This window comes from Pseudomonas sp. NBRC 111130, from assembly GCF_001320485.1.
Lineage (GTDB): Bacteria > Pseudomonadota > Gammaproteobacteria > Pseudomonadales > Pseudomonadaceae > Aquipseudomonas > Aquipseudomonas vlassakiae.
In genome coordinates, this window is record NZ_BCBG01000013.1 from 57,672 (window position 1) to 113,050 (window position 55,379).

The window sequence follows — 55,379 nt, forward strand, 5'->3', positions numbered from 1 at the left end:
GATCGCCCTCCTGCCACTGGCGCTGAAACAGGCCTGGCAGCGCAGTGCCCAGGCCAAGGTCGTGTTCCTGCTGCTGTGGCTGCTGATGCCATTGCTGTTCTTCAGCCTGAGCAAGGGCAAGCTGCCAACCTACATCTTCCCGTGCCTGCTGCCATTGGCCCTGCTGATCGGCCATGCAGTCGAAGACCGCCTGCGCCTGCATCAAGGTCGCGCGTTGCGCATCAACGGCTGGCTCAACGTGGTGATGGGCGCGCTTGCCCTGATCGCACTGGCCTGGCTGCAGTTGAAGAAGCCCGTGTACGACCATGAACCGACCGGCCTGCTGCTGATGTGCGTGGCACTGACCGGGTGGACACTCGCCAGCCTGGCCCAGGCCCTGTCGCCGGTGCGCCGTTGGGCCGCCCCGGTGCTCGGCAGCCTGTTGCTGATGGCCCTGCTGCCGGCGGCATTGCCCAAATCGGTGGAAGGCAACAAGATGCCCGACCAGTTCATTCTGCAGCACCTCGACGAACTGGCAGGTGCCACGCACCTGATGAGCAACGACCTCGGCGCCGCATCGGCACTGGCCTGGCGCCTTAAACAACCGAACGTGGCGTTCTACAACACCGTTGGCGAACTGAAGTACGGCCTGGCGACCCCGGAAGGCCAAGGTCGTCGGCTGAATGACAAGAACGTTCGCCAATGGGTCGATGATGCCCGCCGCAGTGGCACGGTCGCCGTGGTGATGCGGGTAAAGGGCGAGGATGAGCAGCGTGAACTGGCGCTGCTGCCCGACGATGGCACCCGTTATCACCAGGGCAAGATGGTGATCCTCATTCTCCCCCGGGTATCGCCATGAGCTGGCTGCTGTTGGTCGCGGCCTGCCTGCTGACTTGCCTGGGCCAGGTGGCGCAGAAGTTCGCCGTGGAAGGCTGGCGCGGGCAAGCGGGGCCATGGACGGACAAGTTGCGTTCGCCCTGGCTGTGGCTGGCCCTCCTCGCACTTGGCAGTGGTTTGCTGGTGTGGCTGCTGATACTGCAGCGCATGGAGGTGGGCGTCGCTTATCCGATGCTCAGCCTGAACTTCGTGGTGATCACCCTGATCGCCCGCTTCGGCTTCCATGAACCGGTCGATCGCCGTCACTGGCTGGGGGTGGCCCTGGTCATCGCCGGTGTCGCCCTGCTGGGGCAGCAAGCATGAACCAGCGCCTGGGTATCAGCTTTGCCCTGGGCAGCGTGCTGCTGGTCAGCACTGCCCAACTGGCCATGCGCTGGAGCATGACCCGCTTGCCGCAACCCGGCCAGTGGCTGACGGCACTGACCGGCCAGGGCGTGGATGCCGTTGCCGTGGCCGTGGTGCTGGCTGCGATCGCCGCCTATGGCCTGTCGATGCTCTGCTGGCTGCTGGCCCTGCGCGACCTGCCGTTGGGCCGCGCCTACTCGCTGCTCAGCCTCAGCTACGCCCTGGTTTACCTGTTGGCGGCCAGCCTGCCGCTGTTCGACGAGTCCTTCAGTTTGAGCAAATCGCTGGGCGTGGCACTGGTCATGCTCGGCGTCATTACGATCAACACGCGTCCGGCCCGTTCGCCCGCATTAAGGAGTGCTCCATGAAAATTACAGTGTTTGGTAGCGGGTACGTCGGCCTGGTGCAAGCCGCGGTACTGGCCGAGGTCGGCCATGATGTGGTGTGCATGGATATCGACGAGAAGAAGGTCGAGTTGCTGTGCCAAGGCCATGTCAGCATCTTCGAACCGGGCCTTTCCAGCCTGGTGCGCGAAGGCCTGGATGGCGGCCGCCTGCAGTTCACCACCGATGAAAAGCTTGCCGTCGAACATGGCCGGGTCGCCTTCATCGCCGTTGGCACCCCCTCCTGCCCGGATGGTTCGGCAGACCTCAAGTATGTGCTGTCGGTCGGCGATGCAGTCGCTCGCCATCGCCAACAGCCGCTGATCCTGGTCGAAAAGTCCACGGTGCCGGTCGGCACCGGTGACACCCTGCGGGCCCACATCAATACCGCGCTCGCGGGCCGTGAACTGCGCGTCGATATCGTCTCCAACCCGGAATTTCTCAAGGAAGGCTCGGCGGTTGCCGATTGCCGCCGGCCGGACCGTATCGTCATCGGGTGCGAGGGTGAAGACGTGCGCGATGTCATGCGCGACCTCTACGCCCCGTTCAACCGTAACCATGACCGCATCATGTTCATGGACCTGCGCAGCGCCGAGCTGACCAAGTACGCCGCCAACTGCATGCTCGCCACCAAGATCAGCTTCATCAACCAGATCGCCGAGCTGGCCGAGCACCTGGGCGCCGATATCGAATCGGTGCGCCAGGGTATCGGTGCCGATACCCGCATCGGCTACCACTTCATCTACCCAGGCTGCGGCTATGGCGGCTCATGCTTCCCCAAGGACATGCGTGCGCTGATCCACAGTGCCGAGCAGGTGCATTGCTCCAGCGACCTGCTGCAGGCGGTCGAAGCGATCAACGAACGCCAGAAGCACAAACTGTTCGAACGCATCAATGCGTTCTACAACGGCAACCTGGCCGGCAAGACCTTTGCCGTGTGGGGCCTGGCGTTCAAACCGAACACCGACGACATGCGCGATGCCCCCAGCCGCGTACTGCTTGAGTCGCTGTTTGCAGCCGGCGCCAGCGTGCGTGCCTTTGACCCCGAAGCCATGCAGGAAACCCAGCACCTATATCCGGATGAAGACAAACTGATGTTGATGGGCACCCCGGAATCGGTGCTGTCCGGCGCCGATGCATTGATCATCTGTACCGAGTGGCAGCAGTTCAAGGCACCGGATTTCGACCTGATCCAGCAACGCCTGAAAGCTCCGGTGATTTTCGACGGGCGCAACCTTTATGATGCCGAGCGCCTGTCGCGTAAAGGGTTCAAGTACTTCCCGATCGGCCGTGGCGATTCCTGCCAGTTGCCGGTCTCCCCGCAACTGCCCCGCCAGGGTTCGAAAGCGGCGTGAAGGCACTGTCCGTCACCGTTCGCCGGCAGTCCCTGGTCGCGGGGCTGCTGGCACTGCTGCTGTTCTGCGCCGGGGTGTACGGGCAGGCGCCGATCGGTTTCGATTCGCGCTTCGTGCTGTTCGCCCAGGAGATGCTGCGCCATGGGCCAACGGTGTTCCCGACCACCTACGGGCAGCCCTATGCCGACTACACGTCGCTCTCGACCTTGTTCATCTGGCTGGCGTCACTGCCATTCGGGACGGTCAACGGTCTGAGCGCATGGTTGCCCAGTGCCATCGCTGGCGCGGTGATCGTGGCCCTGATGTACCGGCTACTGGCGCCGTTCTCGCTGCGCTGGGCGTGGAGCAGTATTGCCTTGCTGTTGTTGACGGCCACCTTCGTCAGCGAAGTCCGCGCGGTGTCACAGGACCTCATGCTGGCGGCCGTCGCCTTCAGCGTGTTCTACCTGGGTTACGCCCACGACCAGCGGGCTGCCGGGCGGCGCTGGCCGCTGGTGTTCGCCCTGTTGCTGTTGGGCTTTGGCATTCGCGGACCGATCGGCCTGGTAGTGCCGACCGGCATGCTGTGCAGCTATTACCTGCTGACCGGCCAATGGCGGAGGATGCTGCTGTTTGGTGTACTCGCCAGCCTGCTGCTGGTCGCCAGTGTCTGCCTGCTGCTGTGGCTGGCCAAGGCCAGCGGTGGCCAGGCGTTTCTGGATGACGTGATACGCATGCAGTTCCTGGGGCGTATGGACGGTAGCGAAGGTGCCAGTAGCCCGCTGTATTACTTCACCAGCGCGCTGGGCAACTATGCGCTGGCCTACCCTCTGGCATTGCTGGCCCTGGTTGCCGCCTGGCTGGGCCGTGCGCAGCTGCAGGGGCCGGCGTTGCGCCTGGTCGGTTATTGCGCGGCTGCTGCACTGCTGGTCATGCTCGGCCTGTCCATCCCGCTGGCCAAGAAGGCCCGCTACCTGCTGCCGATGCTGCCAATGGTGGCGATCATTGCCGCCTACCCGTTCCAGGTTGCACAGGGGCGGCTGTTCGCCTGGCTGCGCGGTGTGATTCAGGGGCTATGGCTGCTGATGCCGGGGCTGATGATGATTGCCTTGCTCATGGCTCAGCGCCGTTTTCCCGAGGAAACCGGCTCCATCACAGTGCTGATGGTGGTGCTGGCAGCGTTGCAGTTGTGGGCACTGTCACGGCTGGTGCAGTCACGTTGGCGTGCCGAGGTGACTGCCGGCTGTGCGGTGATGGCGTTGTGGCTGGTGTATGTCGCGGTGTTCGAGCCGGTGGAGCGCAGCCTGTATGACACCCGCAGCTTTACCCAGGCCGTAGTCACCAAGGTCGCGCAGCAACCTGCCCCGCTGGTGCTGTACCGCCTGGGCCAGGATGCCAAGGCCATCAAGTTCATGGTCAACCTTGACTACGACCTGCGGCCGCAGTTCACCGAGACTCCCGAGCAGCTGCAGGCCGTGCAGGGTCCGGCGTGGCTGATGATGGATCGGCACGACTTCCAGGCCCTGCAAGGCACACCGATGCAGGCGCTGCAGCCGCAACTGAGCGGGCGCTTCGACAACAACGACTATGTGCTGGTGTATCTCGGGCGCTGAAGATCAGGATCTGCGTGCGCGCAGGCGCTCGTGATAGCGGCCGCCCAATGCGCCGCCCCAGGGCATGATCAGGCCGATCACCAGCAGCACGATCAACAACGTGACCCCCTCGAACGGGCTGAAGAATTCCAGCACCGCGCAGCCCAGGGTCAACAACAGCCCGACCACCGTCAAGGCATCCGGTTTGAGTACCGGGCAATCGCTGCTTGCCACCGAAGGATGCAGAAAGCCTACCAACCACAGGTAAAGCCAGCTCACTACAGAGGCAATGAACAACGCCAGAAACAATAAGTGATGACCAAACATCGATGTGTGCATGATGGGCAGCCCTGCTCAATATGCGTGTTGCGTTAGCGCTGATTTAAGCCATTCAAAGTGAAAGTTCTGTCAAAAAAACCTGACCTTATGACTGGACTGCTTAAAATACCTTTTTCTATTCGGCGTCAAGGAACCTCACCATTGAAAGGCCCGCAGAGTTCCTACAACCGGCTGTTTTCGCCTGCGCATCAGTTCATGGCGCACAAGCTGGCCAAGCGGAGCTGAGCGAACTGGGCTGGCTGGGGACATCGCCTCAGGCCTGAGACCTGCATAGCACCTGTGGCAGCGGCTTTAGTCGCGAAGAGGCCGGTACAGGCGCCAGATAAAGGCACATGGCCACCTCGCACATCCGCCCTAATGCCCTGCCCGCTCCTCGGCGCTATAGTCCGGCCATTCAACACCCCCCACGCCAAGGAAGCCCACCCTCATGAAACCCGCCAAGCTCCTGCTGAGCGCCGCCGTCCTGTTCACCGTCGCCGGTTGCCAGACCATCAAACCCTCCGAGCAGACCCTCAAGGAACGCGCCGAGTTCGCCCTCAATACTCCGGTCAGCAAGGTCGCCAACGTCCGTAGCGACAGCACCATCACCTACTACACCGCCACCACCGCAAAAGGCGAGTACAACTGCCAGATGCCCAGCGGCGCCATCGTTGCCGTGGGCAGCATGGGCCTGTATGAGCCCACCCCGTCCTGCCTGAAGGAAGGCCAGGCAATCATCCTGCAGTGATGCTGCCTCTGCCGTCGGCGCCGCCCTCCGTTCCCGGCGCCGCCGGCACCTCGCGCAGTTCCCGCAGGGCTGCACGCAACTCCGTCGGGCGCACCGGCTTGGACAAGAGCGCGATATTGCGCCCCTGGACGATCGCCTGGATCTTCTCCAGGTCATGCCCGGTCATGATCAACGCCGGTACCTCCCAGCCCCGCTGTGCCCGCAAACGCTCGATGCAATCGACGCCGGTAGCCTCCTGGCCCAGGTCGTAGTCGGCAACGATCACGTCACATTCGCTGACCAGCCCCAAGGGGGAACCATGCGCTTCAACTTCGCAGCCCCAGCGCTGCAGCAACGCCGAGGTGGCGCGCAGGACGTTGTGATCGTCTTCCACCAGGCACACCTTCAGGCCGCCGAACATGGCGCCTTGCAACACCTGCTGTTCACTGCTCCGGGCGACCGGTTGCGCCGCCAGGCGCGGCAAGCCTTGCAGGCTCACCGCCGTACCGCGCCCCAGCTGCGAACGCAGCTGAACCTGCATGCCCATCAAATGCCCCAGGCGCTTGACGATCGAGAGGCCCAGGCCAACGCCTTCGACATCCTTGTCACGCACCTGACGTACCCGGTAGAACTCTTCAAAGACCAGACCCAGGTGCACCTGATCGATCCCGCGCCCCTGGTCATAGACCACGATGGCCAGCGCCTGGCCATGACGCCGCACGCCGATCAGCAGCGGCCGCTGGGCTGCGTACTTGAAGCTGTTGGACAGCACGTTCTGCACCATCGTCGCGAGCATGCCGCGGTCGGCGCGGGTCCAGTAGGCACACGGGCGCAAGCGCATCTCGACGCCAGCCCAGCGCGCCGCCTCGGCGTTCTGCCGCAGCAGTTCGGCGAGAAACTCGTGCAGGGCGAAGGCCTCGTACTTCGGTTGCACCCTGCCGTTGTCCAGCGTGTACAGGTCCAGGATCGAACGGAACAGCTGCGATACGTTGAGCAGCGAGCGGTCGATGCTGTCCACCAGGCGCCGTTCCTGCTCGGCCAGCGGCGCCTCGCGCAGGCAGGCGGTGAACAGGCCGATGGAGTGGATCGGCTGGCGCAAGTCATGGCTGGCCTGGGCCAGAAAACGCGACTTTTCCTGGGTGGCCGCCATCGCCAGTTCCGAGGCCTTGCGCGTGCGCTCAAGCAGCATGTGGGCGTAGAGCGGGATGACCGTACTGGTGGTGAGCAGCATCAGTACCATGAACGGGTTGGCCTGCCAGTAGGGGTTGAGCTGGTACACCGCGACCAGCGCTGTCAGCGCCAGTACCGTGGCAATGGCCAGGTAGCGGGTACCGAAGCGCATGCCGTTGCCGAGGTTGACCCAGACCATCACCGCGTACAGCGGCAGCGCCGCTTCGCCGCCCAGCACCAGGCCGAAGCAGGTGCCGGTGTAGTCATGCACGATGCCCAGCACCCGACGCCATGGGTAGTGCCCAGGCCAGCGGGCGATGGCCTGGCGCAGGCCGATCGACAGCAGGATGAAACTGATGATGTAGTAGATCACCGGCAGGTAGCTGGCGATCGATTCACCCGGCAGGAAACCCAGCACGGTAATGTAGACCAGCGCGCAACTGGCGACGATGACACGCAGGTTGGCCTGGTCGAGCTCGTTGTTCTTGTTGTAGTCCATGGTAAACGTCCTTGTGCACGGGGCCGCATAGGCGCCTGCCTGGCGCAGCGCTTACGGGCGTTTGCGGCAGCAGGCTGCTAAGTTAGCATGGTGGCAACAACGCCGTTCACAGGGAGTGCCAGATCGTGACGTGCCGCATCATCGTGGCGGACGACCATCCGCTGTTCAGGGAGGCCATGGTCCGTACCGTGCAGCGGGTATTGCCGCAAGCACAACTGGAAGAGGCCGGGGACCTGCAGCAGGTGCTGGCGCTTGCCCGCCAGGGCGAGGTGCCAGACACGCTGATTCTCGACCTGCGCTTCCCCGGGCTCGATTGCATCGACCGCCTGACCGAACTGCGCCAGCTGTTACGCCGCACTACCCTGATCATCGTGTCGATGGTCGACGAGCCGGCGCTGATCGAACACGTCATGGCCAGCGGCGTGGATGGCTTCATTGGTAAAAGCATCGCCCCTGATGAACTCGGCGCAGCGATCCTGGCGATCCGGGACGGCGAGGTGCTGGTCAAGTACAGCCCTTCAGGCCTGTTGCCGAACCTGGGCAGCGACAACGAGCTGGAACACCTCACTCACCGCCAGCACGAGGTACTGCGCCTTATCGCCCAAGGCAAGACCAACAAGGAAATTGCCCGCGCCCTGGACATATCGCCGTTCACCGTCCGTATTCACGTGTCATCGTTGCTCAAGGCGCTGAATGTCACCTCGCGCACGGCCGCGGCCGTCAAGTACAGCGGAACCTGATGCCGTCGGTCGGTGCCGATGGCAATGCAAGTGATCATGCGGGGGCGCCCGGCACTCTCAATCCATGAACGGTGGTCAATCATCATCGCTCATCACTCCTGTGCTTGGCCCACCCTCGGGTGGGCCTTTTTCGCCAAGCGAGGGCGCCATCATGAACCAGATACTGCAAATGGGCGGAGGTAGCGCCCAGGACGATTGGCCCGAACTGGACCCAGAAGAACGCAACGACCGGGCAGCTGACCCGGACGCCGATCCTGATCTGACTGAGGACGAGCAGAACCGGCCCGGAGTGCCTGCGAGCGACCCCGAATCCGGTGCATGAAGGGTCAGCTGGTCATACTTGAGTCGCTGACCGTCTGGCTGGGCTTGCTGCCTGACGGCCGCCAGGTCACTGCGGTTATGCCGTAACGCTCGGCCATTGGCCGGCTCACTTTCTTGATCCTCTCCCGGCCGAACTTCGGGATGATGCCGATCCCTGCATCACAACTGGCCCAGTGCCAAGCCTCGGCGTTATCGATTTTCTCGAGCCGGATAATGAAACTGCGCGGCTGGCCGTGCAGCAGGTAATCGATAATGTATAGCTGGGGACTAGGCATCACGCGGCCCTCCTCTTCTCCATGGATGACTATTCATTGAGTGATGCCGTCCGCGAAAGATTCAAAAAGATTGTCGAACAATTCAAAGGGATGCATCAGGGTCCTTGCCAGGCACCCTGATGCCGGCGGGCCTCGGCGAGCCCCTTGTCATTGCTGCTGGCGGCCCCCTCCGTGGCTGTTCTGCCCGCCCTTGCGGCCGGCTTCCGATGCCCGCTGCCGGTCGTTGGCGAAGTTGCCGCCCGACGCCTGGCCACCTTTGTGGCCAGCCCGGGAGGCACGTTCGCGGTCATTGGCGAAGTTGCCTGGGTTGGTCTCCTTTGTGCCGCCACGTTGTCCGGTCCGTTGTTGATCACCAGCCATGTCCTGTCTCCTTGCCATGCGGATGGGTTGGGCGAATGAAACGGTGCCCTGCCTAGGTTCCGAACAGGCGATGCCAGGCACTGCTCAATCGGATTGCAAGTGGCTGACCGGTGGCGCCAAAGGCCCCCGCGGCAAATGATCGTGTGGCGGGTTTTGGACGGGCAATTTTTCTCCTGCTCAAGGGCCACAACTGCATGGTCACAACTGCAAACGGCCCACCACTGGCAAGCCTCGCAGCAGAACCGACGAGCTGCCTATAATGCTCGCTCATCTGCCCGGCGATGCTTCAAAGGGCCATCCTCAAGGTCTGCACAAGGCATCTTCATGACTGAGCAACCCGCATCGCCGCAAAACCCCGCGCTGAGCCCAAGCCACCTGGATTTCCCGGTGGTCGGTATTGGTGCGTCGGCTGGAGGGCTGGAGGCCATCCGCACCTTCTTCCAGCAGATGCCCGGTGATTGCGGTGCAGCCTTTGTGGTGGTGTTGCACCTGTCGCCCGACCACCAGAGCGTGGCCGACAGGATCATCCAGGAAGCCACGCCGATGCCGGTGCGCCAAGTCACCGAGCCAGTGCCGATCGAACGCAACCATGTCTATGTGATTTCGCCGGCCAATCGTCTTTCCACCAACGACGGCTACCTGCGCGTCACCCCGGCCAACCGCCGACGCGGCGACCATGTGGCCATCGACCTGTTCTTCCGTGATCTGGCCGACGTGCACAAGGACCACGCCTTCTGCGTGGTGTTGTCGGGCACCGGTGCCGACGGCGCGGTGGGTCTGTCGCGGATCAAGGAACAAGGCGGCGTGACCCTGGCGCAGACCCCGGACGACGCCCAGTACGACAGCATGCCGCGCGCCGCCATCGAGACCGGTATGGTCGACCTGGTGCTGCCGGCTGCCGAGATGCCGCAGAAGCTGACGGAACTGTGGCGTACGGCGCGGCAGGTGAAATTACCTGAGATCGAAGACGATACCCTGCCGCCGCCGTTGGGCACCCGGGCCGGCGATGCCCAGGCCGCCGAGCCATTGCTCGAAGAAATCCTGCTGCAACTGCGCACCGCCACCGGCCATGACTTCCAGCATTACAAGCGCGCCACCGTGCTACGACGGATCGAGCGCCGCCTGCATGTCACCGGGCAGACCGACCTGGGCAGTTACCTGAACTATCTTGAGCAACACGGCAGCGAAGCGACTGCCTTGCTCGGCGACATGCTCATCGGTGTGACCAATTTCTTCCGCGACCGCGAGGCTTTTGAATCGCTGGAACGTCACGTGCTGCCGCAACTGGCCAGCGAAGGCGAGGACAACCGCGAGATCCGCATCTGGTCAGCGGGCTGCTCCACCGGCGAAGAGGCTTACAGCCTGGCCATGCTGGTGTGTGAGCAACTGGCCCTGGAACAGCGCGCACGCAAGCTCCAGGTGTTCGCCAGCGATCTCGACGAACGCGCCATCAGTATTGCCCGCGCGGGTTCCTATCCCGAGGCGATCGTTACCGACGTGCCACCCACCCGGCTACGCCAGTTCTTCGTCAAGGAAGACCAGCATTACCGGGTGCGCAAGGAGGTGCGCGAGAAGGTGCTGTTCGCCCGCCACAACCTGCTGTCCGACCCGCCGTTCTCGCAGATCGACCTGATCGTCTGCCGCAACCTGCTGATCTACCTCGACCGCGAAGTCCAGCACGATATCCTGCAGATGTTCCACTATGCCCTGCGCAGCGGTGGCTACCTGTTCCTCGGCACCTCAGAATCGGCCGATGTAGCCGGTGAACTGTTCGCCCCGGTAGACAAGCGCAACCGCATCTTCCGCGCCCGTGACGTCAGCCCGGCCGGCCGTCGCTCAGGCCGGCAGCTGCCCGGGGCGAACATGACCAGCATCGCCCAGGACCTTCAGGCCAAGGCCAAGCCCGGACGCAAGCCGTCCTATGCCGAGATGCACCAGCGTGCCCTGGCCCGGCGCACGCCGCCAAGCCTGATCATCGACGGCGACGGCAATATCCTGCACATGAGCGACGGCGTCGGGCGCTACCTGCAGCTGGCAGGAGGCGAGCCGAGCCGTAACCTGCTCAACCTGGTGCTGCCGAGCCTGCGCCTGGCCTTGCGCACTACCCTGTTCCAGGCCCGCCAGGGCACCGAGGCCGTCACCTCGCGGCCGGTCGCCCTTGGCGAAGGTGAACAGAGGCAGCAAGCCGAGATCACCGTGCAGCCCTTCAAGGACGAACTCAGCACCGGCGAGTGCCTGCTGGTGGTGTTCGAAGAGCGTGCGCCGGACCCGTCCTTGCCGCTGCCAGGGGTCATCCGCCAGACCGACAGCATGGTGCTGAACAACCTGGAGCGCGAACTGCAGCGTACCCGCCAGCAACTGCAGGAAACCATCGAACAGTCGGAGGTTTCCAGCGAAGCCCTGACCGCCTCCAACGAAGAAATGCAGGCCATCAACGAAGAACTGCGTTCGGCCAGCGAAGAGCTGGAAACCAGCAAGGAAGAGCTGCAATCGATCAACGAGGAATTGCTCACCGTCAACTACGAGCTCAAGAACAAGGTCGAGGAAACCGACAAGGTCAACGACTACCTGAGCAACCTGATCGCCTCGACCGACATCGCCACGGTGTTCGTCGACCGCAACCTGCGCATTCGCTGGTTCACCCCGCGCGCCACCGACTTGTTCAGCATGCTGCCGATGGACACCGGCCGCTCGCTGCTGGACATCACCCACCGCCTCGATTACCCGGCACTGGCCGATGACGCCCGCGCCGTGGCCAAGGGTGAAACCATCATCGAGCGCGAGATCGGCGCCCAGGACAACCACTGGTACCTGGCACGCTTGCTGCCGTATCGCTCCAGCGAGCAGGAGATCGACGGCACCGTGCTTACCTTCATCGACATCAGCAAGAGCCGCGCCGCCGAAGAGCGCGTGCGCCTGGGTGAAGAGCGCCTGAGCAAGCAACTGGCCGAATCGCAGACTTCCAGCCACATGAAGGACGAGTTTTTCGCGGTGATGTCCCATGAACTCAAACACCCGCTCAACCTGATCCAGCTCAATGCCGAAATCCTTCGCCGGCTGCCGTCGATCAAGAGCATCGGCGCCGCCAGCAAGGCCGTGGGCACCATCTGCGAAGCGGTGTCCAGCCAGGCCCGGATCATCGATGACCTGCTCGATGTGGCGCGTATTCGCACCGGCAAACTCAAGCTCAAGACTGAACCCGTGGACCTCGGCGCCATTGTTCGAGGCATCCATGCGGTAGTGCTGAGCGAACAGCACCCTTGCCAGGTACGCTTGGAAATGCCAGCCGACGCCCAGCCGCTGATGATCGAGGGCGACTTGACGCGCCTGGAACAGATCATCTGGAACCTGCTGAACAACGCGCTCAAGTTCAGCCCGGCGGGCAAGGAAATTCGCCTGGTGCTGAGCCACGACCAGACACAGGCACGCCTGCAGGTGATCGACCAGGGCGTGGGCGTGAGCCACGATAATCTGGAGCATATCTTCGACCTGTTCAGCCAGGCGGCGCCGCAGGTGGCCAGCCATGGCCGTGAAGGCCTCGGCATCGGCCTCTCACTCGTGCGCCAGCTGACCGAAGCCCATGGCGGCAGTGTCGAAGCCAGCTCGGCGGGGCTCGGCAAGGGCTGCACCTTTACCGTACGCCTGCCGTTGTGCGACCCAGGTGTGCAATTGCGTCCAGACGCTGCAGAGCCTGTCAGTGAAGGACGGCTGCAAGGCACGACGATCTTGCTGGTCGACGACTCACCCGAAGTGCTGGAAGTGATGCAGGCGTTGCTGGAGATGGAAAGCGCCGAGGTCGCGGCGTACAGCGATCCGCTGAAGGCGCTGGAGGCCGCAGCCAGTGGCGACTATGACGTCATCATCTCGGACATCGGCATGCCAGGCATGGACGGTCACGCACTGATCAAGGCCTTGCGCGGCCTCGCCCACCTGCGTCATACGCCAGCGATCGCCCTCACCGGCTACGGTGCCAGTGCCGACCAGTACAAATCGCGCCAGTCCGGCTTCGATCGTCACCTGAACAAGCCGGTGGGCTATGACGAGCTGGTCGAGACCATCGAGGCGCTCAGCGGCTCGGTGCCCTGCTGAACCGTTAGCCAGTTAAACAGAACGTTCATTGCACGCCTGCGGACAAACCCATATGAACCAGGGATTTGCCGCAGGAGGCTGCATGAAGCCAGTCAAACACCGCGCCACCATCATTTGCCGGCATGGCAAGCAATCACAGAAATGGCTGTGGGTGAGAAAACCCAAGGCACCGTGGACCTTGCCCGGCGGCAAGATCGAGCCGGGAGAGACACCGGTGCAGGCCGCCGAGCGGGAGTTACGGGAAGAGACGGGCTTGCAGGCCGAAACCTTGACCTTGCTCATGCGCTTTGAAACCGGTGAGCGCATGCACTATGTGTTCGAGGCCGACTTCGCCCACGCGCCGAAGCCGACCGCCGACCACGAGATCGCCGACTGTTGCTTTCAGCACCTGGACCAGATGTCGGCCATCAACGCCGAGATCAAAACAGTGATCCGCTCTCTGCTGGCGTGCGACCGCACGGTCGCCGCGTCGGTACGCTGAACATGCCCGGCTTCAGGCATGCACACTCCACTGGCAGACCTCGCTGGCAATCGGCATTTCGTCGATGGCGTGGATCATGCCACTCTCCAGCGCCTCCCTGGGGCCCAGGATACGCGGGTAGGCCATGAGGTAACGGGGTACATCCAGCACTTCGCTGCTGCCCTCCGTGCGCTCGGCGACGATCTGCGCATACAGGCGCAGGTCGTAATCCAGGCTCATGGCGTACTCGGCCATGCGTGAATGATCCACTGAGCCATGCAGCGTCCAGTGAAACGGGTGGAACAGGAACTTGCTGTAGCTGCACGCCGTGCGGTGTTCGCCCGCCAGAAACAGGATATTGCCCATGGACTCGACGGTGCCGAGGTTGTGGGTGTGCACGCTGATCGGCAAGGCGCGCAGGTAGTTGTACAGGGTAAAGCCGTAGCTGCACTCGCCGCCCATGGTGGCAATGTTCAGCTGCAACACGTCGGCGCCCTGCTGTATGGCACGCGAGCAGGTGTTGATCAGGTTGCCGCAGGTGGATGAGTTGATCGGTCCGGTAAAGTGAATGATATGTCTGGCCATGCTTGCCTCCGCTTCTGGCAGGTCATTCCTTGGGGCTCTGCCCTTCGTCGTCGCGCTCCGCCATCTGTTGGTATTGCTTGCGCAAGGCATGCAGTTCGGCCGGGTCCATGTGTTCCAGGTCGAGCAATGCCATGTGCGCCTTCTGGGTGGTGCGCAGCAATTCGTCGATCTTGATATGGAGTTCGTCATTGTCGCGGTTCTGGGTGTTCTGGATCAGAAACACCATCAGGAAGGTGATGATGGTGGTCGAGGTATTGATCACCAGTTGCCAGGTATCGTTGAAGTGGAACAGTGGCCCGGTGATGCCCCACACCAGAATCATCAGGAACGCGATGCCAAACGTCAGCGGCCGACCGGTCCAGTTGGCCAGCCCCTGACAGAAACGGTCGAATTTCATACCGACGGACTCCTGTGCTGCATATCTGCTATGCGGTGGAATCGCCCAGGCCGGCAAAGTTCAACTCAGGGCGCCCGGCTTGCCTTCGATCATCTGCGCTGAACCCTTGCCGCGCTGCCCAGGTCGCACATTCAAGTGACGTGCAATGGAGCAGGCTATGAGGACAACAGCGTGAGCGATATCCGCATCGGTATTTCCGGATGGCGCTACGGCCCCTGGCGCAAGGACTTCTACCCCAAGGGCCTGCGCCAGGACAGCGAGCTGGCGTTTGCGTCGCGAGCCGTGAACAGCATCGAGATCAATGGCTCGTTCTACAGCCTGCAAACCCCTGAGCGCTATGTGAACTGGCGTGACGAAACGCCGGAGGACTTCGTTTTTTCGGTCAAGGGCCCGCGCTATATCACCCATGTGCGACGGCTTAAGGAGGTCGAAGAGGCTATCGCCAATTTCTACGCGTCCGGCCCGCTGCTGCTGGGGGACAAACTGGGGCCGTTCCTGTGGCAATTCCCGCCCAACATGAAGTTCGACGAAGCACGGTTCAGCCATTTCTTGGAGTTGCTGCCCAAGGATCGCAAGGCTGCTCGCGCCTGCGCGCAAGGCTGTGCCGAGCGCCTGAAGGATAACGGTGGCACGGCGATCAAGGGCAATGCACGGTTGCGCCACGCCGTGGAGATCCGCCATGAGAGCTTTCTCTGCGAGCGCTTCATCAAACTGCTGCGCAAGCACCGCGTCGCCCTGGTCGTGGCGGACAGCGCAGGCAAGTGGCCCTATGTCGAGGATGTGACCGCCGATTTTGTCTACATGCGCCTGCACGGTGACGTCGAACTCTACAGCAGTGGTTACACGGCGCGTGCCCTGAAGCGCTGGAAGCAGCGCATCCAGGCCTGGGCCGCAGGTGGCCAGGTGGAAGATGCGCAACTGGTCGTGGCCAAGGCGCCGCCAAAACGGGCGTCGCGCGATGTCTACTGCTACTTCGACAACGATCAGAAAGTCCACGCACCCTACGATGCGCGGCGCCTGCTGGAAAAGCTCAAGCTCGATTACCACCTGCTCACCGAGCCAGGCGTCGAGCCGGAGGTGGCGCTGTGAACAAGACCCTGCCCTCGCCGCGCTGCATCATCGACAAGGTCACCGCCGTGCACCGGCTGAACGTGCTGACCATCAACGTGCACAAGGGCTTCACCTTGTTCAACCGCCGCTTCATCCTCCCCGAGTTGCGCGAAGCCGTGCGCGCCACCCATGCCGACCTGGTGTTTCTCCAGGAAGTCCATGGCAGCCATCAGCAGCACGCCTTGCGCCACCCTGCGTGGCCAGAGACGCCGCAGTATGAATTTCTCGCCGACAGCATGTGGCCGCAATTCGCCTACGGCCGCAACGCGGTATACCCGGATGGTGACCATGGCAATGCCCTGCTGTCGAAATTCCCGATCACTCACCATGAAAACCTCGACGTGTCGATCCAGGGCAACGAACAGCGCGGCTTGCTGCATTGCCGCCTGGAGGTGCCGGGGCACGAGCAGGTGCACGCCATCTGCGTGCACCTGGGGCTGCGCGAAGCGCACCGGCAAAGCCAGGTGCAGCTGTTGCTGCAGTTGCTCGACCGGCTGCCGGCACAAGCGCCGGTGATCATCGCCGGCGACTTCAATGACTGGCGGCTCAAGGCTGACGCAGTGCTCTCCCGGCGCCTGGTGGAGGCGTTTGGCGAACACTTCGGCAGCCCTGCCCGCAGCTTCCCGGCGCGCCTGCCGTTACTGCGCCTGGACCGCATCTACCTGCGCAATGCCATGCCGACCAAGGCTCAAGTGCTGTCCATGTATCCCTGGTCGCATCTGTCCGACCATGCTCCACTGGCTGCGGAGATCAACCTGTGAACCGACCTTGGCTCGATGGCAACCGTATCGAACTGCTGATCAACGGCGAGCAGTATTACCCCCGTGTATTCGAGGCAATGGCCCAGGCACAGGAAGAAATCTTGCTGGAAACCTTCATCATCTTCGATGACAAGGTCGGCCAGCAATTGCAGGGCGTGCTGATCGATGCCGCCCGGCGCGGCGTAAGGGTAGAGGTCGCCGTGGACGGCTACGGTACCGCCGACCTGCCTGACAGCTTCGTGGCAGCACTGACCGATGCCGGTGTCAGCTTCCACGCCTTCGACCCGCAACCCAGGGTCGCCGGCATGCGCACCAACCTGTTCCGGCGCCTGCACCGCAAGATCGTGGTGATCGATGGTGCGCGGGCCTTTATCGGCGGGATCAACTACAGCGCTGACCACTTGGGCGATTTTGGTCCCATGGCCAAGCAGGACTATGCCGTGGAGGTGACCGGGCCGGTGGTGGCGCAGGTGCATGCCGCCAGCCGCAGGCTGATGGCTCCGGTGCTGGAGCCGCCCAGCGAGGTACGGCCGCAGACGGCACCGACCGGCTCGAGCAAGGCGGTGCTGGTGGAACGCGACAACCGCCTGCGCCGCACCGACATCGAAGCCCACTACCTGCAAGCCCTGCGCTCGGCGCGCCAGCGGGTGGTGGTGGCCAATGCCTATTTCTTCCCGGGTTACCGCCTGATGCGAGAACTGCGCAACGCTGCCCGCCGTGGGGTCGACGTCACCTTGATCCTTCAGGGCCAGCCCGACATGCGCTGGGTACGCGCCTTGTCGCGCCTGCTCTACAACTACTTGCTGCGCGACGGCGTACGCATTCGCGAATACTGCCAGCGACCACTGCACGGCAAAGTGGCGCTGGTCGACCACGAGTGGGCCACGGTCGGCTCCAGCAACCTCGACCCCCTGAGCCTTTCCTTCAACCTCGAGGCCAACCTGTTCATCCGCGACCCGGCATTCAACCAGCAATTGTACGAACACCTGCAGGCACTGGCAGACGAGCAATGCAAGCCGGTGACGCTGGAGCGCATGATCCGTGGCTACTGGTGGCGGGCACCGTTGATCTTCGTGTGTTTCCACGTTATCCGGCATTTTCCGCGGATCGCTGGCTGGTTTCCCGCCCACCGCCAGCGCCTGCGTTCGCTGCAGCCGGAAGTCGAGGCCGAAGGCGATCTGCATGAGGGGAACACCTGATGGCGCAAGAAAACTGGCAAATCTGGGGCAAGCGGTTGTTCACCGTGGCATTCCTGATCCTGATACCGGTGCTGCTGTACGTGCTTGCGCGCAACCTTGACTGGAACGAGGTGCGCCATTCACTGCTGGCCTACAAGCCGAGCACGCTGGCCATCGGCCTGGCCCTGGCGCTGTGCAGTTACCTGATCTTCGCCAGCTACGACCTGCTGGCCCGGTCCTACACCGGCCACTCGTTGCCCGCCCGCCAGGTGCTGCCGATAGCCTTCGTGTGCTATGCCTTCAACCTCAACTTCACCACCTGGGTAGGCGGTGTGGCCTTGCGGTACCGCCTGTACAGCCGCCTGGGCCTGGATACGCCAACCATCACCCGCATCCTCACCCTGGGCCTGCTGACCAACTGGATGGGCTATATGCTGCTGGCCGGTAGCGTGTTCGCCCTGGGCCTGGTCAAGCTGCCGGCCAACTGGGCGGTCGGGGCCGGCGGCCTGCGGTTGATCGGCGTGCTGTTGTTGGCGATCGCGATCGGCTACCTGCTGGCCTGCGGCCTGGCGAAAAAGCGCACCTGGCGCTGGCGTGAGCATGAAGTCACCCTGCCCTCGCTGCGTCTGGCCCTGTGCCAGGTTGCGCTGGGCGCCAGCAACTGGGCGATGATGGCCTTGCTGATTTTCTGGCTGCTGCCTGGCGAGGCGTTCTACCCATCGATCCTCGGCATCCTGCTTATCAGCTGCGTGGCCGGGGTGGTCGCCCACATACCCGCCGGCCTTGGGGTGCTCGAGACGGTGTTCCTTGCGCTGCTGCACGGGCAACTTGGCCAAGGCACGCTGGTGGCGGCGCTGCTGGGCTATCGGACGTTGTATTACCTGATCCCGCTGGTGGCAGCCGTACTCACTTACCTGATCCTGGAAAAGCGCGCCAAGGCCATGCGCCAGCGCGACAAACCGGCCTAGAGGGCCTGGGAGGTAATCATGCGCGTTCCTGCAATGATGCTGATGCTCGTCAGCCTGGCCAACGGCGAAGCCTTCGCAGAGGCTTGCGATGTGCTGACCCGCTCTTCCAGCGAGGCGGTGAAGCCCGTCGAGCAGCGTACCTGCTACAGCTTCAGCAACATGCCCGCCGAAGCCATCAACTGGTCGTGCAGCAACGAGAGCAAGGACATGCTCAGCACGGAAAAACACAAGGTGGCGCGTTGTGCCGATGGCAGCGTGGGCAGCTGCATTGCGCCGTTGACCCAGGAAACCCTGGCCAATCCCAAAGCGGCCGGGCAGGACCAGCCTTCATCGAGGCCGGCCCTGCCCAAGGATGCCAGGGTGATTACCTACTATTACGACACCCCGAGCCTTGGCCAGGCCCGGGCCGATTGCGAGCGTAACGAAGGCATCTGGCAAACCCATTGACCCGCCGTCAGGGTGAGATCGGGTCGCTGGCCGGAAAGGTCTCATCCAGGGCATTGTCGACGTTGGTCTCCTTCGGCTGCTCCATATCGCCGCATTTGCAATCGGCCATCCGGCAGGGCTCGCCATTGCGGTGGCCGCTGGCACAGGCTTCGCAGCAGTAGGCTTTGCCGCCCTGCTGCACGGCGTTGGCGTCGACAGTGCAACTGCAATGGTTGCAGGCACAACGTTGCTCGTTCATGGTGTTTTCCCCTGTTCATCGTCTATGACGTCGTCTGTCCACGGCTCGCCGTCCAACGGCGCGGAGCGCGCCAGCTCCGCTTCATCGAGGCCAATGCCACCGCCGATCTCCTCGGCATCCACATGACGCAGGGTCTGGTCCGCAGGCCCGCTGTCATCACCCGGTTCACGGGGGTCGCGGGCACCGGTTTCGTCCAGCAGCGTGTCAGGGCTCAGGTCGTCATAGGTGACATTGTCTTCGTGCAAGCTGTCGCTCAACGCTTCCCCTCCGCTCATGCCACTTTCGGCAACGCGCCGGGGGGGAAACTCCTGGTCGACCTCCTGTGCAGGCCGCTCGTCACCTACCCGGCCCACGCGGTCGTCGTTGCGGTCACTGAAGTCCAGCTCATGGACACTGCCCATGCGGTCTTGCGTGTCATCGATCTCAGTCGGGGTGTATGGCTTGGGGTCATCTGGTCCGGACATATCGGCTCTCCTTCTGTGGCTTACGTGCGGTCGACTGCGCCAAGCTGCGGATGATTCAGAGTTTTTTTGAACTACCGGGCGACTGGCCATCTCCCAACCTACAGACAGCGGATGATTCGGAGCCCGCCATGGCCAAACCTCTCGAAGAATACGAGCGCAAGCGCGATTTCAACGCCACGCCCGAGCCCAGCGGCAAGGGAGGCCGAGGCAAACGCGCTCACGCACTGCAGTTCTGCATACAAAAGCATGATGCCAGCCACCTGCACTACGACTTCCGCCTGGAACTGGACGGCACCCTGAAGAGCTGGGCGATACCCAAAGGCCCTTCGCTCGATCCAAAGGTGCGGCGCCTGGCGGTTCACGTCGAGGATCACCCGCTGGACTATGCCGACTTCGAGGGGCATATCCCGGAGGGGCACTACGGTGCCGGCGATGTCATCGTCTGGGACCGCGGGGTATGGGAGCCCGAAGGCGATCCTCGGCAGGCCTATGCCAAGGGCAAGCTGCGCTTTCGCTTGCAGGGTGAGAAGCTGGCGGGCGTATGGAACCTCTTTCGCACCCACCTGGCGGGCAAGAAAGAGCAATGGATGCTGGTCAAGTCCCACGACGGCGAAGCCCGCAGCGAAGACGACTACCGCATCGTCGAGGCGCAACCGGACAGCGTCATCAGCGATCGCACCCTGCATCCGCGTGCTGCGCCTGCAAAGCCGGCCAAAAAGCGCGCCGGCAGCGCGGTCAAGGCGGCGCTGCCCGATCGACTGCAACCCCAGCTGGCAACCCTGGTCGACTCGCCGCCAGCGGGTGACTGGCACTATGAAGTGAAATTCGATGGTTATCGCATACTTGCCCGGATAGACGGTGACGATGTCCGCCTGTTCACCCGCAATGGCCACGACTGGACGGCCAAGATGCCTGGGCAAGTCGCGGCGCTGCGGGCATTGGGGGTGGATCGCGCCTGGCTCGATGGCGAGATGGTGGTCAACGACGAAAACGGCAAGGCCGACTTCCAGGCCCTGCAGAACGCCTTCGATACCGAGCGTGATGAACAGATCTGCTACTACGTTTTCGACCTGCCGTATCTAGGCAATCAGGACCTGCGCAAGGTGCCCTTGCAGGAACGGCGTGAGGCCTTGCGCCGCTTGCTCGAGCACAGTGAATCGGAGCTGCTCAGGTACTCGCAGGATTTCGACCAGCCTGTCGACTCGTTGCTCGACAGCGCTTGTCGGCTGGAACTCGAGGGCCTCATCGGCAAGCGCGCCGACAGCCCCTATGTCGGCCGGCGCAGTGCCGACTGGGTCAAGCTCAAGTGCAAGCAACGCCAGGAATTCGTGATTGTCGGCTACACCGACCCCAAGGGCAGCCGCACCGGCTTCGGCGCGTTGTTGCTGGCGTTGCATGACGACGACAGCGGCGAGTTGCGCTACGCCGGCAAGGTCGGTACGGGCTTCAGCGCCACCACCCTGGACAGCATCCTTGCCCGCCTCAAACCCCTGGAGATCGACAAGCCTGCCCTGCCCAAGCCGCCTACCGGGGCCGAGGCGCGCAGCGTACATTGGCTGAAGCCACAGTTGCTGGCTGAAGTTGCCTATGCCCAGATGACCCGCGACGGCGTGGTGCGCCATTCGGTATTCCACGGGCTGCGCGACGACAAGCCAGCCACCGACATCGACCTGGAGCGCGCCATGCCTGGCAAGAGCGTACCCAAACGCAAGCAAGCCGAGCTGCCGGACGACCTCGGTGAACTGCGCCTGACCCACCCTGACCGCGTCATCGACCCCACTGTGGGTGCCACCAAACGCCAGGTCGCCGAGTACTATGCGGCAGTCAGCCAGTGGATACTGCCGCAGCTCAAGGGCCGCCCGGTCGCACTGGTGCGCGCCCCCGATGGCCTGGGCGGCGAGCTGTTCTTCCAGAAAAACGCCGGCCAGTTGCACATCCCGAACGTGGTCAGTTATGACAAGGCCGAGGCTGGCCAGGCGGCAATGGTCATCAATCGCCCCGACACATTGCTCGGCGCCGTACAGATGAACATGCTGGAGATGCATACCTGGAACGGTACCGACAAGGACTTCGACAAGCCTGACCGCTTCGTGCTCGACCTCGACCCCGACCCTGCGCTGCCGTGGAAAGCCATGCTCGAGGCCACGCAACTGACGCTCACCCTGCTCGACGAGCTCGGGCTCAAGGTCTTTCTGAAAACCAGCGGCGGCAAAGGCATGCACCTGGTGGTGCCGCTGACACGGCGTGCCGGCTGGGATGAAGTCAAGGATTTCAGCCACGCCATCGTCAATTACCTGGCCAAGTTGTTCCCCGACCGCTTGAGTGCCGTATCAGGGCCCAAGAATCGGGTCGGCAAGATCTTCATCGACTACCTGCGCAACGGCAAGGGTGCCACTACCGTCTGCGCCTACTCGTTGCGGGCGCGGGAGGGGCTGCCGGTTTCGGTACCGATCTGGCGTGAGGAACTGGGCCAGCTCAAGGGCGCCAACCAATGGCACATCGGCAACCTGCGCGAACGCCTGGCCGAGGTGGACGACCCATGGGCGCAGATGGGCAAGACCCGCCAAAACATCACCGCAGGCATGCGCAAGAAAATGGGGCTGGCATGAGCATCATCCAGGATTTCGACCTGAACAACCTCGATCGTTTGCTTCGCGACTTCTGCGAGCGACCACAACCCTTGAACCTCGACACGCAGCTGCCGCAATTGATTCAGGCGTTACGCGCCGATCAGCTGGACCTGCTGCCATTGCCTGGTCAGGGCAGCACCTTGCAGCGCTGGCAGACCCTGGCCCGGGTGGCAGGGTGCGACCTGGCCTTGGCCAAGTTGTATGAAGGGCATACCGACGCGATGGCGATATTGGCCGAATGCGGGGCCGCCCACCTTGTCGCCGACGGCATATGGGGCGTCTGGGCTGCTGAGCCGCCCGAAGCGCGCGCGCAGATCGTGGCGCGTGAGGGTGACAGCGTGCGGTTGGCCGGCCGCAAGGCCTGGTGTTCAGGTGCGTTGCAGATCGACCGGGCGTTGATTACCGCCTGGGCCGAGGGAGACCAGCCGCAACTGGTGGCCATCGAACTGTCGCAACCCAGCCAGGGGCTGAACATCGAAAGCTGGCAGGCAGTGGGCATGGGCACTACCGCCAGCATCGAAGTGACCTTCGACAACTCCCCTGGCACTGCCATCGGCCGCCCCGGGCAATACCTGTCGCGCCCGGGGTTCTGGCATGGCGGCGCCGGTATTGCCGCCTGTTGGTACGGTGCAGCGGAAGCTCTTGCGGATTATCTGCGCGCCTACTGTCGCAACCCGCACCCCGACGTCCATGCCCAGGCCCACCTCGGCGCGGTCGATGCCGCCTTGTATGGCGCCCGCGCCGCGTTGCGCGAATGTGCGCAATGGATCGATCAGCACCCCGACGCGGATGCCAGTTTCGAAGTGCGCCGCACCCGCGCCCAAGTGGAGCAGGCGGTCGACCACGTCATCAACCACGTCGGCCGGGCGCTGGGCGCGAGCCCATTTTGCCGCAACAGTCATTTCGCCCGCCTCAGTGCCGACCTGCCGGTCTACCTGCGTCAGAGCCATGCCGAACGGGACCTCGCCGCGCTGGGCCAACAGGTAGCACAGGTGCCGGCAGGAGCTTGGCAACTATGAGTGAAGACCTGATCCAGGCCAGCAGCGGTACGCCGTGGTCTGCCTGGCAACACGCGGCCCACCTGGCCCGTGCCACCTGGATGTCCCCGCAGCAGCTCTGCCCACCTGGGCGCCGGCTGGTACTGGTCGCACCGCACCCGGATGATGAGATCCTGATGGCGGGCGGCCTGCTTACCCACTTTCGCGGCCGTGAGGCTGATCTGCTGATCATTTCCGCAACCGATGGCGAAGGCAGCCACCCGGGCTCGGCGCAGTGGAGCGAGCATCGCCTGCGCCGTCAACGGCCACTGGAGAGCCGGCAGGCCTTGGTTCAGCTTGACCTGGACCCCAACCGCCTGGAATGGCGCAGGCTCAACCTCAAAGATGGCGGCCTGCCCCGTGAAGAAGCGTTTCTCACCAACCACCTGTCCCAGTGCCTGCGCCCCGACGACCTGTTGATGGCGACCTGGCGAGGCGATGGCCACTGCGACCACGAAGCGGTTGGCCGAGCAGCAGCCCAGGCCGCTCTGGCGCGCAACGCGCAGCTGATAGAAGTGCCGGTCTGGGCCTGGCATTGGGCGCAACCGGATGACCCGCGCCTGCCCTGGCCCCGCGCCCACCGGGTGCAACTCGGCGAAGCCAGCCTGGCACGCAAACGCAAGGCGCTCGCCGCCCATGTCAGCCAGCTGGTACCAGACGGCGCGCAGCCTGCGGTGCTGCCTGCGCACCTGCAGGAGTGCCTGCTGCAACCTTTCGAACTGGTGTTCCTGTAAACGGAGTAGTCATGAGCCTCGATGCGCAGTATTTCGCCGATTTGTATGCCGCTACCGAAGATCCCTGGGCATTTCGCACCCGGTGGTATGAAAAACGCAAACGCGAGCTGGTGATGGCCAGCCTGCCGCGTCAATGCTATCAACGGGTGTTCGAGCCTGCCTGCGCCAATGGCGAACTGAGTGCGCTGCTGGCTGAGCGCTGTGCGGAGCTGCTGTGCCAGGACCTCGACCCCACCGCTGTGCAGCTGGCCCGCCAACGCCTGGCCGAGGTGCGCAATGCCTCGGTAGAACAAGCCAGGCTACCGGGTGACTGGCCTGGAGGGCGCTTCGACCTGATCGTGCTGAGCGAGGTCGGGTACTACCTGGACCCCACCGATTGGCTGCAGGTGATCGAGCAATCGGTCGCCAGCCTGAGCTATGACGGCGGACTGCTGGCCTGTCACTGGAAGCATCCAATCGCCGGTTGCCCGCAGGATGGTCGGGAAGTGCACCAGTTGTTGGCCAAGCACTTGCCACTGTTTTCGGTTTATCGCCATGAAGAGGCCGACTTCATGCTTGAGTACTGGTCATGCCAGCCCAGCGTGGTCGACCTGGATGAGACCTGCCCATGATCGGCGTGGTGATCCCCGCGCATAACGAAGCGCGGCGCCTGGGGCGTTGCCTGACCGCAATGGCGGCCGCCGTTGCCTTGGCCGAACAGGCTGGCCATACGGTACGTGTGCTGGTGGTGCTGGACCGCTGTGTCGATGCTAGTGCCCGGGTGACCGCCCGCTATGGTGTGGATGCGCTGGAGGTCGAGGCGGGAAGTGTCGGCATGGCGCGCCGCTTGGGGGCCCGTTGGATGCTCGAACGCGGTGCCAGCTGGCTGGCCTGTACCGATGCCGATAGCCAGGTGCCGGCGCACTGGCTGCTGTCGCAGTTGGCGTGTGCGGCCGAAGTGGTGTGCGGCACGGTGCATATCGCCCGCTGGCAGCCTTGGCAACGGGCGGCACTGCGTAAGCTGTACCTCAGCCGCTATGAGGCACGGGAAGGCCATCGGCACATCCATGGCGCCAATCTGGGTGTGTGCGCGCGCGCCTATGAGCGGGTTGGCGGCTTTCAGCCGCTGGCGGCACATGAAGATGTGCAGCTGGTGCGTGATCTTGAGGCTGAGGGCGCACAGATCGTCTGGACTGCCAGGCACAGCGTGGCCACCAGTAGCCGCATCGACAGTCGGGCACGGGAAGGTTTCGGGGACTACCTGGCGAGTCTGTAGCTGCCTGTCCCGACCTGTTCACGGGTGAGCCCGTCAACCGGCCGGGACAGCATTCAGGAGGCTTTGCGCGGGCGCTTGGCGGGTTTCTTCTCAGCGGTTGCCTTCTTCGTTGCCTTGCCACCCAGGCTGCGTTTGAGCAGCTCGGTCAGATCGATGATGTCGGCACCCTTCTCGGCGGCCCCACCCTCGCCCTTCTCGACCACGGCGATCTTGCCCTTGCTGGCCTTCTCTTCAACCAGGTCCATGATGGTCTGGCGAAAAGCGTCGTGGTACTCATCGGGCGTCCAGGGCCCGCTCATGTCCTCCACCAGCCGCTTGGCCATGTCCAGCTCACGCTTGTCCAGCTTGCTGTCGGTCACGCTCTTGTCCAGCTCCAGCGTTTCCAGCCCACGCACTTCCTCGGGCCAGCGCAGGGTGATCATCACCAGCGCTTGGTCAAGCGGGCGCAGCAGTGCCAGGTGCTGACGCGTATGCAGCACGACCGTGGCCAAGGCGACCTTGCCGGTACTTTCCAATGTCTCGCGCAACAGCGCGTATACCTTGCCGCCGCGTTTGTCCGGGCTGAGGTAGTAAGGGGTATCGAAGTGCTGGAGCGGAATCTCGCTGGCTTCGACGAACGAGAAGATGTCGATGGTCTGGGTGGCTTCGGGGCGCGCCTTGCGAATCTCGTCTTCGCTGATGACCACATAACGGCCTTTTTCGTATTCCACGCCTTTGACGATGTTTTCCTTGTCGATGTCCTTGCCGCTCACCTTGTTCACCCGCTTATAGCCCACCGGCTCCATGCTGCGCTTGTCGAGCCAGTCGAAATCGACTCGCTCGGTGCGCACGGCGGTGTTGAGCGAAACGGGGATATGCACCAAGCCGAAGCTGATAGCGCCTTTCCAGATAGCCCTGGCCATGAGCGCCTCCTACGGTTGGCCGGGCTGGCAGTAGCGCAGCGTACCGCAGCGCTCGCAGCAATGGCACTGCAACCCGGAAATTTTCACCTCAGGCATGGCGCGCCAATGGCAACCACGCAGCAAGCAGATAATGCTCATCCGTCACCTCCCTGCCCAAAATGCCGGGCCCTTTCATCAACTGACTGCGGGAGGTGCGGAAGGTTTATTCCAGTTGCGCCTCAGTGCGACTGGCTGAACAGCACACGTTTCAAGGCTTCGGCCGCCAGATGAACCTGCACCGCCCAATCGCCGGCAGCATCGCTGCCCGCGTCATCGGATATGTATTTCAGGCAGAGCAGCCCGATACCCTCGTCGCGGGCGATCCGGGCCAGCACATAGGCCTCCATGTCGACCACGTCGTAGGGCGCTTCGCCATGACCGGTCTCAAAGCTGTCACCGCTGCCGCACACGCCCAATGGCACACCAGGCTGTACCAGACCATGCTCGAGCACGATTGGCAGCTGCGAAAGCGGCGTTTCATAGCGGGCGAAGCCGAGGGGTGTCGCGTCCATGTCGCGCTGTACGAAGCGGTTGCAACACACCACTTGGCCCTTGCCGTAACGTTGGCTGCCCGCCGACCCAAGGTTGACGATCAGACGCGGGCGCTGGCGCTGCAGTGCCTGGGTCAGCGCGATCGCTGCGTTAACCTTGCCGATACCGGTGAACAGCACATTGCAGCCGGCGAAAGCGCTGCCCGCCTCGTCTTCCAGGGCGAAGACAAACAGGATGTCGTCCAGTGGGATGTCATGCAGCATGAGGGGTGTGGTCATGGAGTGGGTCCGGGTGGCTGGCGAAATGCGCAGCCATTGTCAGCCAAACCCGAAGGATTGCAAGCCGATGAACTCAGGCAGCGCTGCTGGCCGCTGTGCATGACCCTTGCTGCAGCACCAGGTCGATCACCTGGCGCTGCGCCTGGGCAGGGTTCAAGCCGTTGTCACGGGCCTGGCGCAGGCAGGCCAACTGCCTGTCGGCACTGTTGCCATCGCGCAGGATCTGCCGGGCGCGCATGAAACCCCGTTCGGCGTCCACGGTGTCGACCGGAAACTGGCTCTCGAGCTGAGCCAGCCAGCCCTCGGCCGTGACCGGCTGTTGCGCGTCGATACCAATGAATTCGGCATGCCTGCCGTGACGCAGGGCTCGCCAGTAGTTTTCCTGAGTAACCCAACGAAGCTCCCGGACCAGCGGGCCACACGGGTGACGATACGCCAAGGCATGTTCCACAAGGTGGCGGAACAACGCGGCGATGCACAACGCATCTTCGATGTTGGGGCAGGCATCGCAAATGCGCAGCTCCACGGTCGGAAAGCGTCGCGAGGGCCTGATAGCCCACCAGAAGTCACCGTCGTCAGCCATCGACCCCGTGCGTTGCAACAACGCCCGATAGCGCTCGTAGGCCGCCCAGTCGGCCAGCGGCTCTGGCAGCCCCATGTGCGGCCACTCGCCGCAAATCACCCGCCGATAACTCATGTAGCCGGTTTCCTGCCCCTGCCACAGCGGTGACGATGCGCTCAATGCGAGGAACAGTGGCAGCCAGCCCACCAGGCGATTGATCAATTGCATCCGGTCGCAGCCCCCGGGCACGCCTACGTGGATATGCAGGCCATTGACCAGCGACCTGCGTGCGACGTGGCGGTAATCGTCGAACACCTGCCGGTAGTGCGCCGAGGACCTGGGCTTGTGCTTCAGCCACGGCGCATTGGGATGACTGGCAGCGCCATACAGGCCAATGCCCTCTGCGGCCAGGGCTTGCTGCAGACTATGACGGCTCAGGGTAAAGAACTCGCGGGCCTCCCCTGTTGAGGCGAGCACCGGTGAAACCACCTCCACCTGGCTACGAAACATCTCTTCGGTGAAGTGCTTGCCCAACACCTCACGGCAACGCCGGGTGACGGTCAATGACGGCGTCACCGGCACCCGGCCGCTGGAAATATCCACCAGCAGGTATTCTTCTTCTATGCCGAACGTACAAGGCGGCGTCATGGCGTTACCCATTGCGAGTAACGGTCAGGGCGACTGCGGCGATGCGCTCGACCCGCTCATACCCCGCTTCATCCAATTGTTCGCCGAACACGTCGGGGTCGATTTCCCGATAGCTCCACGACCATTGCGGGCCGGCCAGGCGCAAGCGCACGGCCTCCAGCAGTGCATCTCGACCGTCGATGATGGCAACCCCGGTGTACAGCAACAACGAGCCGTGGGCGCTGAGGCGTTCACACGCCTGCTCGACGATGCGCAGCGACAGTTCTGCGCCCAGCGAGCCACCACCGTGGCGATAAGTCCGTTGCCCGGCATCGAGCATGTAGGGAGGGTTTGCCACGATCAGGTCGAAGGTGCCGGTAATACCATCGAGCACGTCACTCGGTTCCACCGACAAGTTGCTCACCCCGGCCAAGGCAGCGTTGATCGCGGTGTAGCGCAGAGCCAGGGGGTTGATGTCGACCGCGCTGACCTGGGCATGCTGCGCCGCCCGGGCAATGAGCAAGGCGCCCACTCCGCTGCCACAGCCGATGTCCACGGCGTGTTGTACGCGCGTATGGCGGCGTTGCAGATGGTCATGAATGACCTGAGCGAAGCGGTAGCTGTCTGGGCCAAAGAACACCGCATCACTGGCCTCTGTCGGGTACGCGGAATGCACCAGCAACAACTCGTCGAGGCTGGCGAAGCGGACCTTGCTGCGCAGCAAACCCTCTGCCTCGGTGAGTAGCTGCGCTTGCTGCAGTTGCTCCAATTCATCAGCTGACAGCAGAGACGGCGCAAAGGGGCGGCTCCAGCCAAACACATCACGCAAAGTCGTCGCGCGCTCGGCACCTGCGCGCGCGTTGTTGCGTCCATGGGTGGCAGGCGTCACACAGGTAAAGCGGTAACCGTCGGCACGCAAGCGTTTGCCCAGTTGCAGCAGCGCCTCATCGGCGCGAGCTTGTTGAGGTTCCAGCATCATCAGTGGGGCTCCTCCTGAGCGAGACCGGTGGCTTGCAGATAGGCCCGGGTGGCCAGCAGCCCGTCCGGGGACGCATGGCGATTGCCAAGCATGCGTTCGATCAGGGCAGGGATGTCCTGATTGGCGGGTAACGGGCCTGGCGCTGCGTCCATGTCCAGGTGCGGCTCCCAACTTCCCGGTTGCACACGGCGCAGCGGCGCTTGCCAGTCAGCCGCTATCCAGTCATGCCAGAGCTGCTTTTCGTAAACCGTGAACACGCCGTACATCGGTGCCGCCGGCCCTTCGATCACCTTCCACCAACGGCTTTGGCTGGGGTCTTCGCCGCGCCTGATCCATCCTTGCTCGCACATGGCGTCAACAAAGGCAGGCATCGCGCCCGGCTCGGCCAGCCACTGGTTGATCGTGCGCTTTTGCAAGCGGCAGCGGTCGGCATGCATGAAGCGCCCGTACAGGCTCTTTTGCTCCAGCGCAGCGATCAGTTGCGCGTGCAGGTCGAAACTGGCAATCAGGCTGGGAGTGTCCATGCCCAGGTCATTGAGGCGATAGCCTCGACGTACACGCGCATAGAAGTCTGCTTCTTCACCCGCGGGGCACAGTTGCTGTACAGCTTCTATCGACTTCTGCGCATGACCGCTGGCAGCGTTGTCGATGGTCACATGTAGCTGGAAATAGTGGCCATCGATGCCCAGTTCGGCCAGTTCATAGGTGGTGATCAGCAGGTGCAGTGGCGGCTGTTCATAACCGAGGTTGTAGCCGATCACCTCGGGCAGGAAGCGTTCACTGTATTGGCCCAAGGCAAGCTGCAATGCGCCTTGCAGATAACGGTCATCAGGCAGCAACAGCGGATGCGACCCGAGGCGGCTCAACAGACGCTGATAGATCAGCACGTGATTGCAGCGCGGGTCGCCGTTGCCCAGCTCTTCCAGATAGGTGCGGATCAAGCCGTGGTAGCGCAGGTCTGCCCAGTGCTGCAAGGTGCCCTGCAGCCAGGCGCCGTCCACGGCCTTGGTCGGCGCCACCTGCTGCAGAAACCACATTGCCTGTGAGCGATTGCTGAAATAGCGCCGCGGCGCGCCACGCTGCCGTTCGGCAAGATAGGCGGCGTAATCGCTGGCCACCTGGGCGGCATGCTGCGCACTCCACTCAGCCAGCTGGCCCGGTGAGTCCGGCAGGTCGTCTTGCAATTGCTCGGCGCGTGCGAGCTGTTTTTCAAGCCAAGGGGCGGCGCACGCATCAAACCCTTCCAGCATGGTCTGGTAACGCTTAAGCAGGCAGTCCGTCGTCGGGGCTGCGGCGGCGGCGGCAAGGTTGCGGGTCATTACCGTCATGCCATGCTCCTCATGCAATCATTGGCTTTTGTCATCTCGCGGCATCGGCTCTGGATCCGGAGCAGGTTGCGGCGCGGGTTTTTCGTCATGCTGCTGCATCTGCACCGACGCCTTGCTCGAGTCGTTGTCCTTGCCAGGATGGTTGTTGTCGCGGTCGAAACAGCCGCCGAGCAGCGTAAGGCTGCCAAGCAAGACGATCAGGGGCTTCAGGTGCATAGGACCTCCCATTGCGGTCAATCGCGATGCCAGGTTGCCCTGGCACCGCGTACCCTGCGTTACGAACGGCCGCCCTTGCGGCTCGACTCGCTACTGCTGCTGCGCCCGCCGCCAGAGCTCTGGCCGCCTTTGCGCCCTGCTTCGGATGCTTTTTCGCGGTCGTTGGCGAAGTTGCCTGGGTTCTTGTTGCCACCCTGGCTGCCGGTGCGGCTGTTCTCTTTGCTGGCCATGGTCTCTCACCTCTTGTGGCTTCGAAGGTGCACGGCGCTGCGCCGTACATAAGGTGGGAGTTCGGCCATAACGGGGGATTCGTTTTATTGCGAAGGGTTCGGACCGGCGGCGTTAAATAAGCGGCGATAGATTATTTGGCGCGCCAGCCGATTCTGCCTGGCGCTGCCGCCTTCCCAGCCAGGCGCCGGTGAAAGCCCAGCCTACCGCCAGCACAGAGCCGATCAGCATCGCCAGCGGCGGATGATCAGCCAGCAGGTCCAGGCCACGTTTGAACCAGCCACTCAGGGCATCGCCACCGCGGTAGACCACGGTGTCGAGAAAATTCTTCGCCTTGTATTTGTCTTCGGCCGGCAACACCGTGAACAACATCTCGCGGCCCGGCCGCACCAGCGCGTATTCACCTGCCCGGCGCACCACCATGACCACCACGAAGACGGCGAATACGGGCGCCAGGGCCAGCCACACGAAGCCGGCAGCCATCACCAGGGGTACCGCCACCAGCAACACCCCTACCCCCAAGCGCCTGGCCAGGCGGCCGGTGAGAAACACCTGAGTGAGGACCGCCAGCGCTTGCACCACGGAGTCGATCAGGCCGAACACCTGGGTCTGGCGGGTACGATCGGTGAAGGTTTCGCTGACGATGCGAGCCTGTTCGAAGTACAAGAACGTGCTGACGCTGGCGAGCAGCGTCACGAACAAGGCAATTGTCAGCAAATACGGCGAACGCAGCACGGCCAGCGCGCCAGCGAAGGGATTGCCACCCAACGGGCGCGATGAGGGCTGTTCATTCGCTACGGGAAACGGGTTGCGATCGCGCCAGCGTTGCAATACGAGGCAGGCGAATACGCTGCCCAACAGCAACACCCCGGCCAGAAGCACTAACCCGGCGTGCCCCAGCGGCGCCACCAGCAGGGTGCCCAGGATCGGCCCGCTCAGGCCTCCCAGGCTGGCCCCGGCGGCCAGCAGGCCGAACAAGCGCTTGCCTTGCTCGGTGGAAAACAGGTCGGTGAGCACGCTCCAGGCCAGCGAAATGCTCAGCAGGTTGAACACGGACAGCCATATGTAGAACGCCCGGGCATTCCACACGTCCTCTGGATCCACTGCAAACAGCACAGCGAACAGCAACAGGTTGCTGGCGAAGAAACCATAAGTCCAGGGCAGGATGTGCCGGCGACGTACCTTCGAGGCCAGCCAGCCGAACAACGGCAGGCAGGCCAGGGTGGCAACAAACGTACCGGTGAACAGCCATTGCAGGTTGTCGACACCGCCCGCCACACCCATGGTTTCGCGCACCGGGCGCAGCATGAAATAGCCGGTGAACAGCAGGTAGAACAAAGACAACCCAGCGATGACTGCCGGGCCCTCGCCTGGCTCGATACTCAGCCCCTCGTCCAGGCGCTTGCGCCAGTTGCCCATGGCTTCAGGCGAACTGCTTGATCAGCGCTTGCTGTTGCGCCTGGCTGAGCAAAGGCTCATGCCCTGCCTTGAGCTGGTCAAGCTGGCGCTCAGGACGCCCGGTCGCGGGGATGACCGTCGTCACGGCCGGATGGCTGATGGCGAACTTGAGAAACAGCTGCGCCCAGCTGCCGATTCCGGCCTCGGCCGCCCATGCCGGCAAGGCCTGGTCCTTGACCCTGGCGAACAGCCGGCCGTCGTCGAAGGCACGGTTGACCAGCACGGCGACGCCCTTGTCCTGACACAGCGGCAACAGTTCGCGTGCGGCGTGCGGGGCATTCACCGAATAGTTGATCTGGATGAAGTCCAGCGGCTCGCTGCGGACGATGCGCGCCACGTCTTCGTGGCCACTGTTCAGGTAATGAGTGATACCGACGTAACGGGTCTTGCCCTGCTGCTTGAGCTCGCGTGCGTAGGGCAATTGCGTTTGCCAGTCGCGCAGGTTGTGAATCTGCAACAGGTCGACCGTGTCGGTACGCAGGCTCTTGAGCGTGCCGGCCCATTGCGCCTGGGCTTCGGCCTGGCTGTCGGCGGCGATCTTGGTGGCGATGAAGCACTGCTTGTGCCAGCCACCCTCCTCCAGCAACTGGCCGAGCATGCGGTCGGCGCCGCCATAATTGGGCGAGGTGTCGATGACCTTGCCGCCACCATCGAAGAACGCCTTGAGCACCACCTTGAGCTGCTGGTACGCGGCAGAGCCGGCCTCGACTTCAAAGCTGCCAGAGGTACCGGCACCAATCACCGGCAAGGCCTCGCCTGTGCTCGGGACCTTGCGCGTCAGCAATCCGCCAGGGCCGGCGGCCTGCAGCCATGGGCTGGCGGCAACCAGCGCCAAAGCCGCACTGGCGCGTAGGACATCGCGACGCTTGTACATGGCAAAGCTCCCGTCATAAGTCGGAAACTTCCAAGGCTAGCCGCTCTATCCTGCGCCGGCAGTTGATTCTGTATCTGGATGTTTTGTAATCAGGCCTGCAGCAGCGCGCTCAGATCCAGACCCGCCGCAGCCATGGGTGGGCACCAGTAGTAGCCGCCGGTCAGCGGCCGGCTGAAGCGGTACAGGCCGTCGATGATGCCGTCTTCCAGGCCGCTCATGCGCCGCAGTTGCACTTCGAAGGCATCGAAGCTAGGGCCCAGGGCGACGAACGCCAGGCCTGCGCCGCGGCTGTCGGCCCAGGCGACCGAGCGGCGCACCATGAAGGCCTCTGGCGCGAAGCTTTCCTGGGCGGTGCGCTTGACGTGGGCCGACTCCGGCGCGTCGTCGAGTTCTTCGTTGTCGCTCAGGCGGCGGCCGATGATGTTGTCCTGGTCGGCCTGGGGCAGTGACTTGAAATAGTCCAGGTCATGTTTCCACAGCTGGAAGGCGGCAAAGCTGGAACCGGCCAGCCCCGGCTGCTCGCCGGCCAGAATGGCGGCGTCCACGGCATCCAGGTCCACCGGGTTCTCGGTGCCGTCCTGGTAGCCGGTAAGGTCGTGGCCACCGCGGTGCAAAAAGCCGTCGACGCTGTCCGCCAGGCGCAGTGCCGGGGCCAGCGCCTGTTCCAGCGCCTGGGCCTGGAGCAGCAAATCACCGCGCTCGTTGCCGCGCAGCCACAGCCACAAGGCGTGTTGGGTGCTGGGGTTTTCCACCGCGGCATCCAGCTGCGGGAAGGCGCGCAGGCCGGGTACGTCACGCCCCAAGGCTTTCACCAATGGCGCACCGATACCGAGGATCAGGTTCTGGCCATCCACCTGCGGCAGCAATGCATCCAGTACGGCAGGCAACGCCTCGGGCGACTGCAGGGCAAAGAACAGGTGGCGGGCGTGGGCCGGCACAGGGGTGGCAAGCAGACCTTGCTGGAACGGCATGACAGGCTAATCCTCGGCAAAAAAGCGGAATGCTACTGCGCCGGAGCGCCCATCGCAACGCGGCATGCAGACGCTGTGCGGCAAGGTTCACTGGCAATCCGGTAACAAACGGTTACCAAGTACTGGCGCATTGCGATTAGCCAGTCCGCAAGGCCGGCCTAGACTGCCTGCATCCTTTGCCCGAGTGCCCGCCGATGACCGCCTCTCCCTTGCTGACTGCATTCCTTCCTCTGGCGCTGGGCATCATCATGCTCGGCCTGGGCTTATCGCTGACGCTGGCCGATTTCGCCCGCGTGGTGAAATACCCGAAACCGGTGGTGGTCGGCCTGTGTTGCCAGATCCTGCTGTTGCCGCTGGTGTGCTTCCTGATCGCCAATGGCTTTGCCCTGGAGCCGGCGCTGGCGGTCGGCCTGATGCTGCTGGCAGCCTCCCCGGGTGGCACCACTGCCAACCTGTTCAGCCACCTGGCCCACGGCGACGTAGCGCTGAATATCACCCTGACAGCGGTCAATTCGCTGATCGCGATCCTGACCATGCCGCTGCTGGTGAACCTGTCGCTGGGGTGGTTCATGGCATCGGACCAAGCGATCCCGCTGCAATTTGCCAAGGTCATGCAGGTGTTTGCCATTGTCCTGCTGCCGGTGGCACTGGGCATGCTCATCCGCCATTGGGCGCCGCGCTTTGCTGCAGGCATGGAAAAACCGATGAAACTGGTGGCCGCGCTGTTCCTGGCATTCACCATCGTGCTGGCGTTGGCCAAGGATTGGCAGACCGTCGTCGCCTACGCTCCGGTGGTGGGTCTGGCGGCCCTGCTGTTCAACCTGATCAGCCTGACGCTCGGCTACTGGGTACCACGGCTGGTGAGCATCCCCAAGCGCCAGGCCATTGCCATCGGCATGGAAATCGGCATCCACAACGGCACCCTGGCCATCGCCCTGGCACTGAGCCCATCGTTGCTGAACAACGCCACCATGGCTGTACCCGCCGCGCTGTACAGCCTGATCATGTTCTTCACCGCAGCAGGGTTTGGCTGGTGGGTCAGCCGCGGTCGCGTGGCAGCCGCGCCTGCAACTGGCGCTTGAGCACCTTCAATGGCGGCGCATAGAAAAAACCGAACGAAACGCTGCCCGTGCGCCCCTTGACGGCATGGTGCAACTGATGGGCGCGGTGCAGCCGCTTGAGGTAGCGGTTGACTGGCCGTGGCTTGCGCGGCCAGTGGCGGTGAAAGAAGCCATCATGGGCCAGTACGTACAGCACCCCATACCCGGCCACGCCAGCGCCCACCCACTGCAATGGCGCGTGGCCGGCCTTGCCCAGGGCGATCAGCGCCGTGGCGACCAGGCCCAGCGCCACCAGGTACAGGTCGTTGGTTTCCAGCATGCCCAGCTGCGGCTCATGGTGCGAACGGTGCAGCCACCAGCCCCAGCCATGCATGATGTACTTGTGAGCCAGCGTGCCGACACCTTCCATGGCCACCAGGGTGCCAAGCAGCACGGTGAGATTGAACAGCATGTAACGGTCCGGGGTATGGCGGAAAATGGCGCTAGGGTACCGATTCCCCAGGTTTATTTCCACGCAGGCGTGACCGGCTGTAGGGCATTTCCGAATGGATTTCTTGTCATGTTTTTACTCTTGACCCAGTGCTGGCGGCGGCGTAAGGTCCGCGACGCAATTTCGCATCCCTGAACAGGAGTCCTGCTTTGGACAGTAGCCCCAGTCGCTTGCGACAGGCCCACACGGCGAGCTAGTCCGGCAGCTTCCTGCCACTGTCTCGCCATTGGCCAGGCGGTGGAAATCTCCAGCCTTTGACGGCTTTCCCCTCTTCCCTTTCGTGGTCCTGCGCATTTTCTGGTTATTCAACCGTGCGGGCGTGTGCCCGTGGAAGAGGTTTGCTATGGATTGGAAAGTCTTTCTGCTGCGTGTCAGCATTGCCCTGCTGCTCGGCGCCCTGATCGGTGCCGAACGGCAACTGCGCCAACGCCTGACCGGGCTGCGTACCAACGCGCTGGTCAGCACCGGTGCCTGCCTGTTCGTGCTGATGACCCAGGCGGTGCCAGGCATGGCCCCCAACGATGCCTCGCGGGTGGCCGCCTACGTGGTGTCGGGCATCGGGTTTCTCGGTGGCGGCGTCATCATGCGCGACGGCTTCAATGTGCGTGGCCTGAACACCGCCGCCACGCTCTGGTGCACCGCCGCGATCGGTGTGTTGTGCAGCCTCGGGCTGTTGCTTGAAGCAACGCTTGGCAGCCTGATGGTGCTGTGTGCCAACATCCTGCTGCGCGATATCGCCCAGCGGCTGGACCGCCAGGAGGTGCTGCCGGCCAACGAGGTCGATCAACGTTTCGAGGTGCGCATCGTCTGCCGCGCCGAAGACGAGATCCAGGTGCGTAGCCTGATGCTGCACAGCCTGGGCGACCCACAGTTGCGCCTGCAATCGCTGCACAGTGAAGACTTGGCCAACCCAGCCCGCCTTGAAGTGCGAGCCGAACTGCTCGGCAACCCGCAGGCCCCGGCACAACTGGAGCGGCTGGTGGGTCGGGTGAGCCTGGAAAAGGGCGTCAGCTCGGTGCGCTGGCAATTGCAGCCACAGGCACTGGCGACAGACTAACGCTCATCGCGCAGGTGACGCTCCTTCTGTTCCTGGCGCTCCTTGGCTTCGATGCACAGCGTTGCCGTGGGGCGCAGCAGCAAGCGACGCAGGCCGATCGGCTCACCGGTTTCCTCGCACCAGCCATATTCACCTCGCGCCAGCCGCTCTAGGGCCTGGTCGATTTTATCCAGCAGCTTCTTTTCCCGCTCCAGCGAGCGCAGCCGCCATTGCCGTTCCTCCTCGGCACTGCCGATATCGGCCGGGTCACTGAGCACTTCCTGCTCACGCAAGGCTTGGAATTCCTCGTCGATACGCGCTTGCAGGTCGGCGCGCTGGCCAAGCAGCATGTTGCGGAAAAATTGCTGTTGGACTTCGTTCATGTAGGCTGCGGGGGCCTGGCGCAACAGTTCCTCTTCGGTCATCACGGCAGTCTCGGGTCGCTGGGAAAGCGTGAATGTTACGTTATAACACCGCCATTGCAAGCCATGGTCATTCATCGCAGACTAGTGCCAGCCCACAGAGAACATTTCATGCACATACGCCCTGCCCTGCACTCAGACATCCGCCAGTTGATCGCCATCGAACAATCAGCCGCACAAGCGTTCTTGCGGCTGCCCGAGCTGGCCTGGCTGGCCTGTGCCGAGGGGCTGGACGAAGAAACGCACAAGGCCTTCATTGACCACCAGGGCAGTTGGTTGGCCGAGGATGATCAGGGCACCGCCCTGGGTTTTGCATGCCTGAGCCTGGAGGGCAACGCGCTGCACATACATGAACTTTCGGTACGTTTACAGGCGCAAGGGCAAGGTATTGGCAGGCAGTTGCTCGACCAGGCCTGTGCCGTGGCGCGGCATCGGGGAGCCCGCGAGCTGACCTTGTCCACGTTTGCGCAAGTCGCCTGGAATGGCCCTTTCTATGCGCGATACGGGTTCGAGGTGCTCGACGAAAAGCACTTGGAACCAAGGCTCCAGGGCATTCTGGCAACCGAGCGTGCGCATGGCTTGTCAGGGCGATGTGCAATGCGCCTGGCACTGGCCTGAGCGGTCATCCGCCGCTTTCTGCCGAAGCAGCTGCCACCGTATAACCATCGCGCCCCTGCCGCTTGGCCTGGTACAAGGCTGCATCGGCCGCCGCCATCAGGCTTTCCGGCTTACACCCGTCTTGTGCCGGATGGCCAACCGCGATCCCGGCACTGGCCGATACCACCCCCAAGGGGCTGCCGGCGTGGGGGATTGCCTGGCGGCGCAGCAACTGCATGACCTCATCGACAACCAGCTCGGCGCCTGCTGCATCGGTGTCAGGCAGCAACATGGTGAACTCCTCACCGCCATAGCGCACCGCCAAGTCCGCCGGCCGCTTCAAGGCTTGCTGCAACAACTCGGCAAAGCGCCGCAGGCATTGATCGCCAGCGGGGTGACCATAGCGGTCGTTGTACAGTTTGAAGTAATCCAGATCGAGCATCACCAGCGCTACCGGGTAACCCTGGCGGTGAGCCCGCTTGAGCTCGGCCTCGAACACCGCATCCAGCCGCCGGCGGTTGCCGAGCCCAGTCAGGCTGTCGGTCAGTGCCAGTGACTTGAGGGTCTGGTGCGCCTGGTGCAGCGCCCGTTCGATGGAAATGCGCTCGCGCAGTTGGCGCAGCACGACCCAGCCGAACGCCGCCAGGCCGACCAGCAATAGCAGCAGTACCGCAACCGACTTGATGACATCGTACCGCCAGGGCGCGATGATCGACTCCCGTGACAAGCCGGCCTCGACCACCAGCGGGTAACTCGACAATGCCCGGTAGGCATAGAGCCGCGGGGTGCCGTCAATTACAGCCACCGCCTCGGCCAGGCCTTCGTTGGCATAGGGCAGGTAATTGCGGAACACTTCACTGTTGGCCAGGCTGCGCCCCACCACCTGCTCCACGAACGGCCGGCGAACCAGGATGGTGCCATCGCGCTTGGCCAGTACCAGCGCGCCTCGTTCATCGATCTTGAAATCTCCGTAGTAGCGCACAAACCAGTCCACCTTGATGGTACCGAGCAATACCCCGGCGAAGCTGCCGTCAGGGTTATCCAACCGGCGCGAGATGGGAATGATCAGGTCGCCAGTGGTACGGCTGCGCACAACCGAGCCGATCTGCACGCTGCGGTCGGTATGCAGGCGGTGATAGATGAAGTAGTCGCGGTCGCCATTGTTCGCCTTTGGCGGTATCGCGGCGCGGTCTGTCACCACCCAGCTACCGTCCGGAGCAAAGACGAACAAGCCATGCAGCTGCGGCATGATCGCCATTTGCTGAGCCAGTAACGCATGCAGCCGAGGGCGGTCCAGGTGGGCGAAACCGTCGCCTTCGATGCGCTCGGCCAGTACAGCGGTGATCGCATCCACCTGGCGAATGGCATCCTCGGCATGCTGACTGGTGGCCCTGGCGAGGTTGTGACCATGTTCTCGGCATTGCTGAATGCGTGACGATAGTCGCGCCAGGTACGCCAGCCCTCGACCAGCACGAATGCCAGCATCATCACCGCCATGAACGACAGCACCAGGCGGAACAACGCCACGGCACGGCCCTCGCCGCTGGCTGTGATCAGCCCGTCCTCGTCCTGCTTTCTGGCCGCACCCATGGAAGTCCTTGTCCTCAAGCGTATGCCCGTTATGACTATAGTTCAGCGCCCAGGTGCCTTTCGATGGTCGACCGGCGCCGAGAAAAACGAAACCTTTGCCCGTCATCGCTGCTCAACCGTACGCGACACTGAGGTCGCGCCAACGGTTATGAGGAGTCAGGCATGAGCAATCTGTTCATCAAACGCGCTGGGCTGTCGCTGGTACTGGGCATGGCATCGCTGCAGGCACTGGCCGCCACTTCCGACGATTTTGTCGAGGCCGCCACCGAATCCGGCATCGCCGAGGTGGTCACCGGGAAGCTGGCCCTGGAAAAGAGCCAGAACGCCGAAATCAAGACATTTGCCCAGCAGATGGTCACCGACCACACCGCGGCTAACCAGAAGCTCGGCGACATCGCCCGCAAGCTGGACATCAGCGTGCCGGACGAAGCGGCGCTGACCGACAAAGTGAAGAAGATGATCCTCGAATGGCGCGACGAGTCGTTCGACAAGTCCTATGTCAACAACCAGGTCGACGCCCACGAAAAAGCCGTGGAGCTGTTCAAGAAGGAAGCGGCGTCTTCCGACAAGCCCGAGCTGAAAGCCTTCGCCAGCGAAACCCTGCCAAAGCTTGAACACCATCTGGAGCAGGCCAAGGCACTTCAGGCCACTCACGGCAAGTGACCGCCCGACGACACGAGGCCACACATGACTAACGATGCATTGCGAAGCGAAATTCTCACCCGCCTGCTGCACGCCCACCCGCAAGGGCTGGGCAAGGAGTTGCTGGATAACTATCGCGGTGAGAAGGCCGTGGCCGGCATGCTCAAGACCCTGCAGGAGCACGGCCTGATCCAGGATGGCGCAGTGGCGGTCGACGATGACCACCAGATCAGCGTGCACTATCCCATCAAGCTGTCGGCGGCGGGTGTCGAAGCGGCCAAGCAAGTGGAGGGTTGAGGCTCATCCGCCCCATCGCTCGCAGCGCGGCGATGGGGCGGGCCGAATCACCGGCCCTTGTGGTTTTTTTCCACGTCCCGTGGCGGTTTTGCCGGCCCTTGCGGGTCCACTTGCGGATCGCTCAAGTCCGGAGAATCCGGGTCAAACCCCAAATCGTCCTGTTTCTGCGCATGGCCTGAAGAATGCGGGCCCTGCTGATGCTGCTCTGGCTTTTTCATGTTGCGCGCTCCCGGGGAATGTCTACGGAAGAACGCAGTCGCAGCAGGAAGTTTGATTCAATTGCCGGCTTGCTGCGCCTTGAGTGCATCAAGCGCCTCATCGCGTTTGCGCAGTTCGTCCTGCATCTGCTGCAACTGCATGCCCTGCTCCGAGCATCGCGCACGGTTGTCTTCCAGGCTTTGCGCTTGCGCCTGCAATTGCCGCCGCATTTCATCGCTGGCACCCTGCGCCTGGGCAAGAATGGTCCGCAACCCCTGGATCTGCGCATCGCGCTGCTCGAGCAAGACGTCTTTGGCCTCGCATGCACTGGCCGCCTGGCGATGTTCGCCGAGCATCCGTTCGTTGTCGCGGTGCAGGCGGGTCAGTTCCTCCTGTTTGGCGTTCATGCCTTGTTGCAACTGGCGCAACTCCAGCTGCAATTGCTGGGTCTGCGCTTCGTGGCGGCGTTGTTCCTGTTCGCGTTGTTCGCGACTGGCGCTGCGGTAGTGCTCCAGCGCTTCACGGGCATGGCGGTGCTTGTCCTCCAGCGAACGCACCTGCTCCTCCTTGTCGGCCAGGCGCAATTGCAATTCACCCACGGATTGACTGAGGCTGGCGCTGCGCAACTGCTCAGCCTGCAGCGAATGTTGCGCGGTCACCAGGCGCTCCGACTCGGCAGCCAGCGCGGCGGCCTGGATCTGCTGTTGCTGATGCGCTGCGGCGAGTGCCTGCTGCGCCAGCTGCAACTGCGCCACGAGCTGATCACGCTGCTCGTTGAACGCGGCTTCGGCCTGCTCGATACGGGCGTCGCCTTCCTCCTGCACCTGCGCGGCCAACTGCGAAACCAGCCTGGTCAACGAGTCGCTCAGGGCTGCCTGCCCCTGCAACGCCACAGGTTTTGGCCCTTCGAGCTCTTTCAGGTAGCGGTGAATGGTGGTCTTCGACCCGGTATTGCCCAGCTCGATACGTACTGCATCGATGCTGGGGTACTCACCCCGGGCGATCAGCACTTGCCGCGCCTGCTGCACTACCGCCTTGTTGATACCGCCCCGGGCCATGTGTACTCCTCGAATTTAAGTAACATGGTACGTACCACGTAATAAGGCGTGAATGCTCTTCTTTGCCAGGCAGGATTTCAAGTGAAATCTACGGTTCGATAATCGAGACTTACCGCATTGCCGGGCTCAAGCGGAACGCTCTTGCGGCGCGGAACTGCCGGCGCCCGGCTGCTCGGGATTGCACTCTCCACCAGCAAGACTGCCTCTGGGTCTACAGCAACGAACCTGCCGAGCCTGACATACGGTATGCGACCGGATCGCCGTGCGGTTCATGTGCACGGCGATTTACAAAATTTCGCCCAAAACGCGCGATTGAAGGCTTAGCCCGGCCTCAGCCCACGCCATCCAGCCCCATTTGCCAGAAGTCAGCTTCGAGCCGCGAAGCCTGGCCAAAGATCTGTGCCAGCTCGACAAACCGCTGCTCGGTCATGCTCCGCGCCGCCAGTTCATCCAGATGCTTGCGCGCCGCCGCTGCCACCCCCTGGTAGGCCTCGCCGGCATATTCGCCAATCCACTCCCGGTACGGGTGTTCACTAAGATCGCCAATGCGCTCCGCCAGCGTACGACCGATCTCGGCGTAACCAATCACGCACGGCGCCAACGCCACGTGCAGCTCGAGCAGGTCACCGGCCGCGCCGCAGTCGAGCACATAACGGGTGTAAGCCACGGTCGCCTGGTGCTCAGGCGCAGCCTGGATATCAGCCTGCGACAACCCCCAACGCGCGCACAGCCGCACGTGCAGTTCGGTCTCGTCGAGAATGGCCGCCAGGCCCGCCTGGGCAGCGCGGATATCCGCCGGCAGACGGCTCTTGTAGGCAGCCAGGGCCCAGGCGCGGGCAAACTGGATGAGGAACAGGTAGTCCTGGATCAGGTAGGTGCGGAAGGCGTCTTCCGACAAGGTGCCCTCGCCCATCTGGCGCACGAAGTCGTGGTCGACATAGCTGTTCCACTGCCCGGCCGTAGCAGCCTTCAAACGCTCGAAAATATCCATGCTCATGCCTCCTCGCGGTAGACGGCGTCGAAGAAGGCAAGCTCCAGTTCAACGGTACGTGCGTAGAAATCACTGGCCAATGCGGCCTCCTGAGGGCCGACACGGTCCAGTTCGGACTTCAGGAACGCAACGAAATCGCAGAACGCCGGGTTGTCGTGCAGGGTGATCCATTCGGCGTAGACGAAGTTGGCCGGCAACGGCTTGGGTGCCTTGAGGGCCCAGTCCAGATACAGGCCTTCGGCAACGTTCAGCACGGCCAGCGCGGCGGCGTAGGAACGGGTGGCCGCGGCCTCGCGCATGATGGCCTTGAAACCAGCGGTAGGTGCAGTGTCTGCGGGCTCGGTACGCTGCGCCGGGCTGACGTCCAAGGCTTCGAACGCTCGCAGGAAATAGGTGTTCTCGTCGCTGGAGATCATCCCCGCGAAGCGGCCGAAACGCAGGCGGGCTTCATAGGTGTCGGCGGTGGCGATGGCGGCGCCGAGCAAGGTCAGGAAGCTGTCGAGAAAGCGGTGATCCTGGACCAGGTAGCGGACCATGATCGGATCAGCCACGCTGCCGGCGCAGAGTTCGGTGACGAAGCGATGGCTGACGGCCGCCGACCAGGTCGGCTGGTTCTGGCGTTGCAGGGTTTCGCTGAAGCGTTCGGTCATGGTGAGGCCTCGCAGTGAGGCCGGCAAAAGGCAGGTCGGCAGTCCCATCCCTTCGCCGGCATTATCCGGATCAGGTTCGAAGGGTCACCGCGCTGCAGCTGCCAGCGGTTTCTCAGCCCGTTGCCGGGCTCCCCTTGGTGGGCAACATGTATACAGGCCCCATCACCCATTGTCACCCACTCCGTCACCGGAGTTGGGCCCCAAACATGCCCAATTTCGGGGGCCTACACCCGCTCCTTGACACCCCATTATTTAGCGCACCTCAGGCGCCGCAAGGAGTTGTTTGACAAAGTATTACCGAAACATCTGTTGGCACAGCGGTTGCTCAGGCCATAAAAACCGGCAATACGCCATTGATGGCCCATAGCCATTTAGCCGTGAGCGAGGCACCAGGCAATGAAAACACCTGCCGTGATCCACCCCAACAGCCACGCCTTCAAACTGTCTGCCGTGACCGCGCTGATGCTCAGCTTCGGGCTGATCTCAGCCATGGCCTCTTCGCTGGACGATGTCAGCCAGCCGCCTCCGACAGACCCGTCGCACTACGATGACCAGCCGGCTGACCCCGCGCCCGCGCTGCTGAACCTGTCCAACCTGCCGGAAGCCAACCAAGGTTCGCTGGAACTGCAAAATGGGGTTTACGGTGACCGGACCAGCAATCGCGTCGACAACGTGCTGCCGCCTGCCCTGCAGACGTCGCGCAATTACCCAACCAACGGCAAGCCGAGCCCGTTGTTCGGTGCGCAGCCTTTCACCCAGCAATTGCTGCTGTTCGAAGAATTCGGTCCGGAAAAACTCGACCCCAACCTGCCGCCACCAACGCTGACCTTCCCGGTTCCCACACTCGGCCCGGAACCTGCGCAAGACCCGAACGTGGTCGCTCGCAGCAGCCCCAACGGCAATGCCCTGGAAGCCTTCCTCAAGCAACCGGGCCTGTACCCATACCCGACCCAGTACGCCAACACCCTGGACCGCAACCCGTGGAAAGCGCAGATCGAGATGTTCCTTAACCGTAATTCGGTCGGCTCGCCGGCAGAAGGCCGGCCACCAGGAAAAGGCTGGTCGCACCAGCGCTGGAACGAGTTCTACCCCCAGGCTGCGTTCAAGACCGCACAGGCAGGCGCACGCATCAACCAGGGGCTGCGTGACCGCAAGCAATTGCACAACTATGCCGTGGGGGAATTTGCGCCGGGCGGGCTGTATTACCAGACCTCGGACATCCCCACTACACTTGGCACCACCAAGGGCATCGACACCCGCTTCCACCCGAACTTCCCGCTGCAGAACCACAAGTCGCTGTGGACCTTCGACGGCACCTTCCCGCCGAAACTGCTGATGGTTCGTTATGGCCAGCCGGTGCTGATGCGCCACTACAACGCGCTGCCGATCGACCCGGCAGCCAACGCAGGCTTTGGCCTGCACACCATTTCCACCCACGAGCACAACGGTCACTCGCCGGCCGAGAGCGATGGCTTTGCCAACGCGTAATTCTTCCCTGGCCAGTACTATGACTACCGCTGGCCGATCCAGCTGGCCGGTTACGACACCATCAACACCCGTGCCGAAGACCCGCGCGCCGCGTTCCCCTGCTCGCCGGGTGAAACCCTGTTCGTCAACGACGCCAACCCGGGGCTCAAGACCTGCGAGAACGGCAGCATCAAGATTCGTGGCGACTGGCATGAGACCATGAGTACCCACTGGTTCCACGACCACATGATGGATTTCACGGCGCAGAACGTCTACAAAGGCAACGCTGTGATGATGAACTACTACAGCGCCATCGACCGCGGCAACGAAGCGCTGCAGGACGGGGTCAACCTGCGCTTCCCCAGCGGTTCGGGAATGCCCTGGGGCAACCGCGACTACGATGTCAACCTGGTGATCGCCGACAAGGCCTGGGATCAGAACGGCCAGCTGTGGTTCAACCCGTTCAACACCGATGGCTTCCTCGGTGACCAGGTGCTGGTCAACTGGCAGTACCAGCCCAAGCTCAAGGTCCGCGCCCGCAGCTACCGCTTCCGTATCCTCAACGGTTCGGTGTCGCGCTACTTCAAGTTCGCCGTGGTGCGTGAAATCGCCGGCAACAGTGGCGAGTTCAAGGGCCCTTCCGGCTCCAACGTGTCGTACGCCCGGGTGCCGTTCCACATGATCGCCAACGACGGCAACATCATGGAACACGCCGTGCCGTTCGACGGCACCATGGACCTCAACGGCGACGGCAAGACCGACGACAACAACGCCATCCTGCCGCTGCAAGGCATCGCCGAGCGCTACGACATCATCATCAACTTCGCCAAGAACGGGATCAAGGCCGGCGACAAGCTGTACATCGTCAACATCATGGAGCATGAAACCGGCAAGGGTCCGAAACAGGCCATCCCGCTGGCCGACGTGCTGTCCGAGAAGTACAAGGCCGTGATCAAGCAGACCAGTAGCGGCCCTCAGTGGGAAAACGGTGACCCGGTGGTGGGCAAGGTCATGCAACTGGTCGTGCAGCCCTACAGCGGCCAGGACGTCAGCATGGACCCGAGCGCCTACGAACCGGCCAAGCCGGGCAAGGCCGAAGGCCTGAAGATGATCCCGCTGACCATCGACCGCACTGCTGCCGCCGATCAGGCCAAGCTCAAGGCGGCCCGCCACCGCGAGTTCATCTTTGGGCGCTCCGACGGCACCGATACTAGCCCCTGGACCATCAAGACCGACGGCGGTTTCGGCTACAGCATGGACCCGCGGCGCATCTCTGCGGCGCCACAGCTGGCCAGCGAAGCGACCCAAGGCGGCTTCAGCGGCGACGGTACCCTGGAAGTGTGGAAGATCAAGAACGGCGGCAACGGCTGGAGCCACCCGGTGCATGTGCACTTCGAGGAAGGCGTGATCCTCAGCCGTGACGGCAAGGCACCGCCAGAGTGGGAAAAATGGGCACGCAAGGACGTCTACCGCATCGGCCCGGACGCCGACTCCTCGGGTGAAGTGGAAATGGCCATTCGCTTCCGCGAATTCGCCGGCACCTACATGGAGCACTGCCACAACACCCAGCACGAAGACAACTCGATGCTGTTGCGCTGGGACATCGAGCACCCGGGCCAGTTCCAGGTGATGCCGACCCCGCTGCCTGGTTGGGATGGCGTGCAGTACATGGCGTCGGTGGGCCTGCCAACCTTCCGCACAGCCAGCAATACCAACACCGACACCGCCAACAAGCCACCAGTGGCCAACAACGACAACGCCGCAACCACGGCCGGCAAGCCGATCGTTATCAATGTGCTGGCCAATGACACCGACCCCGAAGGCAACCTGCCGCTGACCATCAGGGACCTCAACCAGCCAGACTCCGGCAAGGGTACGGCCAGCACCGATGGCACCACCGTGACCTACACTCCGCCGGCCACGGTCGACACGCCATTCACCGCCAGCTTTGCCTATACGGCGCGTGATGCCAAAGGTGCCGATTCGCTGACCCAGGCCACGGTCAGTGTCGCGGTGAGCCCTGCCGTAGCAGCGGACCAGGTCCAGGTCAGCAGCGCCGTGGTGCAGGTACGCAGCAACAACCGCTACACCTGGGACATCTCTGGCACCACCTCGGTGGCCAGCGGCAACAGCATCAGCGTGACCGCAGCCACCACCAGTGGCCCGCTGAACCTGGGCACGGCGACGCTGACGGCGGCAGGCAGCGGAGCCCGCTGGCGGTTGTCGGTGACCACTACCGGCAGCGGCCCGGCGACACCGGCGACGATCACCGTGAAGTCGGCACTGGGGCAAAGCGTGACGGCGCCAATCAGCATCAAGTGACTGTTCCATTGAAAGGGGCCGCCTTGCGGCCCCCGCTGCCTCATCACTGGAGGAATGACATCATGGCCCTGTCATGGCGTGTTCTGCTTGCCCTCACCCTGTTCGCTGCCGGTACTCACTACTGGCCGATCAAGCCAGCTGAATCGGCGCAGTCGCCAGCATCGGCCGGGGCTGCGACACCGTGGGGCTCCAGCTACTTTCCCAATACCCCGCTGATCACCCAGGACGGCAAGACGGTGCGTTTCTTCGACGACCTGATCAAGGACAAGGTGGTGGCGATCAACTTCATCTTCACTGGCTGTTCCGATTCATGCCCTGTGGAAACCGCACGCCTGCGCCAGGTACAGAAGATCCTCGGTGACCGGGTGGGCAAGGACATCTTTCTCTACTCCATCAGTATCGACCCCTACAACGACACCCCCGCCACCCTCAAGCGCTATGCCGAGAAATTCGGCATCGGCCCCGGTTGGACTCTGCTCACTGGCGAACCCGAAGCTATCGAACAGCTGCGCCGGCGCCTGGGCCTGTACATCGAAGGCCTTGAGAACGGGCGTTCCAGGGACCACAACCTGAGCCTGATCATCGGCAACCAGGCAACTGGCCGCTGGATGAAGGCTTCACCCTTCGAAAGCCCCTACATCCTCGCCGACCGCCTGGGCAACAGCTTGCACAACTGGAAACAGGCCAGCGCCACGACCAACGACTACGCCAGCGCACCACAGATCCGCCCGCCCAGCAGTGGCGAACAGATCTTCCGCACCCGCTGCTCTTCGTGCCACACCGTGGGCAATACCGAACCCGGCCAACCCGGCATCGGCCCTGACCTGCTCGGTGTGACCCAGCAACGCGACCCAAGCTGGCTGATACGCTGGCTGAAGGAACCGGACCAGATGCTGGCCGAGAAGGAACCGCTGGCCACCCTGCTCTATGAACAGTACAACCGCCTGGCCATGCCCAACATGCGGCTGGGCGATACCGAGATCACCGCGCTGATCACTTACCTGCAGGAAGAAACGTCGCGCATACAGGCGCCCCTGGCGGATCGGGGAAAACCTTGAAGGCAATTAGCCATCCGTCATGAGCCTGTCATCTGCCTGTCGTATTTTTCGACTATCACCCAGGGTCGGGAAAACCAGCAGTGATTCGTCGCTCTCACTCATCGGCAAGCCTGCTGCGCTTGCTGATCCTGATGCTCTGTGCCGCCACCCTGACCTTCCTCTGGGGGCTGCACGTCACCCAGAAGGCCGCCTCGCGCCAGGATGCACTGGCAGCCAAGGCGGCCGAGCATCTTAACCTGGCCAGTATCGTTGCCGAGACCCTGCGCCAGCTGGTCGACCGCGCCCAGGCCGTGGGCCGGGTAACCCAGGAGGACATGAAGACGCTGCGCGAAGGCAGCCTCAGCCTGGCCAGGCTGCTGGCAGAAGACCCGGTGTTCAAGCGCATGAGCCTGTACGACCGCCAGGGTCGGTTGCTGTCCGCCAGCCACAGCGACGAACCCGTACAGCTGCCAGCAGACTGGCTGCAGCAGTTGAAGGTGCATGTCGCCCACTATGGCTTCAAGCCTTTCCTGCCCCGTGTTGCCCCAGCTGCCTCACCAGGGTCGCTGACCAACTGGCGCCTGCCCTTCCTGTTGCCTTTGACCGACCTGCCGGGGCGGGAGATCGACAACATTCTCGTGGTGCAACTCGACATCGGCTACCTGGCGGTCCTGTTCCAGCACATCGACCTTGGCAAGGGTGGCTCGATGCGCCTTATCCAGGACAACGGCGCTGAACGCCTGCGCATCGACAACAGCGGCGTGGTGGTGGCAGGCGACCGCTTCGAACCGGACATGCCCGATGCCGGCGAAGTCACTGGGCAGTTGACCCAATACACATCCGGGGTCCCTTACCAGAGCCTCTACCGGCGGGTGCCCGAGCGTGGTTTCAGTGTGATGGTCAGCCAGCGTCATGACGAGATTCTGGCCCCGTCCGCGCTGGCCTATTCGCGGCAGTTCTGGCTGAACCTGAGCATGACCCTGATGATCCTCGCCAGCCTGGCCTGGACCTTGCGCCTGCTGCGCAAGCGCCAGGAGGCGTTCACCGCCCTGGAGCATGCGCAGCAAGTCAACCAGCAGTTGATCGGCCGCCTGGAAGACGAACACCGGCGTAGCAGCCATGCCGCCGCCACCGACCACCTCAGCGGGCTGCACAACCGCCGCCAGTTCGTCGAAATCGCCGGGCAGGCACTTACCCGGCAGCGTGGCAAGCGCCGCTTGATGGCCATCCTGTTCATCGATATGGACCGTTTCAAGTCGATCAACGACTCGCTCGGGCACAAGATCGGCGACCTGCTGCTGCAGGCAGTGGCCGGGCGCATCCAGCGCCTGCTCGAACCCGGCGACGAGGCCTCGCGCTTTGGTGGTGACGAGTTCGTCGTGCTGCTGGCGGGCGAACGTAGCGAGGAGCAGATCAACAGCTGGGTACGTACGCTGGTGCAGAAGCTTTCGGCCACCTATGCCCTGGACGGTCAGGAGGTCAACACCAGCCCCAGCGTCGGGGTCAGCATCTGCCCGCGTGACGGCCAGGACATCGACAGCCTGATCCGAAGCGCCGATGCCGCCATGTACTCGGCAAAGCAGGCCGGGCGCGCCCAGTACCGCTTCTTCGACCCCTCGCTCAACCTTGCCGACATCCAGGCGTTCACTCTTGAGCAAGCCTTTGGCACGGCCTTGACCGAACGCCAGTTCGTGTTGCACTACCAGCCGCAGATCCGCCTGGATAGCCACCGGGTCCTGGGCTATGAGGCCCTGGTGCGGTGGGATCACCCCGATTTCGGGCTGCTTTACCCAGACCGCTTCATCAGCCTGGCCGAACGCAGTGGTTTCATTATCGAACTGGGATGGGAAGTGCTGCGCCTGGCCTGCGAAGCGCTGGCCTGCTGGGGCACACAAGGCCGTGAAACGTGCCTGGCCGTGAACGTTTCGGCCATGCAGTTGCGCCAGGCCGACTTCAGCACCCGCCTGCTGGCCACGCTGCAGCGGCACGGTATCAACCCGCAGCGCCTGGAACTGGAGATCACTGAAACCACCATCCTCGACCCGGAAGGGACTGCCGTCGACCACCTGCATCGCCTGCGTGCCGCTGGCCTGGGCATCAGCCTGGACGACTTCGGCCGCGGCTACGCCGGCTTCGCGCACCTGCAGGCGCTACCGCTGAGCAAACTCAAGATCGACCGCTCGCTGATCGCACCGCTGTCCAACAGCTACGACGACAGCCCGATCGTGTCCTCGACTATCATCCTGGCCAAGCGCCTGGGGCTGGAAGTGGTGGCCGAAGGCGTCGAAACCCGCGAGCAGGTGGTATGCCTGAAGCTCGCCGGCTGCGATATCGCCCAGGGTTATCACTTCAGCCGGCCGATGTCGCTGGCGCAGTTGCGTGACTACCCGCCTTTCAATGAACTGCAGACGCTGAGCTTTACAACCCCTGGCGCAATGGCATGAGCGTTAACAAGCGCGTCCATCCGTTGGCTGTTTGCCATGATCAGGCTGGCTGCCCGGATGTCGGCGAGGGGTCGGATCCTCCCTGCCAAAAACCTGGCCGCCATCCAGCCTATGCCTCCATGCCGACGGCTTTTACCGAAGCGTTCAGCGGTTCGTGGCGCAGCGCCAGACACGCGCAATGTCACCGGCCCGCGCCTGCAACAATTGTGCGGCGTCAGCGCAAGCCTGCTCCAAGGTCATGGGCCCGCTGGCCAGCGCGAACGCGGCGTCGATCCCGTGGGCATAGAGTTGTTGATAGCCTTCGCCCAAGGTCCCCGCCAGCACCACCACCGGCACCCCGTGACGCTTGGCCACCCGCGCCACACCCATGGGGGTCTTGCCGCGCAGGGTCTGGGCGTCGAAGCGCCCTTCCCCGGTGATCACCAGGTCGGCACCTTGCACCAGCGCGTCCAGGCCGGCCAGTTCGGCGACCACCTCCACGCCGGGACGAAAGCGTGCGCCCATGAATGCCTTGGCGGCAAAGCCCATTCCGCCTGCCGCGCCGCAACCCGGGAAGTCGCGCACGTCTTCGCCCAGCAACTGCGCACAGTGGTCGGCGAAATGGCCAAGGGCCCGGTCCAGGGCCTGCACTTGCTCGGGGCTGGCGCCCTTCTGCGGGCCGAAGATCGCCGAGGCACCATTGACGCCACACAGCGGGTTGTCGACATCGGCTGCCACTTCAACCTGCACCTGGGCCAGGCGTGGGTCCAGGCCACTGGCATCGATTCGGGCCAGCCGCGCGAGGGCCAGCCCACCTTCCTCCAGCGCCTGCCCGTCGGCATCCAGCAGGCGCAGGCCCAGGGCGCGCAGCATGCCGCTCCCGCCATCGTTGGTGGCACTGCCGCCGATGGCCAGGACGATACGTTGCGCCCCGGCCGCCAGCGCCGCGGCGATCAGCTCGCCGGTGCCCCAGGTGCTGCTGCGGCAGGCATCGCGCTGGCCATTGGGCACCAGTTGGATACCGCTGGCCTGGGCCATCTCGATCACTGCGGTGCGGCTGTCTGCCAGCCAGCCCCAGCCGGCGTCGACGTGCTGCCCCAGCGGCCCGCGCACGGTCAGGCGGCGCAGTTCGCCATGGCTGGCAGCGACGATCGCCTCCATGGTGCCTTCGCCGCCATCGGCCATCGGGCATTCGACCAGTTCGGCGGCGGGCAACGCCTCGCCCAGGCCCAGGGCGATGGCACGGGCGACACCGGCAGCGTCGAGGCTGTCCTTGAACGAGTCGGGGGCGATGACGATTTTCATGGGGATTCTCCTGTCCTGATGACGGGCATGCTGACAGCTGTCTGGCGCGCCGGCCTCGGTCGGATGCACAAAATCCCGGCGGCGTTGTTTGGGCAAATGCCTTTGCCTGCGTTCAGTCGACCGGCAGCAGTTGCAGCCCCAGGTACAAGCTCAGCATGCCTTCCAGACGCAACGGGTCGACTTCGCCGAGTTCGGCGATGCGCTCCAGCCGGTAACGCAGGCTGTTGCGGTGAATCCCCAGGGCGTCGGCACAAGCCTGGCTCTGGCCATCGTGCGCGCACCAGGCGCGCAGCGTGTTCAGCAGCTGGCCGCTGGCATCGCGGGCGCGAAGGCGCTGCAGCGGCTGCAGCAGCTCATCCAGCGCGTCTTCGTTGCGGTGGCGCCAGAGCAACGCCGGCAAGCGGTAGCGGTTGAGGCTCAGCACTTGCTCTTGCGGCAGCACCTCGCGTCCATAGGCCAGCAAGTCACGCACGCGTCGATAACCGCGGCGCAGCTGCTCCAGGCTGTGCGCCGCGCCGCCCAGGGCCAGGCGTTCGACCTCCCAGCCGTGGCGCTGCAAGCGTTCGATCAGGCGTGCTTCATCCAGCACCAGGCCCGCCGGCCGGCACCACAGCAATGACTCGCGCGAAGGGCTCACGCACCAGCTTTCCGGGTAACGGCTCATCAACCAGGCCGAGAGCGTTTCGGCGGGTGGGCCGGCGCGCAGCTCGAACAGGCATGGCACCCGTGGCAACTGAGGTTTCAGGCCCAGCTGCTGCGCCTCATCCAGTAGCCGCGGCGAATCGCCACTGCCCCCGAGCAGCAACGCCAGCAAGTCGTCGCAACGCTGGCGCCGCCACTGCTGCTCGACCTGCAGATGGCGTTGCGCCAGGAGCATCTCGGCGGTCATGCGCACCAGCTCGCCGTAGGTGCGCAGTTGCTGCGGCTCACCGGTCAGGCCGAGCACGCCGATCAGGCGCCCGTCAAGCATCAACGGCAGGTTGACCCCTGGCTGCACGCCCTTCAGGCACTTGGCCGCGTCGACGTCCAGCTCGACCACCCGGCCATTGGCCAATACCAGCTGCGCCCCCTCGTGGCGGGTGTTGATGCGTTCCGGCTCGCCACTGCCGAGGATCAGCCCCTGGCTGTCCATGACGTTGACGTTGCACGGCAGAATGGCCATCGCCCGATCGACGATATCCTGCGCCAGGTCATGGTCCAGTTCGAACATTCAGCGATCCTTAAACGTGTCAGCTTTTGTACGGCAGCACAGCGCCATGCACGATACGCTGTGCAAACGCACAAAGACAGGCGCGTCGCACTCCCCGAGACTCGTCAGGGCGAGCGCCGGCACAGGCGACGCGGCGACAACCATAACAACAGAGACCACGATCATGGCACACAGCCCTGCCCCTGACCAAGGCACAGACATCACCCGCAACGCGCTGTACCGGCGCATCACTTTGCGGCTGATCCCGTTCATTTTCATCTGCTACCTGTTCAACTACCTGGACCGCGTCAACGTCGGCTTCGCCAAGCTGCAGATGCTCGACGCATTGAAGTTCAGCGAGACCGTGTACGGCCTGGGCGCCGGCATCTTCTTCATCGGCTACGTGCTCTGCGGCCTGCCGAGCAACCTGGCGCTCAACCGCTTCGGCCCGCGGCGCTGGATTGCCGCGATGATGATCGCCTGGGGCAGCCTGTCGACCTGCCTGCTGTTCGTCACCACCCCGACCGAGTTCTACACCCTGCGCCTGCTGACCGGCGCCGCCGAAGCGGGCTTCTTCCCCGGCGTGGTGCTGTACCTCTCGCGCTGGTTCCCGGCCGATCGCCGTGGCCGCATCATGGCCCTGTTCATGTCGGCGATCCCGGTGTCGGGCCTGCTCGGTGGGCCGTTCTCGGGCTGGATCCTTGACCACTTCGCCGCCGGCCAGCATGGCCTGGCCGGCTGGCAGTGGATGTTTCTCATCCAGGGGGTGCCTACCGTGCTCCTCGGCGTGCTGGCCATCAAGCTGCTGAGCGACGGCTATCAGAAAGCCGCCTGGCTGAGCACTGCCGAGCGCCAGTTGATCGCCGCCGACCTTGAGGCCGACGCTGCCAGCAAGCCCGCCACCCGTGGCGACAGCGTGATCGCCGTGCTGACCAACCCGCTGATCTGGACCTTCGGCTTCGTCTACTTCTGTATCCAGAGCGGTGTGTACGCGATCAACTTCTGGCTGCCGTCGATCATCAAGAACATGGGCTTCGACAACCCGCTGCTGATCGGCTGGCTGAGCGCCATTCCGTACCTGCTGGCCGGCGTGTTCATGATCCTTTGCGGGCGCTCGGCTGACCTGCGCAACGAGCGGCGCTGGCATCTTGTGATACCGATGCTGATGGGCGCCGTCGGCCTGCTGATCGCGGTCAACTTCGCCGGCAACCCGCCCCTTGCCATCCTCGGCCTGTCGATCGCCACCATGGGTGCCCTCACCGGCTTGCCGATGTTCTGGCCGATGCCGACCGCACTGCTCAGCGCCAGTGCCGCAGTGGCAGGCCTGGCGATCATCAACTCGGTGGGCCAGATGGCCGGGTTCCTCAGCCCGTATCTGGTCGGTTTCATCAAGGATCAGACTGGTTCGACCGATGCTGCGCTGTATTCGCTGGCCGCGTTGATCGTGCTGGGTAGCCTGGTGGCCCTGCGGGTTACCCGGGCCGGTGCATTGAAGACTGCAGCGGCCAATTGAGCTTTTTGATGCGTTCGCCGGGAGGTTTGCAGCGCCTGTGAGATCGAGCGCCGCCCGCGCGGCGCATCGCGGGCAAGCCCGCTCCCACATTTGTTTCGGGCCAGTTACTCCTGTACCGCCAACAGGGACCGCCTTGGTGTATGGCTAGAGACAGGTGGAGCAGCCGCTGTACCCATCGCGATGCATCGCGGGCAAGCCCCACATTTGTTTCGGGCCAGTCTCTCCTGTGAAGCCAACAAGAATCGCCTTGGTGCATGGCTAGAGACAGGTGGAGCAGCCGCTGTGCCCATCGCGATGCATCGCGGGCAAGCCCCACATTTGTTTCGGGCCAGTCTCTCCTGTGAAGCCAACAAGAATCGCCTTGGTGCATGGCTAGAGACAGGTGGAGCAGCCGCTGTGCCCATCGCGATGCATCGCCTTGCCCCTGCTGGCTTCCACCGAGATCCATCGCCATACGAACAAGGCGGTCCCTGTTGGCGGTACAGGAGAGACTGGCCCGGAACAAATGTGGGAGCGGGCTTGCCCGCGATGCGCCGCGCGGGCGGCGCTCGATCTCACAGGCGCTGCAAATCCCAAGGCGAACACCACGACGCCGATCGTCAGTTCAACGCATCCCCTTCGCCCCTCAGGCGTCAAATGTCTCCAAAAGCCCCCCTTTGGAGAAGCCCCATGACCCAGCACGCCGTGGCCCGCCTCGAACAGCTCGATGCCAAGCGCCCATTGCGCGTCCAGGCAGGCAACGAAGAAATGATCCTCGTCCGCCAGGGCGACCAGGTCCATGCCTACCAGGGCAACTGCCCGCACGCAGGCGCGCCACTGGAAGAAGGCGTGGTCTGTGGCGGCC

Annotated in this window: 55 protein-coding genes, 3 pseudogenes and 1 riboswitch (2 of these 59 cut by a window edge); of the genes and pseudogenes, 30 read left to right on the forward strand and 28 right to left on the reverse strand. The window is 63.5% G+C overall.

Features of this window, described 5'->3' with window-relative positions; genetic code table 11:
- The 5 genes in view from arnT to APH33_RS07300 are tightly spaced (each overlapping or abutting the next) and all read left to right on the forward strand, a layout consistent with a single transcriptional unit that may run on beyond the window.
- A protein-coding gene (gene arnT / locus APH33_RS07280; protein WP_054884486.1) for a lipid IV(A) 4-amino-4-deoxy-L-arabinosyltransferase crosses the window boundary here: on the forward strand, positions 1-838 show its 3' portion. Its footprint begins 812 nt before the window's first position; the window shows 838 of its 1,650 coding nt (coding positions 813-1,650); its start codon lies beyond the left edge, outside the window; it ends in the stop codon at positions 836-838.
- Positions 835-1,179, forward strand: a complete 345-nt coding sequence (gene arnE / locus APH33_RS07285) for a 4-amino-4-deoxy-L-arabinose-phosphoundecaprenol flippase subunit ArnE (protein WP_054884487.1) — start codon at positions 835-837, stop codon at positions 1,177-1,179. The genes arnT and arnE overlap by 4 nt, the downstream gene beginning before the upstream one ends.
- On the forward strand, positions 1,176-1,589 hold the full coding sequence (gene arnF / locus APH33_RS07290; RefSeq protein ID WP_054884488.1) for a 4-amino-4-deoxy-L-arabinose-phosphoundecaprenol flippase subunit ArnF: 414 nt from the start codon (positions 1,176-1,178) through the stop codon (positions 1,587-1,589). The genes arnE and arnF overlap by 4 nt, the downstream gene beginning before the upstream one ends.
- The gene (locus APH33_RS07295) at positions 1,586-2,959 is read left to right on the forward strand and encodes a UDP-glucose/GDP-mannose dehydrogenase family protein (protein ID WP_054884489.1); all 1,374 of its coding nucleotides are present in this window, start codon (positions 1,586-1,588) and stop codon (positions 2,957-2,959) included. The genes arnF and APH33_RS07295 overlap by 4 nt, the downstream gene beginning before the upstream one ends.
- Positions 2,956-4,551, forward strand: coding sequence for a glycosyltransferase family 39 protein (locus APH33_RS07300; protein WP_156351911.1), 1,596 nt, complete (start codon positions 2,956-2,958; stop codon positions 4,549-4,551). The genes APH33_RS07295 and APH33_RS07300 overlap by 4 nt, the downstream gene beginning before the upstream one ends.
- A gap of 3 nt (positions 4,552-4,554) precedes the next feature.
- Here the strand turns inward: APH33_RS07300 and APH33_RS07305 are convergent, their stop codons facing one another.
- Complete coding sequence (locus APH33_RS07305) at positions 4,555-4,869, reverse strand: hypothetical protein (protein ID WP_099814957.1); 315 nt, start codon at positions 4,867-4,869, stop codon at positions 4,555-4,557.
- Between the two features lie 427 nt (positions 4,870-5,296).
- On the opposite strand from APH33_RS07305, the gene APH33_RS07310 reads away from it, so the two are divergent.
- On the forward strand, positions 5,297-5,596 hold the full coding sequence (locus tag APH33_RS07310; RefSeq protein ID WP_054884491.1) for a hypothetical protein: 300 nt from the start codon (positions 5,297-5,299) through the stop codon (positions 5,594-5,596).
- Here the strand turns inward: APH33_RS07310 and APH33_RS07315 are convergent.
- Complete coding sequence (locus APH33_RS07315; RefSeq protein ID WP_054884492.1) at positions 5,583-7,244, reverse strand: hybrid sensor histidine kinase/response regulator; 1,662 nt, start codon at positions 7,242-7,244, stop codon at positions 5,583-5,585. The genes APH33_RS07310 and APH33_RS07315 overlap by 14 nt on opposite strands.
- Positions 7,245-7,369: 125 nt before the next feature.
- Here APH33_RS07315 and APH33_RS07320 point away from each other — a divergent pair, with 125 nt between their 5' ends.
- Together APH33_RS07320 and APH33_RS27175 are read left to right on the forward strand one after the other, a co-directional pair.
- The gene (locus tag APH33_RS07320; RefSeq protein WP_054884493.1) at positions 7,370-7,984 is read left to right on the forward strand and encodes a response regulator transcription factor; all 615 of its coding nucleotides are present in this window, start codon (positions 7,370-7,372) and stop codon (positions 7,982-7,984) included.
- 151 nt (positions 7,985-8,135) lie between these two features.
- Positions 8,136-8,306 carry a hypothetical protein gene (locus APH33_RS27175; protein WP_156351914.1) on the forward strand — a complete coding sequence of 57 codons (171 nt, stop codon included), beginning with the start codon at positions 8,136-8,138 and terminating at the stop codon, positions 8,304-8,306.
- 4 nt (positions 8,307-8,310) lie between these two features.
- On the opposite strand, the gene APH33_RS07325 is transcribed toward APH33_RS27175, so the two are convergent.
- Both APH33_RS07325 and APH33_RS07330 read right to left on the reverse strand, forming a co-directional pair.
- On the reverse strand, positions 8,311-8,580 hold the full coding sequence (locus APH33_RS07325) for a DUF6555 family protein (RefSeq protein ID WP_054884494.1): 270 nt from the start codon (positions 8,578-8,580) through the stop codon (positions 8,311-8,313).
- Between the two features lie 147 nt (positions 8,581-8,727).
- Positions 8,728-8,940 (reverse strand): general stress protein, encoded by a 213-nt coding sequence (locus tag APH33_RS07330; protein WP_054884495.1) that lies wholly within the window; start codon positions 8,938-8,940, stop codon positions 8,728-8,730.
- A 324-nt stretch (positions 8,941-9,264) separates the two neighbouring features.
- Between APH33_RS07330 and APH33_RS07335 the strand changes: the two genes are divergently transcribed.
- Positions 9,265-13,029: a CheR family methyltransferase gene (locus APH33_RS07335; RefSeq protein ID WP_054884496.1), complete on the forward strand. Its 3,765-nt coding sequence runs from the start codon at positions 9,265-9,267 to the stop codon at positions 13,027-13,029.
- An 82-nt stretch (positions 13,030-13,111) separates the two neighbouring features.
- A complete protein-coding gene (locus APH33_RS07340; protein ID WP_054884497.1) occupies positions 13,112-13,510 on the forward strand; it encodes an NUDIX hydrolase in 399 nt (132 codons plus the stop codon).
- A 12-nt stretch (positions 13,511-13,522) separates the two neighbouring features.
- Here APH33_RS07340 and APH33_RS07345 read toward each other — a convergent pair whose 3' ends face one another.
- Positions 13,523-14,074, reverse strand: coding sequence for an ATP-dependent Clp protease proteolytic subunit (locus APH33_RS07345; RefSeq protein ID WP_054884498.1), 552 nt, complete (start codon positions 14,072-14,074; stop codon positions 13,523-13,525).
- A gap of 22 nt (positions 14,075-14,096) precedes the next feature.
- Positions 14,097-14,471: a low affinity iron permease family protein gene (locus APH33_RS07350; RefSeq protein WP_054884499.1), complete on the reverse strand. Its 375-nt coding sequence runs from the start codon at positions 14,469-14,471 to the stop codon at positions 14,097-14,099.
- 171 nt (positions 14,472-14,642) lie between these two features.
- On the opposite strand from APH33_RS07350, the gene APH33_RS07355 reads away from it, so the two are divergent.
- The 5 genes from APH33_RS07355 to APH33_RS07375 are packed head-to-tail and all read left to right on the forward strand — an operon-like array spanning position 14,643 to position 18,935.
- On the forward strand, positions 14,643-15,560 hold the full coding sequence (locus tag APH33_RS07355) for a DUF72 domain-containing protein (protein ID WP_054884500.1): 918 nt from the start codon (positions 14,643-14,645) through the stop codon (positions 15,558-15,560).
- Positions 15,557-16,342, forward strand: a complete 786-nt coding sequence (locus tag APH33_RS07360; RefSeq protein ID WP_054884501.1) for an endonuclease/exonuclease/phosphatase family protein — start codon at positions 15,557-15,559, stop codon at positions 16,340-16,342. The genes APH33_RS07355 and APH33_RS07360 overlap by 4 nt, the downstream gene beginning before the upstream one ends.
- The gene (gene clsB, locus APH33_RS07365; RefSeq protein WP_054884502.1) at positions 16,339-17,541 is read left to right on the forward strand and encodes a cardiolipin synthase ClsB; all 1,203 of its coding nucleotides are present in this window, start codon (positions 16,339-16,341) and stop codon (positions 17,539-17,541) included. Before APH33_RS07360 ends, clsB begins: the two co-directional genes overlap by 4 nt.
- On the forward strand, positions 17,541-18,488 hold the full coding sequence (locus tag APH33_RS07370; protein ID WP_054884503.1) for a lysylphosphatidylglycerol synthase domain-containing protein: 948 nt from the start codon (positions 17,541-17,543) through the stop codon (positions 18,486-18,488). Before clsB ends, APH33_RS07370 begins: the two co-directional genes overlap by 1 nt.
- Positions 18,489-18,506: 18 nt before the next feature.
- Entirely contained in the window at positions 18,507-18,935 is a 429-nt protein-coding gene (locus tag APH33_RS07375; protein ID WP_054884504.1) for a hypothetical protein, read from the forward strand.
- A gap of 7 nt (positions 18,936-18,942) precedes the next feature.
- Here APH33_RS07375 and APH33_RS07380 read toward each other — a convergent pair whose 3' ends face one another.
- Positions 18,943-19,173: a metallothionein gene (locus tag APH33_RS07380; protein WP_054884505.1), complete on the reverse strand. Its 231-nt coding sequence runs from the start codon at positions 19,171-19,173 to the stop codon at positions 18,943-18,945.
- Positions 19,170-19,637, reverse strand: a complete 468-nt coding sequence (locus tag APH33_RS07385; protein ID WP_054884506.1) for a hypothetical protein — start codon at positions 19,635-19,637, stop codon at positions 19,170-19,172. The genes APH33_RS07380 and APH33_RS07385 overlap by 4 nt, the downstream gene beginning before the upstream one ends.
- A gap of 128 nt (positions 19,638-19,765) precedes the next feature.
- Between APH33_RS07385 and ligD the strand changes: the two genes are divergently transcribed.
- Genes ligD through APH33_RS07410 form a run of 5 tightly spaced genes read left to right on the forward strand, consistent with a single transcriptional unit; the run spans position 19,766 to position 25,293 of the window.
- A complete protein-coding gene (gene ligD, locus APH33_RS07390; RefSeq protein WP_054884507.1) occupies positions 19,766-22,246 on the forward strand; it encodes a DNA ligase D in 2,481 nt (826 codons plus the stop codon).
- Complete coding sequence (locus tag APH33_RS07395; RefSeq protein ID WP_054884508.1) at positions 22,243-23,286, forward strand: acyl-CoA dehydrogenase family protein; 1,044 nt, start codon at positions 22,243-22,245, stop codon at positions 23,284-23,286. Before ligD ends, APH33_RS07395 begins: the two co-directional genes overlap by 4 nt.
- A complete protein-coding gene (locus APH33_RS07400) occupies positions 23,283-24,038 on the forward strand; it encodes a PIG-L deacetylase family protein (protein WP_054884509.1) in 756 nt (251 codons plus the stop codon). The genes APH33_RS07395 and APH33_RS07400 overlap by 4 nt, the downstream gene beginning before the upstream one ends.
- Positions 24,039-24,049: 11 nt before the next feature.
- On the forward strand, positions 24,050-24,649 hold the full coding sequence (locus APH33_RS07405) for a bifunctional 2-polyprenyl-6-hydroxyphenol methylase/3-demethylubiquinol 3-O-methyltransferase UbiG (protein WP_054884510.1): 600 nt from the start codon (positions 24,050-24,052) through the stop codon (positions 24,647-24,649).
- Positions 24,646-25,293, forward strand: coding sequence for a glycosyltransferase family 2 protein (locus APH33_RS07410; RefSeq protein ID WP_054884511.1), 648 nt, complete (start codon positions 24,646-24,648; stop codon positions 25,291-25,293). Before APH33_RS07405 ends, APH33_RS07410 begins: the two co-directional genes overlap by 4 nt.
- A 53-nt stretch (positions 25,294-25,346) precedes the next feature.
- Here APH33_RS07410 and APH33_RS07415 read toward each other — a convergent pair whose 3' ends face one another.
- The 11 genes and pseudogenes from APH33_RS07415 to APH33_RS07460 all read right to left on the reverse strand — a co-directional run bounded on the left by APH33_RS07415 (position 25,347) and on the right by APH33_RS07460 (position 34,247).
- Positions 25,347-26,195: a Ku protein gene (locus tag APH33_RS07415; RefSeq protein ID WP_054884512.1), complete on the reverse strand. Its 849-nt coding sequence runs from the start codon at positions 26,193-26,195 to the stop codon at positions 25,347-25,349.
- 9 nt (positions 26,196-26,204) lie between these two features.
- Positions 26,205-26,333, reverse strand: coding sequence for a PSPA7_2676 family Cys-rich small protein (locus tag APH33_RS27820; RefSeq protein WP_262108595.1), 129 nt, complete (start codon positions 26,331-26,333; stop codon positions 26,205-26,207).
- 80 nt (positions 26,334-26,413) lie between these two features.
- Entirely contained in the window at positions 26,414-27,004 is a 591-nt protein-coding gene (locus APH33_RS07420) for a nucleosidase (protein ID WP_054884513.1), read from the reverse strand.
- A 73-nt stretch (positions 27,005-27,077) separates the two neighbouring features.
- Entirely contained in the window at positions 27,078-28,214 is a 1,137-nt protein-coding gene (locus APH33_RS07425) for a carboxylate-amine ligase (RefSeq protein WP_054884514.1), read from the reverse strand.
- 4 nt (positions 28,215-28,218) lie between these two features.
- Positions 28,219-29,172 (reverse strand): class I SAM-dependent methyltransferase, encoded by a 954-nt coding sequence (locus APH33_RS07430; RefSeq protein ID WP_054884515.1) that lies wholly within the window; start codon positions 29,170-29,172, stop codon positions 28,219-28,221.
- A complete protein-coding gene (locus tag APH33_RS07435; RefSeq protein ID WP_054884516.1) occupies positions 29,172-30,500 on the reverse strand; it encodes an iron-containing redox enzyme family protein in 1,329 nt (442 codons plus the stop codon). Before APH33_RS07435 ends, APH33_RS07430 begins: the two co-directional genes overlap by 1 nt.
- Positions 30,501-30,518: 18 nt before the next feature.
- Positions 30,519-30,716 carry a hypothetical protein gene (locus tag APH33_RS07440; protein WP_054884517.1) on the reverse strand — a complete coding sequence of 66 codons (198 nt, stop codon included), beginning with the start codon at positions 30,714-30,716 and terminating at the stop codon, positions 30,519-30,521.
- A gap of 59 nt (positions 30,717-30,775) precedes the next feature.
- Positions 30,776-30,901 (reverse strand): annotated as a pseudogene (locus APH33_RS07445) (KGG domain-containing protein); the annotation flags it as partial.
- A gap of 157 nt (positions 30,902-31,058) precedes the next feature.
- Positions 31,059-32,363 (reverse strand): NTP/NDP exchange transporter, encoded by a 1,305-nt coding sequence (locus APH33_RS07450; protein ID WP_054884519.1) that lies wholly within the window; start codon positions 32,361-32,363, stop codon positions 31,059-31,061.
- Between the two features lie 4 nt (positions 32,364-32,367).
- Complete coding sequence (locus APH33_RS07455; protein ID WP_054884520.1) at positions 32,368-33,276, reverse strand: aldo/keto reductase; 909 nt, start codon at positions 33,274-33,276, stop codon at positions 32,368-32,370.
- A gap of 89 nt (positions 33,277-33,365) precedes the next feature.
- Positions 33,366-34,247, reverse strand: a complete 882-nt coding sequence (locus tag APH33_RS07460) for a Dyp-type peroxidase (protein WP_054884521.1) — start codon at positions 34,245-34,247, stop codon at positions 33,366-33,368.
- Between the two features lie 194 nt (positions 34,248-34,441).
- Here APH33_RS07460 and APH33_RS07465 point away from each other — a divergent pair, with 194 nt between their 5' ends.
- Positions 34,442-35,329 (forward strand): bile acid:sodium symporter family protein, encoded by an 888-nt coding sequence (locus APH33_RS07465; RefSeq protein ID WP_054884522.1) that lies wholly within the window; start codon positions 34,442-34,444, stop codon positions 35,327-35,329.
- Here the strand turns inward: APH33_RS07465 and APH33_RS07470 are convergent.
- On the reverse strand, positions 35,286-35,759 hold the full coding sequence (locus tag APH33_RS07470; RefSeq protein ID WP_054884523.1) for a sterol desaturase family protein: 474 nt from the start codon (positions 35,757-35,759) through the stop codon (positions 35,286-35,288). The two genes, APH33_RS07465 and APH33_RS07470, sit on opposite strands and share 44 nt — an antisense overlap.
- Before the next feature lie 382 nt (positions 35,760-36,141).
- Here APH33_RS07470 and APH33_RS07475 point away from each other — a divergent pair, with 382 nt between their 5' ends.
- Positions 36,142-36,855, forward strand: coding sequence for an MgtC/SapB family protein (locus APH33_RS07475; RefSeq protein ID WP_054884524.1), 714 nt, complete (start codon positions 36,142-36,144; stop codon positions 36,853-36,855).
- On the opposite strand, the gene dksA is transcribed toward APH33_RS07475, so the two are convergent.
- Positions 36,852-37,259 (reverse strand): RNA polymerase-binding protein DksA, encoded by a 408-nt coding sequence (gene dksA, locus APH33_RS07480; protein ID WP_054884525.1) that lies wholly within the window; start codon positions 37,257-37,259, stop codon positions 36,852-36,854. The genes APH33_RS07475 and dksA overlap by 4 nt on opposite strands.
- A 108-nt stretch (positions 37,260-37,367) precedes the next feature.
- On the opposite strand from dksA, the gene APH33_RS07485 reads away from it, so the two are divergent.
- On the forward strand, positions 37,368-37,874 hold the full coding sequence (locus APH33_RS07485; protein ID WP_054884526.1) for a GNAT family N-acetyltransferase: 507 nt from the start codon (positions 37,368-37,370) through the stop codon (positions 37,872-37,874).
- A gap of 4 nt (positions 37,875-37,878) precedes the next feature.
- Here the strand turns inward: APH33_RS07485 and APH33_RS07490 are convergent.
- A pseudogene (locus APH33_RS07490) lies at positions 37,879-39,443 on the reverse strand (diguanylate cyclase).
- 162 nt (positions 39,444-39,605) lie between these two features.
- Between APH33_RS07490 and APH33_RS07495 the strand changes: the two are divergent.
- The gene (locus APH33_RS07495; RefSeq protein ID WP_054884527.1) at positions 39,606-40,106 is read left to right on the forward strand and encodes a DUF4142 domain-containing protein; all 501 of its coding nucleotides are present in this window, start codon (positions 39,606-39,608) and stop codon (positions 40,104-40,106) included.
- Between the two features lie 24 nt (positions 40,107-40,130).
- Positions 40,131-40,382, forward strand: coding sequence for a hypothetical protein (locus APH33_RS07500; RefSeq protein ID WP_054884528.1), 252 nt, complete (start codon positions 40,131-40,133; stop codon positions 40,380-40,382).
- 47 nt (positions 40,383-40,429) lie between these two features.
- On the opposite strand, the gene APH33_RS27390 is transcribed toward APH33_RS07500, so the two are convergent.
- The 4 genes from APH33_RS27390 to APH33_RS07515 form a co-directional block, all read right to left on the reverse strand.
- Positions 40,430-40,600, reverse strand: coding sequence for a DUF6021 family protein (locus APH33_RS27390; RefSeq protein ID WP_177332359.1), 171 nt, complete (start codon positions 40,598-40,600; stop codon positions 40,430-40,432).
- Positions 40,601-40,657: 57 nt separating this feature from the next.
- On the reverse strand, positions 40,658-41,638 hold the full coding sequence (locus tag APH33_RS07505; RefSeq protein ID WP_054884529.1) for a DNA-binding protein: 981 nt from the start codon (positions 41,636-41,638) through the stop codon (positions 40,658-40,660).
- Positions 41,639-41,969: 331 nt separating this feature from the next.
- Positions 41,970-42,635 (reverse strand): thiaminase II, encoded by a 666-nt coding sequence (tenA, locus tag APH33_RS07510; RefSeq protein WP_054884530.1) that lies wholly within the window; start codon positions 42,633-42,635, stop codon positions 41,970-41,972.
- A complete protein-coding gene (locus APH33_RS07515) occupies positions 42,632-43,279 on the reverse strand; it encodes a TenA family protein (protein WP_054884586.1) in 648 nt (215 codons plus the stop codon). The genes tenA and APH33_RS07515 overlap by 4 nt, the downstream gene beginning before the upstream one ends.
- Positions 43,280-43,309: 30 nt before the next feature.
- Positions 43,310-43,424, reverse strand: a riboswitch (TPP riboswitch).
- 251 nt (positions 43,425-43,675) lie between these two features.
- Here APH33_RS07515 and APH33_RS07520 point away from each other — a divergent pair.
- The 3 genes and pseudogenes from APH33_RS07520 (at position 43,676) to APH33_RS07530 (ending at position 50,549) form a co-directional block, all read left to right on the forward strand.
- A pseudogene (locus APH33_RS07520) lies at positions 43,676-47,068 on the forward strand (Ig-like domain-containing protein).
- A gap of 62 nt (positions 47,069-47,130) precedes the next feature.
- Entirely contained in the window at positions 47,131-48,126 is a 996-nt protein-coding gene (locus APH33_RS07525; protein WP_054884531.1) for an SCO family protein, read from the forward strand.
- Between the two features lie 80 nt (positions 48,127-48,206).
- On the forward strand, positions 48,207-50,549 hold the full coding sequence (locus APH33_RS07530; protein WP_054884532.1) for a bifunctional diguanylate cyclase/phosphodiesterase: 2,343 nt from the start codon (positions 48,207-48,209) through the stop codon (positions 50,547-50,549).
- A 144-nt stretch (positions 50,550-50,693) separates the two neighbouring features.
- Here the strand turns inward: APH33_RS07530 and APH33_RS07535 are convergent, their stop codons facing one another.
- Positions 50,694-51,833: a glycerate kinase gene (locus APH33_RS07535; RefSeq protein ID WP_054884533.1), complete on the reverse strand. Its 1,140-nt coding sequence runs from the start codon at positions 51,831-51,833 to the stop codon at positions 50,694-50,696.
- A 112-nt stretch (positions 51,834-51,945) separates the two neighbouring features.
- A complete protein-coding gene (locus APH33_RS07540) occupies positions 51,946-53,043 on the reverse strand; it encodes a sugar diacid recognition domain-containing protein (protein ID WP_054884534.1) in 1,098 nt (365 codons plus the stop codon).
- 163 nt (positions 53,044-53,206) lie between these two features.
- Here APH33_RS07540 and APH33_RS07545 point away from each other — a divergent pair, with 163 nt between their 5' ends.
- Entirely contained in the window at positions 53,207-54,535 is a 1,329-nt protein-coding gene (locus tag APH33_RS07545; RefSeq protein WP_054884535.1) for an MFS transporter, read from the forward strand.
- A gap of 669 nt (positions 54,536-55,204) precedes the next feature.
- Positions 55,205-55,379, forward strand: the beginning of a protein-coding gene (locus tag APH33_RS07550; protein ID WP_054884536.1) for an FAD-dependent oxidoreductase. Its footprint extends 1,346 nt past the window's final position; the window shows 175 of its 1,521 coding nt (coding positions 1-175); it begins with the start codon at positions 55,205-55,207; its stop codon lies off the right edge, out of view.

What these genes read in the sequence shown, in the direction of transcription:
- APH33_RS07395 (WP_054884508.1), top strand. Translation starts at nt 22,243, where the DNA reads ATGAGCATCATCCAGGATTTCGACCTGAACAACCTCGATCGTTTGCTT.
- APH33_RS07470 (WP_054884523.1), bottom strand. Translation starts at nt 35,759, where the DNA reads ATGCTGTTCAATCTCACCGTGCTGCTTGGCACCCTGGTGGCCATGGAA.
- APH33_RS07310 (WP_054884491.1), top strand. Translation starts at nt 5,297, where the DNA reads ATGAAACCCGCCAAGCTCCTGCTGAGCGCCGCCGTCCTGTTCACCGTC.
- APH33_RS07415 (WP_054884512.1), bottom strand. Translation starts at nt 26,195, where the DNA reads ATGGCCAGGGCTATCTGGAAAGGCGCTATCAGCTTCGGCTTGGTGCAT.
- APH33_RS07435 (WP_054884516.1), bottom strand. Translation starts at nt 30,500, where the DNA reads ATGACGGTAATGACCCGCAACCTTGCCGCCGCCGCCGCAGCCCCGACG.
- APH33_RS07380 (WP_054884505.1), bottom strand. Translation starts at nt 19,173, where the DNA reads ATGAACGAGCAACGTTGTGCCTGCAACCATTGCAGTTGCACTGTCGAC.
- APH33_RS07315 (WP_054884492.1), bottom strand. Translation starts at nt 7,244, where the DNA reads ATGGACTACAACAAGAACAACGAGCTCGACCAGGCCAACCTGCGTGTC.
- ligD (WP_054884507.1), top strand. Translation starts at nt 19,766, where the DNA reads ATGGCCAAACCTCTCGAAGAATACGAGCGCAAGCGCGATTTCAACGCC.
- APH33_RS07540 (WP_054884534.1), bottom strand. Translation starts at nt 53,043, where the DNA reads ATGTTCGAACTGGACCATGACCTGGCGCAGGATATCGTCGATCGGGCG.
- APH33_RS07535 (WP_054884533.1), bottom strand. Translation starts at nt 51,833, where the DNA reads ATGAAAATCGTCATCGCCCCCGACTCGTTCAAGGACAGCCTCGACGCT.
- APH33_RS07325 (WP_054884494.1), bottom strand. Translation starts at nt 8,580, where the DNA reads ATGCCTAGTCCCCAGCTATACATTATCGATTACCTGCTGCACGGCCAG.
- APH33_RS07495 (WP_054884527.1), top strand. Translation starts at nt 39,606, where the DNA reads ATGAGCAATCTGTTCATCAAACGCGCTGGGCTGTCGCTGGTACTGGGC.
- APH33_RS07405 (WP_054884510.1), top strand. Translation starts at nt 24,050, where the DNA reads ATGAGCCTCGATGCGCAGTATTTCGCCGATTTGTATGCCGCTACCGAA.
- APH33_RS07465 (WP_054884522.1), top strand. Translation starts at nt 34,442, where the DNA reads ATGACCGCCTCTCCCTTGCTGACTGCATTCCTTCCTCTGGCGCTGGGC.
- APH33_RS07545 (WP_054884535.1), top strand. Translation starts at nt 53,207, where the DNA reads ATGGCACACAGCCCTGCCCCTGACCAAGGCACAGACATCACCCGCAAC.
- APH33_RS07330 (WP_054884495.1), bottom strand. Translation starts at nt 8,940, where the DNA reads ATGGCTGGTGATCAACAACGGACCGGACAACGTGGCGGCACAAAGGAG.
- APH33_RS07410 (WP_054884511.1), top strand. Translation starts at nt 24,646, where the DNA reads ATGATCGGCGTGGTGATCCCCGCGCATAACGAAGCGCGGCGCCTGGGG.
- APH33_RS07450 (WP_054884519.1), bottom strand. Translation starts at nt 32,363, where the DNA reads ATGGGCAACTGGCGCAAGCGCCTGGACGAGGGGCTGAGTATCGAGCCA.
- APH33_RS07505 (WP_054884529.1), bottom strand. Translation starts at nt 41,638, where the DNA reads ATGGCCCGGGGCGGTATCAACAAGGCGGTAGTGCAGCAGGCGCGGCAA.
- APH33_RS07295 (WP_054884489.1), top strand. Translation starts at nt 1,586, where the DNA reads ATGAAAATTACAGTGTTTGGTAGCGGGTACGTCGGCCTGGTGCAAGCC.
- APH33_RS07425 (WP_054884514.1), bottom strand. Translation starts at nt 28,214, where the DNA reads ATGACGCCGCCTTGTACGTTCGGCATAGAAGAAGAATACCTGCTGGTG.
- APH33_RS07515 (WP_054884586.1), bottom strand. Translation starts at nt 43,279, where the DNA reads ATGACCGAACGCTTCAGCGAAACCCTGCAACGCCAGAACCAGCCGACC.
- APH33_RS07500 (WP_054884528.1), top strand. Translation starts at nt 40,131, where the DNA reads ATGACTAACGATGCATTGCGAAGCGAAATTCTCACCCGCCTGCTGCAC.
- APH33_RS27175 (WP_156351914.1), top strand. Translation starts at nt 8,136, where the DNA reads ATGAACCAGATACTGCAAATGGGCGGAGGTAGCGCCCAGGACGATTGG.
- APH33_RS07370 (WP_054884503.1), top strand. Translation starts at nt 17,541, where the DNA reads ATGGCGCAAGAAAACTGGCAAATCTGGGGCAAGCGGTTGTTCACCGTG.
- APH33_RS07385 (WP_054884506.1), bottom strand. Translation starts at nt 19,637, where the DNA reads ATGTCCGGACCAGATGACCCCAAGCCATACACCCCGACTGAGATCGAT.
- tenA (WP_054884530.1), bottom strand. Translation starts at nt 42,635, where the DNA reads ATGAGCATGGATATTTTCGAGCGTTTGAAGGCTGCTACGGCCGGGCAG.
- APH33_RS07485 (WP_054884526.1), top strand. Translation starts at nt 37,368, where the DNA reads ATGCACATACGCCCTGCCCTGCACTCAGACATCCGCCAGTTGATCGCC.
- APH33_RS07375 (WP_054884504.1), top strand. Translation starts at nt 18,507, where the DNA reads ATGCGCGTTCCTGCAATGATGCTGATGCTCGTCAGCCTGGCCAACGGC.
- APH33_RS07305 (WP_099814957.1), bottom strand. Translation starts at nt 4,869, where the DNA reads ATGCACACATCGATGTTTGGTCATCACTTATTGTTTCTGGCGTTGTTC.
- APH33_RS07420 (WP_054884513.1), bottom strand. Translation starts at nt 27,004, where the DNA reads ATGACCACACCCCTCATGCTGCATGACATCCCACTGGACGACATCCTG.
- dksA (WP_054884525.1), bottom strand. Translation starts at nt 37,259, where the DNA reads ATGACCGAAGAGGAACTGTTGCGCCAGGCCCCCGCAGCCTACATGAAC.
- APH33_RS07525 (WP_054884531.1), top strand. Translation starts at nt 47,131, where the DNA reads ATGGCCCTGTCATGGCGTGTTCTGCTTGCCCTCACCCTGTTCGCTGCC.
- APH33_RS07335 (WP_054884496.1), top strand. Translation starts at nt 9,265, where the DNA reads ATGACTGAGCAACCCGCATCGCCGCAAAACCCCGCGCTGAGCCCAAGC.
- APH33_RS07350 (WP_054884499.1), bottom strand. Translation starts at nt 14,471, where the DNA reads ATGAAATTCGACCGTTTCTGTCAGGGGCTGGCCAACTGGACCGGTCGG.
- arnF (WP_054884488.1), top strand. Translation starts at nt 1,176, where the DNA reads ATGAACCAGCGCCTGGGTATCAGCTTTGCCCTGGGCAGCGTGCTGCTG.
- APH33_RS27820 (WP_262108595.1), bottom strand. Translation starts at nt 26,333, where the DNA reads ATGAGCATTATCTGCTTGCTGCGTGGTTGCCATTGGCGCGCCATGCCT.
- APH33_RS07460 (WP_054884521.1), bottom strand. Translation starts at nt 34,247, where the DNA reads ATGCCGTTCCAGCAAGGTCTGCTTGCCACCCCTGTGCCGGCCCACGCC.
- APH33_RS07455 (WP_054884520.1), bottom strand. Translation starts at nt 33,276, where the DNA reads ATGTACAAGCGTCGCGATGTCCTACGCGCCAGTGCGGCTTTGGCGCTG.
- APH33_RS07400 (WP_054884509.1), top strand. Translation starts at nt 23,283, where the DNA reads ATGAGTGAAGACCTGATCCAGGCCAGCAGCGGTACGCCGTGGTCTGCC.
- arnE (WP_054884487.1), top strand. Translation starts at nt 835, where the DNA reads ATGAGCTGGCTGCTGTTGGTCGCGGCCTGCCTGCTGACTTGCCTGGGC.
- APH33_RS07475 (WP_054884524.1), top strand. Translation starts at nt 36,142, where the DNA reads ATGGATTGGAAAGTCTTTCTGCTGCGTGTCAGCATTGCCCTGCTGCTC.
- APH33_RS07340 (WP_054884497.1), top strand. Translation starts at nt 13,112, where the DNA reads ATGAAGCCAGTCAAACACCGCGCCACCATCATTTGCCGGCATGGCAAG.
- APH33_RS07345 (WP_054884498.1), bottom strand. Translation starts at nt 14,074, where the DNA reads ATGGCCAGACATATCATTCACTTTACCGGACCGATCAACTCATCCACC.
- APH33_RS27390 (WP_177332359.1), bottom strand. Translation starts at nt 40,600, where the DNA reads ATGAAAAAGCCAGAGCAGCATCAGCAGGGCCCGCATTCTTCAGGCCAT.
- APH33_RS07440 (WP_054884517.1), bottom strand. Translation starts at nt 30,716, where the DNA reads ATGCACCTGAAGCCCCTGATCGTCTTGCTTGGCAGCCTTACGCTGCTC.
- APH33_RS07430 (WP_054884515.1), bottom strand. Translation starts at nt 29,172, where the DNA reads ATGATGCTGGAACCTCAACAAGCTCGCGCCGATGAGGCGCTGCTGCAA.